Source organism: Tistrella bauzanensis (genome assembly GCF_014636235.1).
In the GTDB taxonomy this organism is placed as follows: domain Bacteria; phylum Pseudomonadota; class Alphaproteobacteria; order Tistrellales; family Tistrellaceae; genus Tistrella; species Tistrella bauzanensis.
Genome location: NZ_BMDZ01000009.1, coordinates 1 through 53,684, shown reverse-complemented (window position 1 = coordinate 53,684; position 53,684 = coordinate 1). Strand labels below are relative to the sequence as shown.

Annotated in this window: 62 protein-coding genes and 3 pseudogenes (1 of these 65 running past the window's edge); 54 read left to right on the top strand and 11 right to left on the bottom strand. The window is 65.0% G+C overall.

What is annotated here, in order from left to right; translation table 11 throughout:
* Nucleotides 1-23, top strand: the final stretch of a protein-coding gene (locus tag IEW15_RS06070) for a hypothetical protein (RefSeq protein ID WP_003116828.1). The gene continues 256 nt to the left of window position 1, outside the view; the window shows 23 of its 279 coding nt (coding positions 257-279); its start codon lies off the left edge, out of view; it ends in the stop codon at nt 21-23.
* 288 nt (nt 24-311) lie between these two features.
* Entirely contained in the window at nt 312-1,136 is an 825-nt protein-coding gene (locus IEW15_RS06065) for a hypothetical protein (protein WP_003098941.1), read from the top strand.
* Between the two features lie 261 nt (nt 1,137-1,397).
* Here IEW15_RS06065 and merR read toward each other — a convergent pair whose 3' ends face one another.
* The gene (gene merR / locus IEW15_RS06055; protein ID WP_003098939.1) at nt 1,398-1,805 is read right to left on the bottom strand and encodes an Hg(II)-responsive transcriptional regulator; all 408 of its coding nucleotides are present in this window, start codon (nt 1,803-1,805) and stop codon (nt 1,398-1,400) included.
* Nucleotides 1,806-1,876: 71 nt separating this feature from the next.
* Here merR and merT point away from each other — a divergent pair, with 71 nt between their 5' ends.
* The 17 genes and pseudogenes from merT (at nt 1,877) to IEW15_RS05970 (ending at nt 14,999) form a co-directional block, all read left to right on the top strand.
* Nucleotides 1,877-2,227, top strand: a complete 351-nt coding sequence (gene merT, locus IEW15_RS06050; RefSeq protein WP_003116827.1) for a mercuric ion transporter MerT — start codon at nt 1,877-1,879, stop codon at nt 2,225-2,227.
* Between the two features lie 12 nt (nt 2,228-2,239).
* Nucleotides 2,240-2,527 carry a mercury resistance system periplasmic binding protein MerP gene (merP, locus tag IEW15_RS06045; protein ID WP_003116826.1) on the top strand — a complete coding sequence of 96 codons (288 nt, stop codon included), beginning with the start codon at nt 2,240-2,242 and terminating at the stop codon, nt 2,525-2,527.
* 10 nt (nt 2,528-2,537) lie between these two features.
* Nucleotides 2,538-4,226 (top strand): mercury(II) reductase, encoded by a 1,689-nt coding sequence (gene merA / locus IEW15_RS06040; protein ID WP_003098932.1) that lies wholly within the window; start codon nt 2,538-2,540, stop codon nt 4,224-4,226.
* 9 nt (nt 4,227-4,235) lie between these two features.
* Nucleotides 4,236-4,678 (top strand): annotated as a pseudogene (locus IEW15_RS06035) (Tn3 family transposase); the annotation flags it as partial.
* Between the two features lie 166 nt (nt 4,679-4,844).
* Complete coding sequence (locus IEW15_RS06030) at nt 4,845-5,129, top strand: DUF3085 domain-containing protein (protein WP_031629745.1); 285 nt, start codon at nt 4,845-4,847, stop codon at nt 5,127-5,129.
* A 141-nt stretch (nt 5,130-5,270) separates the two neighbouring features.
* Nucleotides 5,271-5,634 (top strand): annotated as a pseudogene (locus IEW15_RS26560) (XF1762 family protein); the annotation flags it as partial.
* 397 nt (nt 5,635-6,031) lie between these two features.
* Nucleotides 6,032-6,937: a DUF3577 domain-containing protein gene (locus IEW15_RS06020; protein ID WP_003116825.1), complete on the top strand. Its 906-nt coding sequence runs from the start codon at nt 6,032-6,034 to the stop codon at nt 6,935-6,937.
* 145 nt (nt 6,938-7,082) lie between these two features.
* On the top strand, nt 7,083-7,910 hold the full coding sequence (locus IEW15_RS06015) for a DUF932 domain-containing protein (RefSeq protein ID WP_013391792.1): 828 nt from the start codon (nt 7,083-7,085) through the stop codon (nt 7,908-7,910).
* Between the two features lie 94 nt (nt 7,911-8,004).
* On the top strand, nt 8,005-8,694 hold the full coding sequence (locus tag IEW15_RS06010) for a DUF3275 family protein (RefSeq protein ID WP_003116823.1): 690 nt from the start codon (nt 8,005-8,007) through the stop codon (nt 8,692-8,694).
* A 94-nt stretch (nt 8,695-8,788) separates the two neighbouring features.
* Nucleotides 8,789-9,130, top strand: a complete 342-nt coding sequence (locus tag IEW15_RS06005; RefSeq protein WP_003116822.1) for a hypothetical protein — start codon at nt 8,789-8,791, stop codon at nt 9,128-9,130.
* A 104-nt stretch (nt 9,131-9,234) separates the two neighbouring features.
* Nucleotides 9,235-9,642 carry a hypothetical protein gene (locus IEW15_RS06000; protein ID WP_003116821.1) on the top strand — a complete coding sequence of 136 codons (408 nt, stop codon included), beginning with the start codon at nt 9,235-9,237 and terminating at the stop codon, nt 9,640-9,642.
* Between the two features lie 16 nt (nt 9,643-9,658).
* On the top strand, nt 9,659-9,919 hold the full coding sequence (locus IEW15_RS05995; RefSeq protein WP_003090124.1) for a hypothetical protein: 261 nt from the start codon (nt 9,659-9,661) through the stop codon (nt 9,917-9,919).
* Nucleotides 9,920-9,995: 76 nt separating this feature from the next.
* Nucleotides 9,996-10,643 (top strand): hypothetical protein, encoded by a 648-nt coding sequence (locus IEW15_RS05990; RefSeq protein ID WP_003116820.1) that lies wholly within the window; start codon nt 9,996-9,998, stop codon nt 10,641-10,643.
* A 40-nt stretch (nt 10,644-10,683) separates the two neighbouring features.
* Entirely contained in the window at nt 10,684-11,817 is a 1,134-nt protein-coding gene (locus IEW15_RS05985) for a DUF6094 domain-containing protein (protein WP_223224654.1), read from the top strand.
* A gap of 50 nt (nt 11,818-11,867) precedes the next feature.
* Entirely contained in the window at nt 11,868-12,188 is a 321-nt protein-coding gene (locus IEW15_RS05980; protein WP_003116818.1) for a hypothetical protein, read from the top strand.
* Nucleotides 12,189-12,277: 89 nt separating this feature from the next.
* Entirely contained in the window at nt 12,278-12,583 is a 306-nt protein-coding gene (locus IEW15_RS05975) for a hypothetical protein (RefSeq protein ID WP_003116817.1), read from the top strand.
* A 136-nt stretch (nt 12,584-12,719) separates the two neighbouring features.
* Nucleotides 12,720-14,999 carry a helicase-related protein gene (locus IEW15_RS05970; protein ID WP_013391793.1) on the top strand — a complete coding sequence of 760 codons (2,280 nt, stop codon included), beginning with the start codon at nt 12,720-12,722 and terminating at the stop codon, nt 14,997-14,999.
* Nucleotides 15,000-15,058: 59 nt separating this feature from the next.
* On the opposite strand, the gene arsH is transcribed toward IEW15_RS05970, so the two are convergent.
* From arsH to IEW15_RS05945, 5 genes are read right to left on the bottom strand one after another with little or no spacing between them, the layout of a single operon-like run.
* Nucleotides 15,059-15,781, bottom strand: coding sequence for an arsenical resistance protein ArsH (arsH, locus tag IEW15_RS05965; protein WP_013391794.1), 723 nt, complete (start codon nt 15,779-15,781; stop codon nt 15,059-15,061).
* A complete protein-coding gene (gene arsC, locus IEW15_RS05960) occupies nt 15,774-16,196 on the bottom strand; it encodes an arsenate reductase (glutaredoxin) (RefSeq protein WP_013391795.1) in 423 nt (140 codons plus the stop codon). Before arsC ends, arsH begins: the two co-directional genes overlap by 8 nt.
* Nucleotides 16,197-16,212: 16 nt before the next feature.
* On the bottom strand, nt 16,213-17,289 hold the full coding sequence (arsB, locus tag IEW15_RS05955) for an ACR3 family arsenite efflux transporter (protein ID WP_013391796.1): 1,077 nt from the start codon (nt 17,287-17,289) through the stop codon (nt 16,213-16,215).
* 10 nt (nt 17,290-17,299) lie between these two features.
* Complete coding sequence (locus tag IEW15_RS05950) at nt 17,300-17,794, bottom strand: arsenate reductase ArsC (protein WP_013391797.1); 495 nt, start codon at nt 17,792-17,794, stop codon at nt 17,300-17,302.
* Between the two features lie 2 nt (nt 17,795-17,796).
* Nucleotides 17,797-18,135, bottom strand: a complete 339-nt coding sequence (locus IEW15_RS05945; RefSeq protein WP_013391798.1) for an ArsR/SmtB family transcription factor — start codon at nt 18,133-18,135, stop codon at nt 17,797-17,799.
* Nucleotides 18,136-18,285: 150 nt separating this feature from the next.
* Between IEW15_RS05945 and pilL2 the strand changes: the two genes are divergently transcribed.
* The 23 genes from pilL2 (at nt 18,286) to IEW15_RS05830 (ending at nt 38,353) form a co-directional block, all read left to right on the top strand.
* On the top strand, nt 18,286-18,852 hold the full coding sequence (gene pilL2, locus IEW15_RS05940) for a PFGI-1 class ICE element type IV pilus protein PilL2 (RefSeq protein ID WP_013391799.1): 567 nt from the start codon (nt 18,286-18,288) through the stop codon (nt 18,850-18,852).
* A complete protein-coding gene (locus tag IEW15_RS05935; RefSeq protein WP_013391800.1) occupies nt 18,849-19,493 on the top strand; it encodes a hypothetical protein in 645 nt (214 codons plus the stop codon). The genes pilL2 and IEW15_RS05935 overlap by 4 nt, the downstream gene beginning before the upstream one ends.
* A gap of 14 nt (nt 19,494-19,507) precedes the next feature.
* The gene (locus IEW15_RS05930; RefSeq protein WP_013391801.1) at nt 19,508-20,233 is read left to right on the top strand and encodes a TIGR03759 family integrating conjugative element protein; all 726 of its coding nucleotides are present in this window, start codon (nt 19,508-19,510) and stop codon (nt 20,231-20,233) included.
* Nucleotides 20,215-20,805, top strand: coding sequence for a transglycosylase SLT domain-containing protein (locus IEW15_RS05925; protein WP_013391802.1), 591 nt, complete (start codon nt 20,215-20,217; stop codon nt 20,803-20,805). Before IEW15_RS05930 ends, IEW15_RS05925 begins: the two co-directional genes overlap by 19 nt.
* Nucleotides 20,802-21,341 carry an integrating conjugative element protein gene (locus IEW15_RS05920; RefSeq protein WP_013391803.1) on the top strand — a complete coding sequence of 180 codons (540 nt, stop codon included), beginning with the start codon at nt 20,802-20,804 and terminating at the stop codon, nt 21,339-21,341. Before IEW15_RS05925 ends, IEW15_RS05920 begins: the two co-directional genes overlap by 4 nt.
* Nucleotides 21,342-21,345: 4 nt before the next feature.
* On the top strand, nt 21,346-23,535 hold the full coding sequence (gene traD, locus IEW15_RS05915; RefSeq protein ID WP_013391804.1) for a type IV conjugative transfer system coupling protein TraD: 2,190 nt from the start codon (nt 21,346-21,348) through the stop codon (nt 23,533-23,535).
* Nucleotides 23,532-24,281, top strand: a complete 750-nt coding sequence (locus IEW15_RS05910) for a TIGR03747 family integrating conjugative element membrane protein (RefSeq protein ID WP_013391805.1) — start codon at nt 23,532-23,534, stop codon at nt 24,279-24,281. Before traD ends, IEW15_RS05910 begins: the two co-directional genes overlap by 4 nt.
* A gap of 98 nt (nt 24,282-24,379) precedes the next feature.
* Nucleotides 24,380-24,763, top strand: a complete 384-nt coding sequence (locus tag IEW15_RS05905; RefSeq protein ID WP_013391806.1) for an integrative conjugative element protein, RAQPRD family — start codon at nt 24,380-24,382, stop codon at nt 24,761-24,763.
* Nucleotides 24,760-24,993 (top strand): TIGR03758 family integrating conjugative element protein, encoded by a 234-nt coding sequence (locus IEW15_RS05900; RefSeq protein WP_003050225.1) that lies wholly within the window; start codon nt 24,760-24,762, stop codon nt 24,991-24,993. Before IEW15_RS05905 ends, IEW15_RS05900 begins: the two co-directional genes overlap by 4 nt.
* A 16-nt stretch (nt 24,994-25,009) precedes the next feature.
* A complete protein-coding gene (locus IEW15_RS05895) occupies nt 25,010-25,369 on the top strand; it encodes a TIGR03745 family integrating conjugative element membrane protein (protein WP_003090173.1) in 360 nt (119 codons plus the stop codon).
* Between the two features lie 11 nt (nt 25,370-25,380).
* The gene (locus IEW15_RS05890; RefSeq protein WP_003050133.1) at nt 25,381-25,779 is read left to right on the top strand and encodes a TIGR03750 family conjugal transfer protein; all 399 of its coding nucleotides are present in this window, start codon (nt 25,381-25,383) and stop codon (nt 25,777-25,779) included.
* A complete protein-coding gene (locus IEW15_RS05885; protein WP_003116810.1) occupies nt 25,776-26,468 on the top strand; it encodes a PFL_4703 family integrating conjugative element protein in 693 nt (230 codons plus the stop codon). The genes IEW15_RS05890 and IEW15_RS05885 overlap by 4 nt, the downstream gene beginning before the upstream one ends.
* Nucleotides 26,465-27,376 carry a TIGR03749 family integrating conjugative element protein gene (locus IEW15_RS05880; RefSeq protein WP_003116809.1) on the top strand — a complete coding sequence of 304 codons (912 nt, stop codon included), beginning with the start codon at nt 26,465-26,467 and terminating at the stop codon, nt 27,374-27,376. Before IEW15_RS05885 ends, IEW15_RS05880 begins: the two co-directional genes overlap by 4 nt.
* A complete protein-coding gene (locus IEW15_RS05875; protein WP_003116808.1) occupies nt 27,366-28,784 on the top strand; it encodes a TIGR03752 family integrating conjugative element protein in 1,419 nt (472 codons plus the stop codon). Before IEW15_RS05880 ends, IEW15_RS05875 begins: the two co-directional genes overlap by 11 nt.
* Nucleotides 28,765-29,214: a TIGR03751 family conjugal transfer lipoprotein gene (locus IEW15_RS05870; RefSeq protein WP_003116807.1), complete on the top strand. Its 450-nt coding sequence runs from the start codon at nt 28,765-28,767 to the stop codon at nt 29,212-29,214. The genes IEW15_RS05875 and IEW15_RS05870 overlap by 20 nt, the downstream gene beginning before the upstream one ends.
* Entirely contained in the window at nt 29,214-32,045 is a 2,832-nt protein-coding gene (locus tag IEW15_RS05865; RefSeq protein ID WP_188575861.1) for a conjugative transfer ATPase, read from the top strand. The genes IEW15_RS05870 and IEW15_RS05865 overlap by 1 nt, the downstream gene beginning before the upstream one ends.
* A 13-nt stretch (nt 32,046-32,058) precedes the next feature.
* A complete protein-coding gene (locus IEW15_RS05860; RefSeq protein ID WP_003116805.1) occupies nt 32,059-32,823 on the top strand; it encodes a DsbA family protein in 765 nt (254 codons plus the stop codon).
* Between the two features lie 175 nt (nt 32,824-32,998).
* A complete protein-coding gene (locus IEW15_RS05855; protein WP_003116804.1) occupies nt 32,999-33,493 on the top strand; it encodes a JAB domain-containing protein in 495 nt (164 codons plus the stop codon).
* A gap of 163 nt (nt 33,494-33,656) precedes the next feature.
* Nucleotides 33,657-34,103, top strand: a complete 447-nt coding sequence (locus IEW15_RS05850) for a TIGR03757 family integrating conjugative element protein (protein WP_003116803.1) — start codon at nt 33,657-33,659, stop codon at nt 34,101-34,103.
* Nucleotides 34,100-35,050, top strand: coding sequence for a TIGR03756 family integrating conjugative element protein (locus IEW15_RS05845; RefSeq protein WP_003116802.1), 951 nt, complete (start codon nt 34,100-34,102; stop codon nt 35,048-35,050). The genes IEW15_RS05850 and IEW15_RS05845 overlap by 4 nt, the downstream gene beginning before the upstream one ends.
* A 9-nt stretch (nt 35,051-35,059) precedes the next feature.
* Entirely contained in the window at nt 35,060-36,454 is a 1,395-nt protein-coding gene (locus tag IEW15_RS05840) for an integrating conjugative element protein (protein ID WP_013391809.1), read from the top strand.
* Nucleotides 36,451-36,822, top strand: coding sequence for a hypothetical protein (locus IEW15_RS05835; protein WP_013391810.1), 372 nt, complete (start codon nt 36,451-36,453; stop codon nt 36,820-36,822). The genes IEW15_RS05840 and IEW15_RS05835 overlap by 4 nt, the downstream gene beginning before the upstream one ends.
* A gap of 13 nt (nt 36,823-36,835) precedes the next feature.
* Nucleotides 36,836-38,353 (top strand): conjugal transfer protein TraG N-terminal domain-containing protein, encoded by a 1,518-nt coding sequence (locus IEW15_RS05830; RefSeq protein WP_013391811.1) that lies wholly within the window; start codon nt 36,836-36,838, stop codon nt 38,351-38,353.
* Nucleotides 38,354-38,368: 15 nt separating this feature from the next.
* Here the strand turns inward: IEW15_RS05830 and IEW15_RS05825 are convergent, their stop codons facing one another.
* The 3 genes from IEW15_RS05825 to IEW15_RS05815 are packed head-to-tail and all read right to left on the bottom strand — an operon-like array spanning nt 38,369 to nt 39,548.
* Nucleotides 38,369-38,746, bottom strand: coding sequence for a DUF3742 family protein (locus tag IEW15_RS05825; RefSeq protein WP_013391812.1), 378 nt, complete (start codon nt 38,744-38,746; stop codon nt 38,369-38,371).
* 26 nt (nt 38,747-38,772) lie between these two features.
* Nucleotides 38,773-39,231 (bottom strand): type II toxin-antitoxin system YhaV family toxin, encoded by a 459-nt coding sequence (locus tag IEW15_RS05820; protein WP_013391813.1) that lies wholly within the window; start codon nt 39,229-39,231, stop codon nt 38,773-38,775.
* Nucleotides 39,231-39,548, bottom strand: coding sequence for a type II toxin-antitoxin system PrlF family antitoxin (locus IEW15_RS05815; protein ID WP_013391814.1), 318 nt, complete (start codon nt 39,546-39,548; stop codon nt 39,231-39,233). Before IEW15_RS05815 ends, IEW15_RS05820 begins: the two co-directional genes overlap by 1 nt.
* A 299-nt stretch (nt 39,549-39,847) precedes the next feature.
* Between IEW15_RS05815 and mobH the strand changes: the two genes are divergently transcribed.
* The 3 genes from mobH to IEW15_RS05800 are packed head-to-tail and all read left to right on the top strand — an operon-like array spanning nt 39,848 to nt 42,237.
* Entirely contained in the window at nt 39,848-41,725 is a 1,878-nt protein-coding gene (gene mobH / locus IEW15_RS05810; RefSeq protein WP_016445100.1) for a MobH family relaxase, read from the top strand.
* Complete coding sequence (locus tag IEW15_RS05805; protein ID WP_034012201.1) at nt 41,722-41,946, top strand: hypothetical protein; 225 nt, start codon at nt 41,722-41,724, stop codon at nt 41,944-41,946. Before mobH ends, IEW15_RS05805 begins: the two co-directional genes overlap by 4 nt.
* A gap of 33 nt (nt 41,947-41,979) precedes the next feature.
* The gene (locus tag IEW15_RS05800; protein ID WP_013391817.1) at nt 41,980-42,237 is read left to right on the top strand and encodes a heavy-metal-associated domain-containing protein; all 258 of its coding nucleotides are present in this window, start codon (nt 41,980-41,982) and stop codon (nt 42,235-42,237) included.
* On the opposite strand, the gene IEW15_RS05795 is transcribed toward IEW15_RS05800, so the two are convergent.
* Together IEW15_RS05795 and IEW15_RS05790 are read right to left on the bottom strand one after the other, a co-directional pair.
* Nucleotides 42,197-43,633 (bottom strand): heavy metal sensor histidine kinase, encoded by a 1,437-nt coding sequence (locus IEW15_RS05795; protein ID WP_013391818.1) that lies wholly within the window; start codon nt 43,631-43,633, stop codon nt 42,197-42,199. The genes IEW15_RS05800 and IEW15_RS05795 overlap by 41 nt on opposite strands.
* On the bottom strand, nt 43,605-44,297 hold the full coding sequence (locus IEW15_RS05790; protein ID WP_003097513.1) for a heavy metal response regulator transcription factor: 693 nt from the start codon (nt 44,295-44,297) through the stop codon (nt 43,605-43,607). The genes IEW15_RS05795 and IEW15_RS05790 overlap by 29 nt, the downstream gene beginning before the upstream one ends.
* Before the next feature lie 253 nt (nt 44,298-44,550).
* Between IEW15_RS05790 and IEW15_RS05785 the strand changes: the two genes are divergently transcribed.
* The 9 genes and pseudogenes from IEW15_RS05785 to IEW15_RS05745 all read left to right on the top strand — a co-directional run.
* On the top strand, nt 44,551-46,455 hold the full coding sequence (locus tag IEW15_RS05785; protein WP_013391820.1) for a copper resistance system multicopper oxidase: 1,905 nt from the start codon (nt 44,551-44,553) through the stop codon (nt 46,453-46,455).
* A 25-nt stretch (nt 46,456-46,480) separates the two neighbouring features.
* Nucleotides 46,481-47,461: a copper resistance protein B gene (locus tag IEW15_RS05780; RefSeq protein ID WP_013391821.1), complete on the top strand. Its 981-nt coding sequence runs from the start codon at nt 46,481-46,483 to the stop codon at nt 47,459-47,461.
* 37 nt (nt 47,462-47,498) lie between these two features.
* Nucleotides 47,499-47,984: a DUF411 domain-containing protein gene (locus IEW15_RS05775; RefSeq protein WP_013391822.1), complete on the top strand. Its 486-nt coding sequence runs from the start codon at nt 47,499-47,501 to the stop codon at nt 47,982-47,984.
* A 33-nt stretch (nt 47,985-48,017) separates the two neighbouring features.
* Nucleotides 48,018-48,290 (top strand): DUF2933 domain-containing protein, encoded by a 273-nt coding sequence (locus tag IEW15_RS05770; protein ID WP_013391823.1) that lies wholly within the window; start codon nt 48,018-48,020, stop codon nt 48,288-48,290.
* 287 nt (nt 48,291-48,577) lie between these two features.
* Entirely contained in the window at nt 48,578-50,884 is a 2,307-nt protein-coding gene (locus IEW15_RS05765) for a heavy metal translocating P-type ATPase (protein ID WP_013391824.1), read from the top strand.
* Nucleotides 50,885-51,025: 141 nt separating this feature from the next.
* Nucleotides 51,026-51,412, top strand: a complete 387-nt coding sequence (gene copC / locus IEW15_RS05760; RefSeq protein WP_008063308.1) for a copper homeostasis periplasmic binding protein CopC — start codon at nt 51,026-51,028, stop codon at nt 51,410-51,412.
* 4 nt (nt 51,413-51,416) lie between these two features.
* On the top strand, nt 51,417-52,343 hold the full coding sequence (gene copD, locus IEW15_RS05755) for a copper homeostasis membrane protein CopD (protein ID WP_016445094.1): 927 nt from the start codon (nt 51,417-51,419) through the stop codon (nt 52,341-52,343).
* A gap of 128 nt (nt 52,344-52,471) precedes the next feature.
* Entirely contained in the window at nt 52,472-52,756 is a 285-nt protein-coding gene (locus tag IEW15_RS05750) for a CopK family periplasmic copper-binding protein (protein WP_003090336.1), read from the top strand.
* A 231-nt stretch (nt 52,757-52,987) separates the two neighbouring features.
* A pseudogene (locus IEW15_RS05745) lies at nt 52,988-53,605 on the top strand (LysR family transcriptional regulator); the annotation flags it as partial.
* Between the last annotated feature and the right edge of the window lie 79 nt (nt 53,606-53,684).

The window sequence follows — 53,684 nt, the reverse complement described above, 5'->3', positions numbered from 1 at the left end:
ACTACTTCGTGTACCAAGCCTGATTCCTCCAGCCCCTTTCGAGGGGCTTTTTCTTGCCCGCAGCACAGGAAAACGGTTGTGGTGCGGTGCCGTTTCCTGCGGGCAGGCAGACCGCCCCAGGGCCATGCTTGCCCCATGTTCGTCGGCGTTGCCGGCACATGCCCAGGCAGTCGAGACCTTCGAGGCTGCAAGCGCGGGAAACCGTGCTGGTCGTTTCTTCCTACGGACCTACCGCGTCCATCCACGCCACCCACAAGGGACCTCTCCCTTGCGGGCGGGGAATCCCTTGTTTTTCCTCAAGGAGTTTCCCCATGGATCGTTCCCTCATCAAATCCATGATGCCTTCGCTGGTCGCAGGCCATGTGCCCCGCAACGTGCGGTCGTTCAAGTACCGCGTGTTCGATGATCAGCCGCTGTCCTCAACGCTGGGCTTCGCCATCGACCCCCAACCCTTCGACGGCAAGGTGGTCGCCGCGACCGACGATGCCATCGTCGTCAAGCTCAAGCCTTCCGAGTTCGCGGTGCTCGATCCCAGCCTGGTGACCACGGTTCCTGCCGAAGGCGCCAAGGTGCATGTCCAACCCTATGCCCGTCGTCGCTTCGACGGACTGCGCGCGGACACGCCGGAGGTCATCACCGAGGAGACTTCGGACGGCACGCCGTACACCATCACGAGGCACATCCTCGGCTCGGCGCCGGCCAAGCTGCCCATTCCCACGCCGCAGTGCATGGAGTTGGGCCAGCTCATCGAGCAGTTGGAGGAGATGCCGGCCCCCGATCGCTTCCGGCGCATCACCCACATGCTGGTGGATGCCGGTGCCCGCGACTTCACCTGGGTCGATCCCACGCCCTCCAAGATCATCGAGACCCCGCCGGCGATCAGCTTCACGGTCTCGACCGCGAAGTTCGAGGGCCGGGTGACGATCCTCTACGACCGCGGCGGAGACACCTACGTGGTGGAACTGCACCGTCAGAACGGTGAATCGGTCGAACTGGTCGATCGGCACGACGAGGTGTATTTCGACATGCTCGGCGAAGTGCTGGAGAGGCTCATCGACGACGGGCGCTGGCGCCAGATCGACGTGAGCATCCTCGACGCGAAAGCGGCCCGCAAGCGCCAGGCCGTCCCGGCATGACGCCCCGCAGCGAAACCGGGCGGTCCTGCGGCTGACCCGAGGCATCCGCCACGGCGTTCCAGCCGTTCCGGCCGCGTGCACTACAGGCCCTTCATCCCATCGGATGGAGGCCTTTCTCATTCTTCCACACAGGAGATTTCATCCATGTCACTGCGATTCAAAGGCGCTGACCTGCGCCCCGTGCTGACCGAAGCCATCGCCAATCAGGGGTCGTCTCAGAAAACGGAAAAAAATCGTACGCTAAGAGCCGAAGTGGGCCCTTTAGCAGCAATGCAAAGCTGCGATCAACGGGCAGGAAACATTGCCATGGTGCGCGTTGCACTCTCTCACTAGCGTCGACAGGGCCTCTTCCATCCGCGTGAGGTCCGCCATGCGTGCGCGCACATCGGCCAGCCGGTGAGCAGCCAGTTCGGCCGCCTCGCTGCAATGGGTGCCGTCCTCCAGTTTCAGGAGCTGGCCGACTTCATCCAGGCTGAATCCCAGGCGCTGGGCTGACTTCACGAACTTCACCCGCGCCACGTCCGCCTGCCCGTAGCGGCGGATGCGACCGTAGGGCCGCTCCGGCTGGGGTAGCAAGCCCTTGAGCTGATAGAAGCGGATCGTCTCCACGTTGACCCGGGCTGCCTTGGCGAAGGCCCCGATGGTCAGATTCTCTTGAGCGTTCTCCATGGCGCTTGACTCCGTAGTTGACTACGGAAGTAACGTTACAGCATCAAGCGAAGTCCCGGAAGGAGAACCTTATGTCGGAACCCAAGAACGGCTGCGGCGCACTGGCGACCGGCGGCGTCGCGGCCGTCCTCGCCTCGGCCTGCTGCCTCGGCCCCCTTGTCCTGGTCGCGCTCGGCTTCTCTGGCGCGTGGATCGGCAACCTGACCGTGCTGGAGCCGTATCGGCCGATCTTCATCGGCGCAGCGCTCATCGCGCTGTTCTTCGCCTGGCGCAGCATCTTCCGACCAGCCCATGCCTGCAAGCCCGGCGACGTTTGCGCCGTGCCCCAAGTGCGGACTGCCTACAAGGTGATCTTCTGGATCGTGGCCGCCCTGGTTCTGGTTGCCCTCGCGTTTCCCTACGTCCTGCCGCTGTTCTACTGAAAGGAGATCACCATGAAGAAACTCACCACCCTCACCACCCTCATCGCCCTGGCCGCCGCTCTAAGCGCGCCCGCCTGGGCTGCCACCAAGACCGTCACCCTGTCGGTGCCCGGCATGACCTGCGCCGCGTGCCCGATCACGGTCAAGACGGCTCTGTCCAAGGTCGCCGGCGTCGAGAAGGCCGAAGTCAGCTTCGAGAAGCGGGAGGCCGTCGTCACCTTCGACGAGGCCAAGACCAATGCCGACGCCTTGACCAAGGCCACCGCAAACGCGGGTTACCCGTCCAGCGTCAAGCAGTGAGGGCGTAATCATGGCCGAGGCGATCACCCTCCACATCGAAGGCATGACCTGCACGTCGTGCGCCGAGCACGTCCAGCAGGCTTTGACGAACGTGCCCGGCGTGCGCGCGGCCTCGGTGTCCTATCCGCAGCGGCAGGCCGAAATCGAGGCGGATGCAGGCGTGAGCGTGGCCCCGCTGGTTGCCGCAGTGGCCACGCTCGGCTATCGCGCACGGCTTACCGACACGCCGAACAAGCCTGCCGGCCTGCTAGACAAGGCGCTGGGCTGGCTCGGTGGCGAAACGAAGCATGTTGGCGGTGAACAAGCGCTGCACGTGGCTGTGATAGGCAGCGGCGGCGCGGCGATGGCGGCTGCCTTGAAGGCCGTGGAGCAAGGCGCCCGCGTCACGCTGATCGAGCGCGGCACCATCGGCGGCACCTGCGTCAATGTCGGCTGCGTGCCGTCCAAGATCATGATCCGCGCCGCGCACATCGTCCACCTGCGCCGCGAAAGCCCGTTCGATGCTGGCCTGCCGGCCGCAGCGCCCGCTGTACTGCGCGAGCGGCTGCTGGCCCAGCAACAAGGCCGCGTCGAGGAGCTGCGCCATGCCAAGTACGAAGGCATCCTGGCAAGCACTCCGGCCATCACCGTGCTGCGCGGCGAGGCCCGGTTCAGGGACACGCGCACGCTGACCGTGGCGACCGCTGACGGCGGCACGCACGAGGTGAACTTCGACCGCTGCCTGATTGCCACCGGCGCGAGCCCGGCGCTTCCGCCAATCCCGGGCCTTGCGGACACACCCCACTGGACCTCCACCGAGGCGCTGGAAAGCAGCTCGCTCCCCGAGCGGCTGGCCGTGATTGGTTCCTCCGTGGTGGCGGTCGAGTTGGCGCAAGCCTTCGCCCGGCTGGGCAGCCAGGTCACGATCCTGGCGCGCAGCACGCTGTTCTTCCGAGAAGACCCGGCCATCGGGGAAGCCGTAACAGACGCCTTCCGCGCCGAGGGCATCGAGGTGCTGGACCACACCCAGGCGAGCCACGTTGCCTATGCGGGCGGGGAATTCGTGCTCACCACCGGGCAGGGGGAAGTGCGCGCCGACAAGCTGCTGGTCGCCACCGGTCGCGCGCCGAACACGCGCAGCCTGAACCTTGAAGCGGCAGGCGTCGAAGTCAATGCGCAGGGAGCCATCGTCATCGACCGCGCCATGCGCACGAGCGCACCGCACATCTTTGCTGCCGGCGACTGCACCGACCAGCCGCAGTTCGTCTATGTGGCGGCGGCGGCCGGCACGCGCGCCGCGATCAACATGACCGGCGGCGACGCGGCGCTGGACCTGACGGCGATGCCGGCGGTGGTGTTCACCGATCCGCAGGTGGCGACCGTGGGCTACAGCGAGGCGGAAGCGCACCACGACGGCATCGAGACCGACAGCCGGCTGCTGACGCTCGACAACGTGCCGAGGGCGCTCGCCAACTTCGACACGCGCGGCTTCATCAAGCTGGTGGCGGAAGCTGGCTCAGGGCGGCTGATCGGCGTACAGGCGGTCGCGCCGGAAGCGGGCGAACTGATCCAGACGGCCGCGCTGGCGATCCGCCACCGGATGACCGTGCAGGAGCTGGCCGACCAGTTGTTCCCCTACCTGACCATGGTCGAGGGACTGAAGCTCGCGGCGCAGACCTTCAACAAGGACGTGAAGCAACTGTCCTGTTGCGCCGGATGAGGAAAAGGGAGGTGTTCGATGAACGCCTACAGCCGCGCCAACCGCCGCATCTACGCGGCCTTGTCCGATCCCCTGTCGGCCACCCACCGGCACCGCCTCGACGATCTGCTCAAGCGCCACGACAACGGCAAGACGACCTGGCTGGCCTGGCTGCGCCAGTCGCCCGTCAAGCCGAACTCGCGCCACATACTCGAACACATCGAGCGCCTCAAAGCCTGGCAGGCGCTCGACCTGCCTTCCGGCATCGAGCGGTCGGTGCACCAGAACCGCCTGCTCAAGATCGCCCGCGAAGGCGGCCAGATGACGCCCGCCGATCTGGCCAAGTTCGAGGCACAGCGCCGCTACGCGACCCTGGTGCGCTCGCCATCGAGGGCATGGCCACCGTCACCGACGAAATCATCGACCTGCACGCGTCCGGCAAGGCGATCAACGCCAAGGTGCGGCTATCTGGAACGGGCCTCAAACGCCTTACGCGGTCACGGCCAGACTGTCGATGACGCCCTGTTGCAGTACAGCAGCGCCAAGATCGGCGCGGGCAAGTTCAGGCCGCTACGACCGCTGCAACCGGCTTAGCGTACGATTTTTTCCGTTTTCTGAGACGTCCCCAATCAGTGCCGCATTGTCCTGGTCAAGGATCAGGGCGTGTACTTCCTCGCCGAGCGTGGGGAGCGTCGCCCGGATGGGCGCCAGGCACTGCTCGCCTACGCCGTCGGATGCAACCCGGACACCGACCCGTTCGATGACTGGTGGCACCTCGCCGGCCGCGAGCTGGGCGGCGATGACTTCGCGGAGTATTTCGACCCGAAGGACGGCCTGTTCACGCGCCTCCAGCACTCGGCGGACGATCTCGTGCTTTCCGCCACCGCCACGCACCTGTCCTTAGCAGTGGTGCCTCCCGCCTGACGCGGCAACCGCCTCGCAGCCCCCGCATCGGGGGCCTTCTTTTGTTCGCACCGCCGCCATCGCCGCGCGTGCGCGTTTGTCTCCAGCCGCCGAGGCACGCCCCGCCGGCCACAACGCCGGCATGCCACCGGAGACAACCGCATGAACACGCCATCGACCTCGCCGAGGCTGCACCTCCTACCGGTGTCGCTGCGCACGGCCAATGCATTCGTTCTGTCGCACCATCGCCACCACCGCCCGGTCCAGGGCGCGAAGTTCGCCCTGGCCGTCACGCTGAGCGACAGCGACCTGATCCACGGCGTGGCCATTGTCGGCCGCCCGGTCGCGCGGCACCTGGACGCTGGAAGTCACGCGGCTGTGCACCGACGGCACACCCAGCGCCTGCAGCAAGCTCTACGGCGCGGCCTGGCAGGCGGCAAGGGCGCTGGGCTACATACGCCTGCTCACCTACACCATGCCCGACGAAGGTGGCGCCAGCCTGCGCGCCGCCGGCTGGCGGCTGATCGGCGCGCGCGGTGGCGGCGCCTGGAGCCGTCCCGGCCGTCCGCGCGCCGATACCCCCGAGCACCTGCGCGGCGCCAAGTGCCTGTGACAGGCGCCGGGTGGCGCGGACAAAGGGAAGCGCCCGGGTGCCGATTGATTGCTGCCGCGCGCGCGAGGCCCCGCCATGCTGGCCCCATGCCTGCTGACGTCGTCAGCGACATGCCAGGCAACCATCGGTCTTCGAGGTTGCGGCGCAGTTCCCACTGCGTGACCGAGCCAGCTCGCACCGCATCCTTCCGCGAGCGGCCACCAGCCTCTGGTGGCGGATGCTTTCGCCTTATCAACCCACCGCGGGGTCACGCACCTTCCCCGCATGCGTGGGCCGGTGTGTCTCCGCTTCATCCCAATGGAGATTCACCATGAACACCACGTCCAACGAGAAATCGTATTTCGACCTCCACACCTCGGGCATCGGCTACATCCAGCGTGTCCGTGAAGTGCCCGTCCGGGGCGGCCGCCGTGCGCAGCCTTTCCTGGCATGCACCATCGCCGCGCTGGTCGGCCCCGCCCGGGACCCCAGCTACCGCTACTTCGACGTCAAGGTCTCGGGTGCCGAGGCCAAGAAGCTCGTTCAGCGCTACATCGGCGTTGACGATCCCAAGCAGCGCCCGCTGGTGCGCTTTCGCCTCGGTGACCTGTGGGGCGATGTGTACATCCGCGACAAGGGTGAGCAGAAGGGTCAGGCCGCCGCGTCCCTCAAGGCGCGACTGCTCAAGGCCGAACTGATCGACCGGGCCGAACTGGCTTCGATCGAGCAGCACGAGTTGATCACCCGCGGCATCGGCTATCTCAATCGTGTGAAGGACGTCACCCCAAAAGCTGGCGACTCGTTCCTCTCTTGCACCGTCGCGGCACTGGCCGGGCCTGTCGATGAACCGGAGTATCGGTACTTCGACACCATCGTCGCCACCCCGGAAGCCGAGCACCTGGTTCGCCGGTGCGTTCAGGCCGTCGAGGGTGACCGCAAGGTGCTGATCGCCTTCCGTCTGAACGACATGAAGATCGATCCGTACATCCGCACCAAGGGTGAGCACGCCGGGGAACCGGCCGCCAGCCTGGAATCGACGCTGGTCCACATCGGTCTCATCAAGATCGACGGCACCCAGGTCTATCCGACGAGCCAGGCGCAAGCCGAGGCGCCGCCGGCCGAAGACGCATCCGCGTCCGAAGCCGACGATGCCATCGACACGGCCACCGAGCCCGCCGAGCGCGAGCCCGAGGCGCAAGTCCAGGAGCAGGAGCCGGCATTGGCTGCTTCGTTCTGATCCGGCACGGCCTCTCACGGGGCCTTGTCGCTTTTCCTCCCCACGTACGCCGCGTCCCCAGGACGCGTGCTTGCGCATTTCATCCCCCGAGTTCCGCGTGGTCTCACGGCCACGCGGTTGTCGAATTTCTCAAAGGAGATCAGCCATGTCTCTGGTATCCCGCTTTGCTCCGCAATCCCCGATCCTGCGCTCTGATCGCCCACTCTCGGACGACCGCATTCGTGCCGTCGTTCCGTCGATCTTCGCCGACGCTCCACATGGGAGCCGGTCCGATCGGTATGCCTACATACCGACCTCGACCGTGCTGACCAAGCTGCGCCAGGAGGGCTTCGAGCCCTTCATGGTGTGTCAGACGCGCGTGCGCAACGAAGACCGGCGCGAGTACACGAAGCACCTCATCCGACTTCGCCATGCAAGCCAGATCAACGGCGACGAGGCGAACGAGATCATCCTGCTCAACAGCCATGACGGCACGAGCAGCTATCAGATGCTCGCCGGCATGTTCCGGTTCGTCTGCCACAACGGCCTGGTTTGCGGTGACACCACCGCAGACATCCGCGTTCCCCACAAGGGCGACGTGGCCAGCCAGGTGATCGAAGGTGCCTACGGAGTCCTCGAAGGTTTCGAGCGCGTGCAGAACGCGCGCGATGCGATGCGCACCATCACCCTCGATGAGGGCGAAGCGGAGGTCTTTGCGAACTCTGCGCTCGCACTCAAGTACGACGATCCGGCCAAGTCCACGCCTGTCACCGAGAGCCAACTGCTGGCCCCTCGGCGATGGGACGACCGCAAGAACGACCTGTGGGCCGTCTTCAACCGCGTCCAGGAGAACCTAGTCAAAGGGGGCCTGAACGGACGCACGGCCAACGGCCGCAATCAGCGCACCCGTCCGGTGCAAGGCATCGACCAGAACCTGCGCCTGAACCGGGCGTTGTGGCTGCTGGCCGAAGGCATGCGCCAGCTCAAGGCGTGATGCCACGCGGACCTCGCCCACCTCGGGCGAGGCCATTTCCTCTCATCCACCGGGTGCCGTCGGCGGCCCGTCATTCATCATCAGGAGAACCATCATGGCAACCCCATCGGCTTCCGAGAAATCTGTTGCGCCCATCGTCGTCCCCGGCCAGCTCACGCTGCGTACCATCCGCGGCAAGAACGGCCCGTTCACGGTTGGCCGCCTCGCGACGCACCTCGGTACTTTCGAGGTCAAAGACCCGGAGCTGGAGCAGTACCCCGAAGGCAAGTACGACGGGGAATTCATCATCAGGTACATCTTCCCGAAGTCCTATCCGGTCGGCGGCGGCATGCGGTTCGAGATCCGTGCCAGCCTCGACGGCATGACGCTCAACGGCATCGACAAACTCAGCCGCGACGAAGCCCGCAGCTTCGCCACCCAGGACGTCGATCCGCTCGATGAAGAGCAAGGGGCGCAGCCTGCGGCAACGCCGGCCAAGCCCACCAAAGCGTCCAGGCCCGCCAAGCCCGCACCCGTGCAGGCGTCCGCGGACCCGCTGGTCGATACCACGCCCTTCGGCGTGGATGCGCCACCGCCTGCTACGGCCGCTGCCCCCGGCAGCACCGAAGACGGTGACGCCGCGCTCTTCGGCCTGCTGTGGCCGCTGGGCGAGTCCGTGAAACTGGATTCGACCATCGACCGCCGCACCCTGCGCGCGCAGATCGCCCGCCTGGGCGAGCTGGGCTACGCGCTGGACTTCAAGACGCAGGAGTGGAGCCGCCAGGCCGAACCAAAACCTGCGTGATCGCAGACGCCGCATGCGCGGTGTTCTTCATCCACCCGCCGGGGTTCCTTTCCCATGCGGGGGAGGCCCTGGCCATTTTCTGGAGGTCTCCATCATGTCCACCATCGCTTGCGATACCCCGCGTTCAACGCTGGATGAACCCGCGTGGCGGGACCTTTGCAAAGCGGCCGCCGCACACGCCCAGCGCGGTTGCGGCTTGTCCTACGACCACTACGTGACGCTCTTCAGTTCGGCGATCGACGCACAGGCCAATCGTTTGCCGGATGAGCAACGTGCTCAGGCTCTCGAAATCGCGGCCCAGGAATGGGACTACGCAACACCTGCCGAACGGCAGGAAACCCAGGACTGGAATGCGGAGCATGGCTATTGCTCGCACGGGATCGAGTTCGGCTACTGCCCGGCCGGTTGTGATCGAGACGATGACGACTGGGATTGAGGGCGACGCATAGGTTCCTTCGCCGCAGATGCGGCATTCCATCACCCGCTGGGGGTTCTTCCCCACGGGGAGGCCTTCAGCTCAACTTTTCGAGGAGGCCTCTCATGGGCTGGTATTTCTCAAACCAATCGCGGTCCGAACTGATCGCGGAACTGATCGCACCGCAAGAGACCGAGCGCGCCAGCGTCAAGGTCATCGCTCACACCCTGCGCGGCAACGTGCTGTGGTCCGTCGCCGAAGTGACCGCCAAGGTCGAAGGCGTGCATCGTGATCTCGCACCGGGCCAGTCCCTGCGCTACATCCGCTGCGATCTGCTTGAACGAAGCGGCGGCCAGTGGGGCTACAAGTCCTTGGACGAGTCCATGCACCCGTACTACTACACGTGCCCGCTGTCCTATCTGGACCTCGCACCGGAGCAGTCCGCCGACTGGCGTGCAGGCGTTCGCGCCTACCACGCCCGGCGGCGCACACCCACGGCATCCGCGGCATCCGCCGCGGCGTCGATGGCCTGAGCCAGGAGGAACCGACATGGACCCGATCCTGGCAACGCTTCCGCCCTCGTTGCTGGCACTCGTTGAAGGGAGTTTGTCCAACGACGAAGTGTCCTCCGACGAGGAAATGCTGGCGTACTTCATCGACAACGGCCTCACCGAGGACCAGGCACGGCAGGCACTGACCTACCGCGACCAGTACCTCAACAACATCTACCTGGAAGGCTTCACGCCGATCACTTCGGCGGACGAGCCGCTTCACTTCAACCCGCACACCCGGCAGTTCGAGCCGGACTGAGCGGTTTTCTTCCACCCCCTGGGGCAGTACTTGCCCCAGCGGGCGGTGCTGTTCCCGTTCATCCGAGGACACCACCATGCCCGCAAACACTTCTTCCACGCTGTACCGCATCGACGAATGCCCGGACGTGATGGCCGACGCCTGCGTCGGCGATGACCAGGGCAACCTGATCTTCCTGTCCATCTGGGCGCGGGACACCGCCGTCCAGCAGTTCCTCGCTCGCCTGACCCTCGGGCGCGACGAGCAGGGACTGGACCAGTTCCACGTCATCACCGACCAGGGCGGCAGCGTCCCGGTATTCATCGGCAACGTCGATCGCCTGGAAAAGCGCATCACGCGCGCGTACCGGCGGACGCTGTTCGGCTCGCTGTCCAACGTGTGGCTGTTCGACCGGCGCTGCGTCAAGCCCGACAAGGCCAACGCCAGCGCATTGGCACTGCTGCCACGCGACAGCGCCCACAGGCTTGACCGCCTGTGGATGCTGGTGCGGGACACCTGCCCGTTGCCGCTGCTCGATCACTGGCGCGAGACCGTGCTGGAACTGCTGCAAACCCGCGAGATGCTGGCCCGCCTTCCGTTCGCCCTCGGGCCGCTGGAAGGCCATCGGCTCGCCATCGACGTGCCGGCGCTGACCCTGGCGCTCGGCTCCCTGATCCGCAGCGACGCGCTCACCGCCTATCCGTATCCGGCCAAGATTTGGACGCCGGAAGCGGTAGCGGCTTGACCCACCCTCGGAGGCACGCCTTGGCGTACTTCCGTGTTTCATCCCCGCCAACCAGGAGACTTCCATGGCCCTCATGTTCCCGCGGCTCGCCCGCAATTTCGTCAAGAACGGATATTTCCCGACCGACGAACCCACGCTCGAAAGAGCGCTCAACGCACTGATGCCCAGCGACGGGCCGATGTGCATCCTCGATCCCTGCGCCGGCGAAGGCGTGGCGATCGCCGAAGCCGCCCATGCCCTCGGGCGCGAGCAGGCAAAGGCGTTCGCCGTCGAGTTCGACGCGGAGCGGGCGCGCCATGCCCGCGGCCTGGTCGATCACTGCCTGCACGCGGACCTGATGGACACGATGGTCTCCAAGCAGTCCTTCGGGCTGCTCTGGCTCAACCCGCCGTATGGGGACCTGTCCAAGGACGTCAACGGCAACATCGGCTATCAGGGCCAGGGCCGTGCCCGCCTTGAAAAGCTGTTCTACCAGCGCACGCTCTCGCTGCTGCAATACGGCGGCGTGCTGGTTTTCATCGTCCCCGGCTACGTGCTCGACGCGGAGTTGGTCGGCTGGCTGACGCGCCACTACACGGACCTGCGCATCTACCGAGCGGTGGAGACGCAGTTCAAGCAGGTGGTGATCTTCGGACGCCGGGTGCGCCAGCGCGAGCAGGTGCCCGATGGCGTCAAGGCCGTGCGCAATCTGCTGTTGCAGGTAGGGCAAGGCGAAGTCGAAGCCGAGGAACTGCCGAGCGAGTGGCCGTTCCTGCCGTACATCGTCCCCGCCAGCCCGGCCGAGCCAGAGCATTTCTTCCGCGTGACGATGGAGCCCGAGCAGTTCGCCGATGAGGTTGGCAGGCTGCAAGGCTTGTGGCCATCGCAGGACACGCACCTGGGGGCTGCGCAGCAATCGCTGCGTCCACCGGCGCGGGCCTTGTCCCGCTGGCATCTCGCCCTGGCTCTGGCCGCGGGTGCGATCTCGGGGGTTGTGCGCTCCAAGACCGGGCGCGTGCTCGTCGTCAAAGGTGACACCCACAAGGACAAGACGCTCCAGCGGGAGTTCACCGAACGCGAAGACGGCTCCATCGCCGAGACCCGCATCCTCACCGACAAGTTCGTTCCCGTCATCCGCGCGTGGGACATGACACCTGGCTCCGCGACACGGGGCGAGGTGTTGACCATTCGCTGATCCACCGGACGCGCTGCCGTCCTGCTGTACCAACTCGAAGGAGAAACACCATGATCCCCAATCCGTTCAAGCGGCCTGCGCCGCACAAGCAACCGTTGTTCGCACCGAGTACGTTGAAGTTGAGCGAGAAGGTGCATTGGCTGGCCCGGCGAGGCCTGATCGACCCCTTGGCCTATGTCCAGCGCCATGTGCGCGGGGACTGGGGCGAGATCGATGAGGCCACACGCCAAGCCAACGACGTGGCGATCCAACAGGACAACCTAATGATCTCGCAGTTCAGGATCACGCCGGACCTGGCGCTGATCGTCAAGACCAGCGAGGACCACCAGACCACGGTGGTCCAGCTTCCCGAAGAGCGGGACCTGATCTGAGGCCCCACATCGTCATCCTCATCCACCTGACGGAGCCACTTCACTCCGGCAGGGGTGTCGTGGCTCAATGACTCATCAAGGAGGAGCCCATGGCATCGCATCGCATCGAAACCTACTGCCAGCGGCTGGCGTTCCCCATCGGGGCGCTCATCTTCAGCAGAGGTGTAGACCGCCTGGTCCGCGCGGGTCGCCTGGACCCGATCCCGTACTTCAGGCGCCACACCCGTGGCGACTGGGGCGACGTCAACATCCAGCAATGGCAGACGAACAGCAGCGCGCTTCAATCGGGCGCGTCGCTGGAATCGCACTACGTGATCCATCCGGGGCTCGCCATTCGCATCGTCACCGATTCGCAGCGCTGCGCAACCGTCATCGTGCTTCCGTCCGAAGACTGAGCACGGTTCACCTGCGGGCCGCCCAGGCCAGCACCTTCAACCACCCTCAGCCACGCGTCGATTCTCTTCCCACCACGGGGCATGCCATTGCCCCGCTGGGGGTGGTGCATGCCCCATTTTTCTTTGGAGCATCACCATGTCCCTCGATCTCGAAACCACTGCCGCTGAATCCGCGCCCGTACAGGGCGAACTGCTCGACGCGGAATCTTCCCCTCTGACCCTGAGCCTTCAGGATTTTGTCGGCGAGTTCGGCGACGAACTACTCGACGCCCTCAACAGCGCTAATCCGCCGGTCTATACCGGCCAACCGCAGGCGCACCGGCAACTGGTGGTCGCCAGCCTCAAGCGCAAGCTGTTCCCAGCCCAGGCCGAAGTCGTCCACGCCGCCGCCGAGCTGCTGATCGACCGTGGCGAACGTGCTGCGATCGTCAATGGCGAGATGGGCTGCGGCAAGACGACCGTCGGCATTGCCACGGCCGCCGTGCTCAACGCCGAAGGCTATCGCCGCACTCTGGTGCTGTCGCCGCCCCACCTGGTTTACAAGTGGCGGCGCGAGATCCAGGAGACGGTGGCCGGTGCCAAGGTGTGGGTACTCAACGGGCCGGATACGCTCGTCAAGCTCATCAAGCTGCGCGAGCAGTTGGGCGTGCAGCCCACGGGCCAGGAGTTCTTCGTCCTGGGGCGCGTCAGGATGCGGATGGGCTTTCACTGGAAGCCTGTCTTCACCACGCGGCGCACCCGCCACGGCGACGTGGCGGCCTGCCCGGACTGCGGCACGGTCATCACCGACCTCGACGGCGAGCCGGTCAACCCGATCGCGCTCCAAGCCGAGGAGTGCCGCAGGAAGTGCGGCCACTGCGCCGCGCCCCTGTGGACACTGATCCGCCCGCGCAGTCTGTCCGGCAGCGACCAGTCCTCGGCCGTGCTCAAAGCCTTAAAGCGCATACCGACCATCGGAGAGGTCACCGCGCAGAAGCTGATGCAAAAGTTCGGTGACGGGTTCCTGGCGTCGATGCTCGGCGACAACATCCATGAGTTCATCAACCTCATGGATGGCAACGGCGAGCTGGTGTTTTCCGACCGTCAGGCCACGCGCATGGAACGTGCGATGGCCAACATGGAGTTCGGCTTTGGCGAGGGCGGCTATCAGCCGTCCGAGTTCATCAAACGCTACCTGCCGCAAGGCACGTTCGACCTGCTCATCGCCGATGAGGCACATGAGTACAAGAACGGGGGCAGTGCCCAGGGCCAGGCCATGGGCGTGCTGGCGGCGAAGGCTCGCAAGACCTTGCTGCTGACCGGCACGTTGATGGGCGGCTACGGGGACGACCTGTTCCACCTGCTGTTCCGAGCCCTTCCGGGGCGGATGATCGAAGACGGCTACCGCCCGACCACGAGCGGCAGCATGACCTCGGCTGCGATGGCGTTCATGCGCGATCACGGGGTGTTGAAGGACATCTACTCCGAGAGCACCGGCACGGCGCACAAGACGGCCAAGGGCACCAAGGTATCGGTGCGCACGGTCAAGGCCCCGGGGTTTGGCCCCAAGGGCGTGCTGCGCTGCATCCTGCCGTTCACGATCTTTCTCAAGCTCAAGGACATCGGTGGCAACGTCCTGCCGCCGTATGACGAGGAGTTCCGTGAAGTCGCGATGGACACGGCGCAAGCCGCGGCCTACCGCGATCTGGCGGGTCGGCTGACCGCGGAGCTGAAACAGGCTCTGGCGCGACGCGATACGACCTTGCTGGGTGTGGTCCTCAACGTGCTGCTGGCCTGGCCGGATTGCTGCTTCCGGTCGGAGACCGTGGTGCATCCGCGCACGCGCAACACCTTGGCGTTTGTCCCGGCTCAGTTCAACGAGTTCGAGATCAGCCCCAAGGAGCGTGAGCTGATCGACATCTGCAAAGCGGAGAAGGCGCAGGGCCGCAAGGTTCTGGCCTACACGGTCTATACCGGCACGCGGGACACCACGTCGCGCCTGAAGGTGCTGCTGGAGCAAGAAGGCTTCAAGGTGGCGGTGCTGCGCGCAAGCGTGGATGCCAGCCGCCGCGAAGACTGGATCGCTGAGCAACTGGATCGTGGCATCGACGTGCTCATCACCAATCCCGAGCTGGTCAAGACGGGATTGGACTTGCTGGAGTTTCCGACGATCGTGTTCATGCAGTCGGGCTACAACGTGTACTCGCTCCAGCAGGCGGCACGCCGCTCCTGGCGCATCGGGCAGAAGTTGCCGGTGCGCGTGATCTACCTCGGCTACGCCGGTTCTTCGCAGATGACCTGCCTGGAACTGATGGCCAAGAAGATCATGGTCTCGCAGTCCACCTCGGGCGACGTGCCCGAATCGGGGCTGGATGTCCTGAACCAGGATGGTGATTCCGTCGAGGTCGCACTGGCCCGGCAACTGGTCGCCGCCTGAACTTCACGCAATGCCGACGACCGAGAGGTCGTCGGCTCTTTTTTCAGCGCCTCGCAGCGTCAAATTGCACCTTGCCGTACACGCCTGGACAGTGATTCAGCGCTTTCCTTGCGCTCGCTGTAACGATCCACCAGATACGGCGCCACGTCGCGCGTGAGCAGCGTGAACTTCATCAGTTCTTCCATCACGTCCACCACGCGGTCGTAGTAGGCCGAGGGCTTCATGCGTCCGGCCTCGTCGAACTCCTGGTACGCCTTGGCGACCGAGGACTGGTTCGGGATGGTCAGCATCCGCATCCAGCGGCCCAGCACGCGCATCTGGTTGACGGCGTTGAACGACTGCGAGCCGCCCGATACCTGCATCACCGCCAGCGTCTTGCCCTGGGTCGGGCGCACCGCGCCGACCGACAGCGGAATCCAGTCGATTTGGGTCTTCATCAGGCCGGTCATCGCGCCGTGGCGCTCCGGCGAACTCCACACCATGCCCTCGGCCCATTGCACCAGTTCGTGCAGTTCCTTGACCTTCGGGTGATCGGCCGGCGCATCGTCCACCAGAGGCAGCCCGGACGGATTGAACAATCGGGTCTCGCCGCCCAGCGCCCGCAAGATGCGTGCGGCTTCTTCGGCTGCGAGGCGGCTGAACGAGCGTTCGCGCAGCGAACCATAGAGCAGCAGGAAGCGCGGCGCGTGCGTGGCCCGTGCCGGCGCGAACAGATGTTCGGTGTCCGGTTGCTGGAACAGCGCCGTGTCGATGTTCGGCAGGTCGAGACGAGATTCAGACACGGCGGCCGTCCTGATCGACCACCGGCTCGCCGTCTTCCTTGTTGAACGCGCCGCGCTGCGGCTGCGGCAGCAGGTCGAGCACGGCTTCCGAAGGCCGGCACAGGCGCGTGCCTAGCGGCGTGACCACGATAGGCCGGTTGATGAGGATGGGATGCTGGAGCATGAAGCCGATCAGGTCGTCGTCGCTCCACTTCGGGTTGCCCAGGTCGAGGTCGGCATAGGGCGTGCCTTTCTCGCGCAGCACGTCTCGCACCGGCACGCCCATCGCCGCGATCAGCGCCTGGAGCGTGTCGCGGTCGGGCGGCGTTTTCAGGTACTCGATGATGGTCGGTTCCTCGCCGCTGTTGCGGATCAGGCCCAGCACGTTGCGCGAGGTGCCGCAGGCTGGGTTGTGGTAGATCGTGATGGTGCTCATGGATGCCTCTTGGAGGTTACGAAGTGGTCGCGCGGCGTTCGTACCAGCCGCGTGAGCGATTGACCACGCGCACCACCAGCAGCATGACCGGCACCTCGATGAGCACGCCGACCACTGTTGCGAGTGCTGCGCCGGAATGGAAGCCGAACAGGCTGATGGCGGCGGCCACGGCCAGCTCGAAGAAGTTGCTGGCACCAATCAACGCGGATGGCCCAGCGACGCAGTGCTTTTCGCCCACCTGGCGGTTGAGCCAGTACGCCAGACCGGAATTGAAGAACACCTGGATCAGGATCGGCACCGCCAGCATGGCGATCACCAGCGGCTGCCGGATGATGGCCTCGCCCTGGAAGGCGAACAGCAGCACCAGCGTCAGCAACAGCGCGGCGATGGACAATGGGCCGATGCGTTCCAGTGCCCTGTCGAACACGGCCTGCCCCTTGCGCAGCAGCGCCCGGCGCCAGAGCTGGGCCAGGATGACCGGAATGACGATGTACAAACCCACCGACACCAGCAAGGTGTCCCACGGCACCGTGATCGACGACAGGCCCAGCAGCAGGCCGACGATGGGTGCGAAGGCGAACACCATGATGGTGTCGTTCAAGGCCACTTGCGACAGCGTAAATACCGGATCACCGCCAGTCAGCCGACTCCAAACGAAAACCATTGCGGTACACGGTGCAGCAGCCAGCAGGATCAGGCCGGCGATATAGCTGTCGAGCTGATCGGCGGGCAGCCAGTCGGCAAAGACGTGGCGGATGAAGATCCACGCCAGCAACGCCATTGAGAACGGCTTGACGGCCCAATTGATGAACAGCGTGACCCCCATGCCCCGCCAATGCTGGCGCACCTGGCCAAGCGCGGCGAAGTCCACCTTCAGCAGCATGGGGATGATCATTACCCAGATCAGCAGGCCGACCGGCAGGTTGACCTTGGCAATCTCCATGCGGCCGATGGCCTGGAATGCGGCGGGCGCGAACTGGCCCAGAGCGATCCCCGCGATGATGCACACCGCCACCCATAGCGTCAGGTAACGCTCAAAGCCGCTCATGGCGGAGTTTGCTGGCGCGGGGCCGGCAGTATCGGTTGCGCTCATCGGGCGGGCCTCACTGGCGGCCGATGTCGCGCAGTTCACGCTGCAACGACATGGCATCGAGACTCTTGATCGGAAGCGACAGGAACAACTCGATACGTCGGCGCAGCGTCATGGCGGTATCGAAGAACGCCTTGCTTTGTCGTTCCAGGGTGCCTTCCACGGCTGCCGGGTCAGGCACGCCCCAATGCGCCGACACCGGCTTGCCCGGCCACAGCGGACACGCCTCGCCGGCTGCGTTGTCGCAGACGGTGAAGATGAAATCGAACACCGGCGCATCGGGCTTCACGAACTCGTCCCAGCTCTTGCTGCGGTAGCCCGTTGTCGGAAGGTGCAGCCGCTCCAGCGTGGCGAGTGCCAGCGGGTGAACTTCGCCTTTCGGATGGCTACCTGCCGACCAGGCGTGAAACCGCCCTTGGCCCATGTCGTTGAGGATGCCTTCGGCGAGGATGGAGCGGGCCGAATTGCCCGTACAGATGAACAAGGCGTTGTAAGTGGTATCGGTCATGGTCAGCAGCAGGTCTTGGATGGAGAAACCTCGCATACGCCACCTTGGCAGCAATGCTCGGTCAGGTAACCGATCAGACCGTCCATGCGGCCGTACTCGGCGCGATAAATCAGGTTGCGGCCCTGCTGCTCGATGCTGACGAGGCCAGCATGGGCCAGTTCCTTCAAGTGGAAGGACAAGGTGTTGCGGGCCACGTCGAGCTGGTCAGCTAGCGTGCTCGGCGTCAGTCCGCCCGGGCCAGCAACGACCAAGGCGCGGAACACGCGCAGGCGCTGGGTGTGAGCCAGGGCGTTTAAGGCGGAAATGGCTTGATCCTCTTTCATGATTCGATAATACAACATTTATAGAATTAATGTGCAAACCACAGTTGGATTTGCGGGTTGCGCTATGTGTTGGACTGCAAAAGCGGGCACCCCCCAGTTCGCATTTCTGACTGACCGCGCAGCCGCGCGCAGCCAAGGTATCGGCATCGCAACAGAAGAGCCGATGCCATGCCTGCAATCCATGTATCCCGGTGTCTGGTCGGTACCAGCCTCCTGGCCGCAGCCTTGGCCAGCGGCTGCGCGACCACGCCACCGCCGCTGGCCGCCAGCACCGTCGAGGACGTCCCACCCGCGCCCGAGGCTGCACCGCCCGAGTTCATTCCCGTCGTGCGCTATGGCCGCTACACCCTGGTGGAGCTGGCGCCGATGGCGGCGCAGCGCGATCTGCTGGTGCAGACCATCGACGTGTCCATGCCCGAGGAGGTCCGCGCCACGGTCGGCGACGGGCTGCGGCATGTGCTCAAACGCAGCGGCTACCAGCTTTGCGAGACCCCGCATGCGGTGATCGAGCTGTACGCGCTGCCGCTGCCGGCGGCGCACTTGCATCTCGGCCCCATGACCTTGCGCGATGCACTGCTCACCCTGGCCGGTCCGGCTTGGGAACTGCACGCCGATGACCGGACGCGGCAGGTCTGCTTCGAGCGGCCTGGTCGCGACACCGGTGCCGAGCCGGTGTCCGAGCCGCCTGCTGCCGAGGCCGTGCAGACGTTCCCCTTTGCGGGAGGCCAGCCATGAACGCGGCACAGCCGCTCCGGCGCCCGACCGCCGCCGTGGTGTTGCAAAGCCTGCTCTGGCTTTGGCTGCTGGGTCTCAGTGTCTTCGCGATCCTGGGCCACCAGACGATGACCGATCAGGCCGACCAGCAGCAGCTCGATGTCCGGTTGCAGCGCCTCGAAGCCCAGGTGACCGGGCTGGCCGAGACCACGCGGGCCTTGCAGCAGCAGCCCGCAGCCGCCACCGCCGCAGGCCTGCAAGACGCTCGGCAGGCAATGGAGGCGCGCATCGTTCAAGCCGAACAGGCGCTGGGTGGCTATGCCACCGCCGAGGACGTTCAGGCGCTGCGTACCGAAGTCGAGCAGATCAAGGTGCGCCAAGCGACTGCGCGTGCAGCGGCGCCTACCCAGCGGCGCACCCCGAGCCAACCGGCCACCGCCAAGTCCGAACCGCCGCCGCTGCCATTTCGTGTCGTCGGCGCTGAGCTGCGCGCGGGTCAGCGCAGCGTGTCCGTCGCCCCGAGTGCCGGAGATTTCACGCCCGATCAGCTCCAGGTGCTGCTGCCGGGTGATGCGCTGGGTCCGTGGCGCCTGCAGGCGATCGAGGGCAATGCCGCGGTGTTCCAGGCCGGCGACCAGACCCGTCGCGTGGCGATTCCTTGACCGGAGCCCACCACATGAAGCCGTCGATCATCCTGTACGCGTTCCTGCTGGGCTCCATGCAGTTGCCCGCCTGGGCGCAGCAGCCCGCCACGACCCCCGCCCGCAATGCGCAGAGCCAGGAGCGCCCGCTGGCCGCCCGCATCCTGGACGACCGGGTGGCAGGCGAATGGGGCCTGCAACCGCAGGAATGGGCGCGCTATCGCGACTTGATGGATGGGCCGCTGGGCATCTACTCGCCAAATCTGGACCCGCTGTCCGCCCTGGGCATCGAGGCGCGCACCGACGAAGAACGGCGGCGCTACGCAGAGCTGCAGGTGCAAGTCGAAGCGCGCCGCGTGGAGAAGCTGCTCGCGTACCAGCGCGCCTACGACGAGGCCTGGCAGCGCCTGAACCCCGGCATGCAGCGGGTGAACCTGTCTGACGAGAGGCCAGGCGCCGCCGCTGCGCGGGGCAGCGGTCGCACGGCAGTGTTCATCAAGGACGGCTGCGCGGCTTGCGGGCAACTCGTCCAACGCCTGCAATCCTCGGGTGCCGAGTTCGACCTTTACATGGTCGGCAGCCGCCAGGACGATGCGCGCATCCGCGACTGGGCCAAGCGCGCCCAGATCGACCCGGCCCGGGTGCGCAGCGGCGGCATCACGCTCAACCACGACGGCGGCCGCTGGCTGTCGCTGAGCCTGCCCGGCGATTTGCCTGCGGTTGTGCGCGAAGTGAACGGCCAATGGCAACGCCAGCCGTAACGGCGCTGCTGCGCGCACTGGCGCTCACTGCGGGCCTGTTCGCCTGCGCCGCCCATGCCCAGGAGGTTCCGCCACCGGCCTACCAGCTTGCCGCACAGCGCGCGGGCATTCCCTCGACGGTGCTCTACGCCGTGGCCTTGCAGGAGAGCGGCATGCGACGCAATGGACGCATCGTCCCATGGCCGTGGACCCTGAATGTCGCCGGCCAGTCGCGGCGCTTCGCCACCCGTGCCGATGCCTGCGCCGGTTTGCAGCAGGCGATGCGATCTACGCCACCCACGCGCATCGACGCGGGCCTGGGCCAGATCAACCTGGGCTACCACCCGCACCGCTACACCCATGCCTGCGACTTGTTGGACCCGTACCGCAATCTCGCCAGCGCCGCCGAGATCCTCAAGGAGCAGTACACCCCCGGTGAAGACTGGCTGCTGGCCATGGGCCGCTACCACCGGCCCGCGGGCGGTGAGCCTGCCGCCCGCTATCGACGCAGCGTATCCCGACACCTCGCCCGCGTGCAGGGCACGCACTCAATCGCCACGGCGCGAGCCGTGCGTCAGGAGTCGACCCCATGACGAAACCGCTCTGGACCCTGCGGGGCCTGCTCGCGCTGCTGGCGGCGCTGCCGTTGGTCGCGCATGCCGCCGAACCGCTGATCGTGGTCGAGGACCGCGGCGGCGCGTCGGCGCTGCCGTACTACGAAGCGCTTAACCTGCAGCCACGCGCCAACAGCGCGTTGCGGCCTCCCATTCCGACGCCGCAGATTCCCGCCACCCCCGCTGACGAGGCAGCGATGCTGCCGGTACGCAGCGCGAAGCTGATGCCCGGCTTCGTCGCGCGGCGCGTGATCGAGGCACCGGGCCTGCGGCCTTTCGTGGTCATCGGCGACGATGAGACCTCGCAAGCCTGGCTGCGCCGTCACGCGGCGTCGCTGCACGACCGCGGCGCGGTCGGCCTGGTGGTCAATGTCGAGACCGCGCAGGCTTTGGCGCGGTTGCGCGCACTGGCGCCTGGCGTGCCGATGGCCCCCGTGGCCGGCGATGATCTGGCCGAACGCCTGGGCCTGCGGCACTACCCGGCGCTGATCACGGCGACCGGCATCGAGCAATGAGGCCATGTCGGGGAAACAGCCCGTCGAAGTCCTGTTGCGCCCAGCGGTGGAGCTATACACCGTCGCGGCATGTGCGGGCGCCGCGTTTCTGTCCCTGGTGGCCCCGTGGTCGCTCGCGCTGAGCCCAGCCATGGGCGTCGGTGCCGCACTGGCGTTCGGCGCCTATGGCGCGATCCGCTACCGCGATGCGCGGGTGATCCTGCGCTACCGCCGCAACATCCGGCGCCTGCCGCGCTACGTGATGACGAGCAGGGACGTGCCGGTCAGCCAGCAGCGCCTGTTCGTGGGGCGCGGTTTCCTGTGGGAACAGAAGCACACCCACAGGCTGATGCAGACGTACCGGCCGGAATTTCGCCGCTACGTCGAGCCAACACCGGCATACCGGCTGGCGCGACGCCTGGAGGAGCGGCTGGAGTTCGCACCGTTTCCACTGTCTCGCCTCGTACGGCTCACGGGCTGGGATGTGTCATTCAACCCCGTGCGGCCACTGCCACCGGTAGGCGGCCTGCCGCGATTGCACGGCATCGAACCCGACGAGGTCGACGTCAGCCTGCCACTGGGTGAGCGCGTCGGCCATTCGCTGGTGCTGGGCACCACGCGCGTGGGGAAGACGCGGCTGGCCGAGTTGTTCGTCACCCAGGACATCCGTCGCACGAATGCAGACGGTGAGCATGAGGTCGTGATCGTCATCGACCCCAAGGGCGACGCGGATCTCTTGAAACGCATGTACGTCGAAGCCAAGCGAGCGGGTCGCGAGGGCGAGTTCTACGTCTTTCACCTCGGCTGGCCCGAGTTCTCTGCACGCTACAACGCGGTGGGGCGCTTCGGACGCATCAGTGAAGTCGCCACGCGCATTGCCGGGCAACTCTCCGGCGAGGGCAACAGTGCAGCGTTCCGCGAGTTCGCATGGCGCTTCGTCAACATCATTGCGCGCGCATTGGTGGAACTGGGGCAGCGCCCGGACTACATGCTGATCCAGCGGCACGTAATCAACATCGACGCGCTGTTCATGGAGTACGCCCAACACTACTTCGCCAAGACCGAGCCCAAGACCTGGGAGGTGATCGTCCAGATCGAGGCCAAGCTCAACGAGAAGAACATCCCAAGGAACATGATCGGGCGCGAGAAGCGTGTGGTGGCGCTGGAGCAATACCTCTCCCAGGCGCGCAACTACGACCCTGTGCTCGATGGCCTGCGCTCGGCGGTGCGCTACGACAAGACCTACTTCGACAAGATCGTTGCATCGCTGCTGCCGCTGCTGGAAAAGCTCACCAGCGGCAAGATCGCCCAACTCCTGGCGCCGAATTACTCCGACCTGTCTGACGCGCGCCCGATCTTCGACTGGATGCAAGTCATCAGGAAGCGCGCCGTGGTCTATGTCGGCCTGGATGCGCTGTCGGATGCTGAAGTCGCCGCGGCGGTCGGCAACTCCATGTTCTCCGACCTGGTGTCGGTAGCCGGGCACATCTACAAGCACGGGATCGACGACGGCCTGCCGGGTGCCTCGGCTGGCACGCGCATTCCCATCAACGTCCATGCCGACGAGTTCAACGAACTGATGGGCGACGAGTTCATCCCCCTTATCAACAAGGGCGGCGGTGCCGGGCTGCAGGTGACCGCGTATACGCAGACGCTCTCGGACATCGAGGCCCGCATCGGCAACCGCGCGAAGGCCGGCCAGGTGATCGGCAACTTCAACAACCTGTTCATGCTGCGGGTTCGGGAAACCGCCACCGCGGAATTGTTGACCCGTCAATTGCCCAAGGTGGAGGTCTATACCACCACCATCGTCTCCGGCGCGACCGATGCCTCGGACATCCGCGGGACGACGGACTTCACCAGCAACACGCAAGACCGCATCAGCATGTCGAGCGTGCCGATGATCGAGCCATCCCACGTCGTCGGCCTGCCCAAAGGCCAATGCTTCGCGCTGCTGCAGGGTGGTCAGCTCTGGAAGGTCCGGATGCCACTGCCAGCGCCTGACCCCGATGAAGTGATGCCGGCGGACTTGCAGCAACTGGCTGGGTACATGCGTCAGAGCTACAGCGAGGCCACGCAATGGTGGGAGTTCACCAGTTCCCCAGCCTTGCAGGAGGCTGCCTTGCCCGACGACCTGCTGGATGACGCCGCTCCGGCCGAGCCTGACGCGGTGGCCACCGGCGCCGACGACAGCACCGGCGAGGCCGCACCATGAAGGATGCCGCCTCGACCGCGCAGCGGGAGCAGAACCAGCGCCAGGGGCTGATCGTCGGCACCATCACCTTGCCGTTCAGGCTGCTCGGGGTGCTGATCGGTTCGCTGCTGTTCTCGATCGTGGTGGAGTGCGTCGGCATGCACCTGTTCTGGAAGGACCAGGGCTGGCGCCACTCCCAGCAGATGCTGCAGTACGAACTCGGGCACCTGTCGAACCACTTCACGCGCAGCGTGGTGGTGCAGGAGCCCGGGCGCACGGCGCACGAGCTGGTGGATACCGGGTACGGGTGGGTGTTCGTGCGCTCGGGGTTGCTGGAGCGCATGAGCCAGACCGCCGAGCGCGCCCGTGCGCCCAGCCGCGAGCCGACGCGCAACTTCCGCTATTACATCAGCCAGGCCTATGTCTGGGCCGAGAGCTACCTGATCGCCGCGGCCTTCACGACGCTCACGTTCCTCGTGCGCCTGCTGGTCCTGGTGCTCACGCTGCCGCTGATCCTCACTGCGGCATTCGTCGGCCTGATCGACGGCCTGGTGCGGCGGGACGTGCGGCGGTTCGGCGCGGGCCGGGAATCCGGCTTCATCTACCACCGCGCGAAAGCGAGCCTGATGCCGCTGGCCGTGCTGCCCTGGATCACCTACCTCGCGCTGCCGATCTCGGTGCATCCGCTGCTGATCCTGCTGCCCAGCGCAGCCTTGCTGGGACTGGCCGTGAGCCTGACCGCGGGCAGCTTCAAAAAGTACCTCTAGGCCATCAATCCGGTCGCTTCCGGGTTCCTATTGTTTGCGGCCTGAAACAGCCCTGATCTCCACGATCAACCCATTGCTGATCACACAGGAATGGCGCGATGTTGGCTTCGATCTGGCTGCGCGCCGCGCATCGCGGCGTGCCCACTTTTCTCGTGACGGCCCTCGTGCTGGGCCGGTCCCCGATGGCCTTGGCCGAGTCCCCGGCGCAGCGCCAGGAGTTGGTCGCCGCGCTGCGCCAGCTCGACGCGCTGGAACGCACCGTCGCGGACAGCGCCGCGCATACCCCCATCACACCGGGCGAGCGCTACCACTTCGATTACCCGCGGCTCCAGGCTGACTTGGCGCGCGTGCGCGCCGGCATCCAATTTCACCTGACGCCATCGCGCGCTCAACCGCGCGCCCCCTCCGAACTGGCCGGCGAATACCGCACCGAACGGGCGACCGAGCCGCTGCCGGCGACGACTGCGGAGGGCAAGCAATGAACGGCGCCCAGGTCTCGGCATTTCAAGCCAACAGCGGTATCGCGCCTTCCGCGATGGCGACCGTTCTGGTCGGCGTCGTGTTCGCGGTCCTGCTCGTGTGGGGCGTCTGGGCCATCCGAACGGCCTACGTGGGGTGGTCCGAGAGCCGCCTCAACCAGCGCCAGTTCCTCGGCGTCTGCATCCGCTTCGTCGCGATGTACCTCGTCCTGAGTTTCTTCCTTCTGTCCTGACCTGAAAGGCCCGACCATGCACAACCGCAACCTCACTTCCCGTTTTGCCCAGCGCGCCGCCGTGGCCCTGGGCGCCGCCGCGCTGCCGGCGCTGTCGTTCGCGCAAGGTCTGCCGCAATTGGAGAACCCCACGCGCGGCACCGGCAACGGCATCATGGAGACGATCCGCAACTACGGCTACGACATCATCATGCTCGTGGCCCTGCTGGTGGTGGCGTCGATGTTCATCGGCGTCTGCTACCACGCCTACGGGACCTACGCGGAGATCCACACCGGCCGCAAGACGTGGGGCCAGTTCGGCCTCACGGTCGCTATCGGCGCCGTGCTGCTTGTGATCGGCATCTGGCTGCTCACCGAAGCCACCGGCATCCTGTAAGCGAGGCCGGTATGTCCGAGCAGCAGCACGTCCGTGCGGACGGAACGGTCACCTTCCTTCCGCACCGGCTCAACCGCCATCCCGTTGTGGTGCGCGGCCTCACCGCTGACGAACTCTGGATTTGCTGCGGCCTGTCCGGTGCCGCCGGCCTGCTGGTCGGCGCGCCGCTGTCCTGGGTGTTCCGCACGATCGCGCTGGCGCCGACCTTCGTCGTCCTGGGCGTGGCGCTCGGCGTCTTCATCGGCGGCGGCATCCTGCGCCGCCTCAAGCGTGGGCGTCCCGACACCTGGCTGTATCGGCAACTGCAATGGCGCATCGCCACGCGCCATCCGCTGATGGCCGGCTGGGTGGGTGGCCATGTGCTGATCTCGCGCTCGGGCTTCTGGTCCACCCGCAGGAGCATGCGATGAGCCGCTTCAAAAACGAGATCACCCACCTGCAGGCGCACATCAAGACCTTGCGGCTGGCCGCGGGCGCGCTGGTCGTCGTCGCCCTGGTCATGGGCGGCGGCTGGTGGAGCGCGCCGCGCGACCTGACCATCCACGTCCCGCCCGACCTGCGCTCTGGCAGTACCCGCAAGTGGTGGGAAGTGCCGCCCGAATCGGTCTATGCGTTCACGTTCTACGTGTTCCAGACGCTGAACCGCTGGCCAACCAATGGCGAGGAAGACTACTCGCGCAACCTCCACACGCTCTCGCCGTACCTCACCCCGTCCTGCCAGGCCTTCCTGCGGGCGGACTATGACTACCGCCGCTCCACGGGCGAGCTGCGTCAGCGCGTGCGCGGCATCTACGAGATTCCCGGCCGCGGCTATGGCGACGACCCCACGGCGCGCGTGCGCACCGTGTCCGATCGCGACTGGGTGGTGACGCTGGACATCACGGCGGACGAGTACTACGGCGCCGAGCAGGTCAAGCGCGCCCTGGTGCGCTATCCGATCAAGGTCACGCGGGTGGACGTCGATCCCGCCCGTAACCCGTTCGGCCTGGCGCTGGACTGCTACGACGGCGCGCCCCAGCGCATCAGTGCACCGGAGCCGACGCGCCCGGCGCCGAGTGGCCTGTCTCCGCAAGCGCCTCAAGGAGGAAACACCCCATGAAGCACCCTGTACTCGCGCTGCTGGGGCTACTGGCCGTGGCCGCGGCACCCGTCGCCCATGCAGTGGAAATCCTGCGCTGGGAACGCATGCCACTGGCAGTGCCGCTGAAGGTCGGTCAGGAACGCATCGTGTTCATCGACCGCAACGTGCGCGTGGGCGTGCCCGCGGGCGTGGGCGAACGCCTGCGCGTGCAGAGTGCGGGGGGCGCGGTGTACCTGCGCGCCAGCGAGCCGATCGAGCCCACGCGGTTGCAACTGCAGGACGCCGACACGGGCGCGCTGATCCTGCTGGACATCGCAGCCGAACCACCCAAGGACGGGGAAGCCGAGCTGGAGCCGGTGCGCATCGTCGAGGGTGACAGCGCACCGGGACGCTATGGCGAGCAGGCCGACAGTGCCGAGGCCCCGGCACGCGCCCAGGGCCAAGCAGGTGCGCGGACCGCGCGGCGCGAAACTCCGGTCCCTGTCGTGCTGACGCGCTTCGCCGCGCAGAACCTCTACGCACCGCTGCGCACCGTCGAGCCGCTTCCGGGCGTCATGCGGGTCAACCTGCCCCGCGACCTCGACCTGGACACACTGATGCCAACGCTGCCCGTGCGCGCGGTCGCACTCGCGTCGTGGCGCCTGGAGGACCAGTGGGTCACTGCCGTGCGCCTAACCAACGGCAGCGGCGGCTGGATCACGCTCGACCCGCGCGTGCTGCAAGGCGATTTCCTCACCGCCACCTTCCAGCACGAGGCGCTGGGCCCGCGCGGCACGCCCGAGGACACGACCGTCCTGTACCTGGTCACGCGCGGCCGCGGTCTCGCGCAGTCGCTGCTGCCGGCGATTCACCGCTTCGACCCGGCCGTGCATCTGCCGCAGCCGGACGGCGACGAGAACACCAAGGAGGCCCGCCATGCGCAGTAACGGCCTGCTCAAGTGGCTGATGATCCCTGTTGCCATCCTGGTGCTGTTCGTCGGTATCCGGCTGTTCTCGGGTGGAGGCAGCACGGCGCCACCCGCGGCGGACAACGGCGCCCAGCTCACGCCCGATGAAATGAAGGCGCTGGGCATCGAAGGCGACACCCCGCGCGACACCGTGGCGACGCTCGTTGCCCAAGTGAAGCAGTTGCGCACCGAGCTTCAGACCGCGCTCTCGGACAACAAGTCGCAGCGTGAAGAGAACCAGCGACTGCGCCAGCGCGAGAACTCCATCGACCAGCGCATCAACTCGGCGCTCGAATCCGAGCGGTCCAACCTGCGCCGCGACCAAGAGCAGGCGGCCAGCGCGCGCCAGCAGACCGAAGGGCTGCTCGCCGACCTGCAGCGGCGTCTGGACAGCATCGGCGGGCGCGGCGGCGGCCATGCGGACCTGCCCGTGGGCCTGGGGCTGCAGGGCGGCGACGAGGCAGGCATGGAGGGCGGCGTGCGGTGGGTCGAGCCGGACGACGCAAAGCCCGCCGAGGGGCGCAACGGGGGGCGTGGCGCGAGCGGCGGCATGAGCTTCCCCACGAGCTTCGGCCCGGCGCAGAGCACGCTCGAAACCACTGCGGAAACCGTGGCCAACGCGGGCGCCCGCGCCGCCGGGGTCAAGAGTGCCAAGCCGGTCTACACCGTGCCGACCAACTCCACGCTCATGGGTTCGGTCGCCATGACAGCGCTGATCGGCCGCGTGCCGATCGACGGCACGGTCAACGATCCCTATCCGTTCAAAGTTCTGGTCGGGCCGGACAACCTGACCGCCAATGGCATCGACATTCCCGACGTGGCCGGCGCCGTGTTCAGCGGCACCGCTTCGGGCGACTGGACGCTCTCGTGCGTGCGCGGCCAGGTGCGCAGCATCACGTTCGTCTTCCACGACGGCACGATTCGCACGATCCCCGAAGACCGCGAGGGCAACCAGCAGAACAACCAACAGCGCGATGGCTTGGGCTGGATCAGCGATCCCCACGGCATTCCTTGCGTCAGCGGCGAGCGGCGCAGCAACGCCCAGCAATACCTCGGCTCGCAGGCCCTGATCACCGCGGCCGGCGCCGGTGTGGCCTCACTCATCGAGAGCGACAGCGGCCGCATGTCCTATGTCGGCTCGGACGGCTCCATCGGCACCGTGGGCATCACCGGCCAGGAAGCGGTCGGCCAGATTCTGGCGGGCGGCGTGCGGGACATGTCGGCCTGGGTCAACAAGTTGTACGGCCAGGCGTTCGCCGCCGTCTATGTCCAGCCCGGCGCCAAGGTTGCCGTCCACCTCGAAAAGCCGCTCGCCATCGACTTCGATCCCGAAGGCCGCAAGGTCGATCACCGCGCAGGAGAAAGCCATGCACTCGAACTTGACTAACCTGGCCCGTGGCCTGGCACTGGCCCTCGCCGTCGCGGTGCTTGGCGGCTGCGCCACCAGCAAGGAAAAGCTGCTGACCCACGGTGACCGCACGATGATGGACATCTGGCAGCAGGAGGCCGGCGACGGCGGTGGCGCAGCCGGACGGAACGCCGGCCGCCAGCTGCTCGATGCGCGCCAGAGCCTGCGTCGGCCCCTGACCGACGCCGACGTGCAGGTCGCACCCGTCGAGCAGATGCGCTACACGCGCACCGCGCGCAATGAGGTCCACCGCCAGTTCCAGCGTCTGCCCAATCCCGATCTCGTCATGTACGTGTATCCGCACCTGGCGGGCACGGACCCCGTGCCGGTGCCGGGCTACACGACGGTCTTCCCGCTCAACCAGCGCATCCAGTACGCCATGCCAGGCGAGCGCGTGGAGGCCTACTGATGCGGTGGAAACTTCCCTGGCCTAAGCCGGCCGCGCCGAAGCTGGCCGCATCCGGCGCTGGTGATGATGAGCAGCCGGACGGCTGGCAGCGCCACGTCGAGGCCTTGCGGCAGGTCGGCATCCCCGAACCCGGCTCGGCAGTCCGGGGCCGCAAGCCGGCGACGGAGGCCGACGAGCAGGCGCTGTACGACGTCGCACCGTCCTTCGTGGAACTGCTGCCCTGGGTGGAGTTCTTGCCCGAGTCGAAATCGATGCTCCTGGAGGACGGCCAATCGGTGGCCGCCTTCTTCGAGCTGGTGCCGCTGGGGACCGAGGGCCGGGAACCCGGCTGGCTCGCGCACGCCCGCGACGCCTTAGAAAACGCGCTCCAGGACAGCTTCGATGAACTGGACGAGAACCCCTGGGTGTTGCAGCTCTACGCCCAGGACGAACCGAGCTTCGACCAGTACATGCAGACGTTGCGCGACTACGTGCAGCCGCGCGCCCGTGGCACGGTGTTCACGGAGTTCTACCTGCGGTTCTTTGCCCACCATCTGCGCGCGGTGGCCAAGCCCGGTGGCTTGTTCCAGGACACGGTGGTCACACGCTTGCGCTGGCGCGGCCAGACGAGGCGTGTGCGCATGGTCGTCTATCGCCGCGTGACCGGACAAGGACAGGGCCAGGCAAACCGCCGGGGCCAGACACCCGAGCAGATGCTGAACATCGTCTGCGACCGCCTGTGCGGCGGGCTGGCGAACGCCGGCATCCAGGCTCGCCGCCTGGGTGCGGCAGACGTCCATGACTGGCTGCTGCGCTGGTTCAACCCGCGTCCGACGCTGCTCGGGCCTGGGGTCGAGGACCGGGAGCGCTTCTATGCGTTCGCGCGCTACCCCGCCGACACCGAGGCTGGCGAGATCGAACTGGCGAGCGGGCGGGATTTTAGCCAGCGGCTTTTCTTCAGCCAGCCACGCTCGGACGTGGAGCATGGCACCTGGCACTTCGACGGCATACCGCACCGTGTGTTGGTCACTGACCGGCTGCGCATGCCGCCCGGAACGGGACACCTGACTGGCGAAACCCGCAAGGGCGATGCGATCAACACGCTGTTCGATCAGATGCCCGAGGACACGACGATGTGTCTGACCATGGTGGCGACGCCCCAGGACATTCTCGAATCGCACCTGAACCACCTGGCGAAGAAGGCAGTCGGCGAAACACTGGCATCGGAGCAGACGCTCAAGGACGTGCAGGAGGCGCGCTCGCTCATCGGCAGCGCGCACAAACTCTACCGCGGCACGCTGGCCTTCTATCTGCGCGGACGCGACGAAGCCGAGCTTGACCGGCGCGGTCTGGACCTCGCCAACGTGATGCTCAACGCGGGGTTGCAGCCCGTTCGCGAGGACGATGAAGTCGCGCCGCTCAACAGCTATCTGCGCTGGCTACCGTGCTGCTACAACCCCGCGCAGGATCGGCGAAACTGGTTCACCCAACTGATGTTCGCCCAGCATGTGGCGAATCTCTCGCCGGCGTGGGGTCGCAGCCAGGGTACGGGCCATCCGGGCAACACGTTCTTCAACCGCGGTGGCGGGCCGATCACGTTTGATCCGCTGAACCGCTTAGACAGGCAGATGAATGCCCATCTATTCCTGTTCGGCCCCACCGGCTCGGGCAAGAGCGCCACGCTCAACAACCTGCTGAACCAGGTCACGGCCATCTACCGGCCGCGCCTCTTCATCGTGGAAGCCGGCAACAGCTTCGGGCTGTTCAGCGACTTCGCCAGGCGCCTGGGCCTGACGGTGAACCGGGTCAAGCTGGCCCCCGGATCGGGCATCAGCCTGGCACCGTTCGCGGATGCCCGCCGGCTGATCGAAACACCCAGCGACGTGCAGACGCTCGATGCCGATGCGTTGGACGAAGACCTGCCACCGGATGCCTCGGTCATGGAGGCAGACGAACAGCGTGACGTGTTGGGCGAGTTGGAGATCACGGCACGGCTGATGATCACCGGCGGCGAGGACAAGGAGGAAGCCCGGATGACGCGGGCCGACCGTTCGCTGATCCGCCAGTGCATCCTCGACGCCGCCGAACACTGCGTGGCTGAGAAGCGCACGGTGCTCACTCGCGACGTGCGCAACGCGCTGCGCGCCCGCGGTCAGGACTCGACGCTCACCGATGGCGAGATGTTCGACCGCGATGGCACGCCGTGGCCCGAGGCCGACATCACGCTGGTGGATCTGGCGACCTATGCCCGCGAGGGCTACAACGCGCAGCTCTCCATCGCCTACATCAGCCTGATCAGCACGGTGAACAACATCGCCGAGCGCGACCAGTACCTGGGTCGTCCGATCATCAATGTGACCGACGAAGGCCACATCATCACGAAGAACCCGTTGCTCGCGCCCTACGTCGTGAAAATTACCAAGATGTGGCGCAAATTGGGCGCCTGGTTCTGGCTGGCGACCCAGAACATCGACGACCTGCCGCGTGCCGCAGAGCCCATGCTCAACATGATTGAGTGGTGGATCTGCCTGTCGATGCCGCCCGATGAGGTCGAGAAGATTGCACGCTTCCGTGAACTCTCACCAGCGCAGAAAGCGCTGATGCTTTCTGCGCGCAAGGAGGGGGGGAAATTCACCGAGGGCGTGATCCTGTCGAAGTCGATGGAAGTGTTGTTCCGCGCGGTGCCGCCGAGCCTTTACCTCGCGCTTGCGCAGACCGAACCCGAGGAGAAGGCCGAGCGCTACCAGCTCATGCAGCAATACGGCTGCACCGAGCTGGAAGCCGCCTTCAAGGTGGCCGAGAAGATCGACCAGGCACGCGGCATCGAGTCGCCCGCCTTGGAACTGTCGTAAGCCGGAGAACGCCATGGAACACAAACATCCTTCCATCCCGATGCAGGTGCAGGCGTTCCGCCGTCGGCGCTGGGGGACCCGCTGGCCGTGGGCGTTGGCTGCAGTGCTGGTTGCGCTGCTGCTGATCTGGCTCGTGTCCCGTTCGCCAGGCGGGTCCACACCTCAGACTTCGGCGCCAGTCAGCGAGACACAGGTGGCAGGGCCTCCGTGGCAGATGGGCAATCCGGAAGGTCGTTTCACACTGACGCTGTACGCGGACCTCGAATGCCCGTTCTGCCGGTCCTATTTCCCTGTGCTCAAACGTTGGGTGGCCGGCAATGCCGACGTGGCCTTGCAATGGCACCACCTGCCGTTGGCCGCACATGAACCGGCCGCTTCTGCCGAAGCGCGTCTGGCGGAATGCGCCGGCGAAGCCGGCGGGCATGCCACCTTCTGGCAAGCCGTCGAGTGGGTATATGCCCACACGCGCAGCGACGGCCAGGGCTTGCCCGAGGACCTGCGCTACCCCGACCTGACGCCAGCCATCGAGCAGTGCATCGCGAGCGAGCGGCCCGACGCGGCGATTCGTACCCAAACTGCGGAAGCCACGAACAGCGGCGTGACCGCCACGCCGTCGCTGCGGCTGCACGATCGCGAAAGCGGCAAGGCGATCCTGCTGCAGGGTCCGATCGAGGGCGATGCCTTGCTGTCAGCCATGGACATGCTCGCCGCCGGCGATCCCGCCACCACACCCACATCGGAAATGCCTGCCGACGTCGTCGGCGACATGCCCAGGTAGCCCCGGTCTTCAAGGCTACGGCGCAGTCCGCTGCGCTGACCGCAACCCGTTCGCCTCGCGTCCTGGCCGCGAACGATCACCGCTACCGCGGTGATGGATGCACCTTGTTCGTTCCCCAGGAGGGCTTGCCCTCCCAGGGCGCGCGCCCTCCGATCTCACCGTCTGGAGGTTCGCCATGTCTTTCGTCGTCAATGACTCCTACCTGGAGTCGCTTTCCGCCATCGCTACCCAACACGAGGACTGGATCATCCAGCAAGCCATCGTGCTGCTGGAGAGACGGATCTTCAAAGCTGGACCGTGCCTCAGCCGACCGGCCGCTGTGCGGGACTACCTGCGTCTGAAACTGGTCGCTGAGCCCAATGAGATATTCGCCGCTGTGTTCCTGGACAGCATGCACCAGGTGCTGGCCTACGAGCCGTTGTTCAGGGGCACGATCAACTCGACATCGGTCTATCCGCGTGTCGTCGCGCAGCGTGTGCTGGAGTTGAATGCCGCCGCGGTGGTCTTCAGCCACCAGCACCCCTCGGGCATCTCCGAACCGTCGAGCGCGGATCGCATGCTGACCCAGCAACTGCAGGTCGCGCTGGCGCTCATCGATGTGCGGGTACTGGACCACATCATCGTCGGCCAGGGTGCCCCGTTCTCCTTTGCGGAGTCCGGCCTGCTGTAAAGGTTGCACTGCTTCGTTGATCAGCGCGGAGGCTTCGGCCTCCGCTTTTTCTTCGCAGCGACGCAAGCAGGTATGCGGGGTGGCCGCGATGCGCATTGTTTGTTGGGGCCGCGTGGGGTTCGGCGTTTGACTATGGCCCTGATCAACTTCCGGGGCGCATGACATGCCAGCAGCTTTTACCCGGTTCGCACCAGGCTGGCGAACCCTTGGCCTGGCCGTGGCGCTGCCGGCATCTCTGGCCGTGTTCAGCCCGGCCACCTTCGCCGCCGACGTGGTGGTCGTCACCGACAGCCGCCACCCGGTCAAGACCGCCGGCGGCGAGCGGCTGATCGAGTTGGACGAAGCGCCCCGGATCGAGGCCGAGCTTTCCGCGGATCTGCCGGCCGACCCCGAGCGGGCAGCAGCCATCGTCCGGCAACGACTGAACCAAGGCGGCACCGATCTTCAGCGCCGCATCGGCACCGCCTACCAGGGCGTCGCCGATGCATGGAGCCTGGGCGTCGCCGCCATCCCGGCCGTCGTGGTAGATCAACGCTATGTGGTCTATGGCGAGCCGGACGTGGCCCGGGCGGTGTCCCGCATCGAGCAGTACCGGAGGACGCAGCCGTGACCCATCGCCCATTCGACTTGCTGCGCCGCCTGCGCGTCGCCGTGGCCTCGCTGCTGTTGGTCAGCGCCACCGGCAGCTACGCCCTGAACACCGCCACCATCGTGTCCTCCGTCATGTCGCCGGACTGCCTGGAATACCGGGTGGTGGGCATCTGCTACTGGCTCTACTGCACCTGGACGGGCTGCACGGTGCGCACGTCCACCAAGGTCCGGCACTACGTGCCCGATGCGGTCGTCTCCAGCTACAGCAACACCGGGGAGAACCCCTGGGTCGAAGTGCAGGCGATGAGCACGCCCAACCCATCCGCACAGGCAGGTGGGGATGGGACCACGAACGAAGACCACGAAAACAACCTCGCCAAATTCAAGAACAGCGATGTCATCGGCCATCCTGGCGGCGAGGTATTCAACCAGTTCGCATCGTCGTCGGGCTATTTCTGCCAAGGCGCGGGCACGGCCTTCATGCCGTATCTACTCAGCACGCTGGACACGCTGGCTTGGCGCTACAACGTGCCTGAAATGGCCTACCCGGAGGCGTTGATTCCGGGCATGCGCGAGGTCGGTGCGCGCACCACGATGAATCTCTGGGGCAACGTCTATCCGCGCGGCGGCTTCCTGCACCAGACCGACGACCAAAAATCCGGGGCTGTGGTGGCCCAGCGCGCGGGCGATGTCGTCACGCGCCGCGGGCAGATCCACGTGTACCAGCCGCTGCTTGCCAACGCCCGCGACGGCTACTGGCCGGCCGGCGAGCTGATGGAGGGTGATGCCTCTACGGGCAAGTGGCAGGAGCTGACGCCGCGCCTGTCCAACACCTGCGTGGTGTTCCCGCACAGCGGCACGCTGACCCAGGCCCAGCAAGGCGACTACGCCTGGGCGCTGTGGCGTCCCTATGCGTGCTGCGAACGCCGCGGTCAGGTGTTCCTGGGCAGCGTCGATTTCCTCTGAGGTGCCACGATGAAGCGTCCTGAACCGATGAACCTTTCCGCCAAGGCGTGCCGCCTGCTGCGCCCGACGGCGCTGGCCGGCACGCTCGCTCTGGTCTGCGGCATGGCGTGGGCGCAGGTCGGATACCAGAACAGCGGCCCCGTCCTCGGCGATGACGTCATGTACTCGATCGGCGGTGGCAGTGCGGTGTCCATGGGCCGCGCGGCCGGCATGCGTTCCATCGGGGTCGGCGTGGGGTGGAACAGCAACCTGATCTGCGGCGACATGAGCATCCAGACCACGCTGCGCAATCAGCTTAACGGCATCACGAACGGCTTTCAGCAGATCATGAGCAACGTGATCCAGAGCGCGACCAGCGCGGTTGCATCGCTGCCGGCGCTGATCATTCAGCGCGCCGATCCGGGCCTGTACAACCTGCTGACTAACGGCGTGCTGCAGGCGCGGCTGGACTTCGACCGCTCCAAGCTGACGTGCCGCGCCATGGCGGAGAAGATGGCCGAGACGGCGGGTGGCCAGCTTGGCTGGAGCCAGATGGCCGAAGGCATGGCCCTGCGTGACGCGGTTGGCAGCAACGATGCCGTATCGGCCGTCGAGCAGGCCGAGACGCGCCGCGGCAACGACGGCGTGCCCTGGGTGGGCGGCAGCAATGCCGGTGGCGCGGGCCAGTCCGCCATCCGGGTGGTCGGCGACGTCACCCGCGCGGGCTACAACCTGGTCAACGGTCGCGGCGTGACGGACACCTCCTCCATCGCGTCCACCAGTTGCGCGAGCCTGTCCTGCCAGACCTGGACGTCGCCGCAGCAGGCGACCGAATGGGCCACGCGCGCCCTCGGAGAGCAGGTGCAGCGCACGTGCGACTCCTGCACTAAGACCGAGACGGTGCCCGGCGTCGGGCTGACGCCGCTGATCCAGGAGGAGTACGAAGCCAAGCTGGAGGTCTTGCAGGAGCTGGTTTCCGGCACGCGTAATACCACCTTCGAGAACTTGCGCGAGGCCGGCAGCACGTCGCTGCCGATCACCCGCGGCGTGATCGAGGCGCTGCGCGACGAGCCGGACCAGGACCTGCTGGCGCGGCGCCTCGCGTCCGAAGTGGCGCTGTCATCGGTGCTGGAGAAGGCGCTCCTGCTCCAACGCACGCTGCTCACGGGCAAGAAGGAGCCCAACGTCGCAGCCAACGAACTTGCGGTGCAGGCCGTGAACCATGAGAGCGACACGCTCGACCGGGAGATCCGCAACCTGAAGACGGAATTGGAGCTGCGGCGCGAACTGGCGAACAACTCGCCGATGGCCATCATCCAGCGCCACGGCACGCGGGCGGCCGGCTCGCGCGGCATCTACGAGGGCGATCCGGTACCCGACCGCCTTGACCAGTTGCAGAAGGGCAATCCCGGAGCCAGGCCATGAACGCGGAGCGCATGGCCTGGCGCCCCTTGCGCTGGCTCTTCAGCCGGCGCGCGGCGACGGCGCTGCTGTGGGCGGTGGTGCTCGTCGCCGCTGCGGTGGGTGCCAACATCGCCGGCATCTACCTGGTCGGCAGCGTGGCCGGATGGGAGCGGTGGCTCGCGGCCGCATCGGGCTACTTCTTCGTGTGGCGGCTGTGTCTGTACGGGGCCACGGTTTACGGGTGGCTCTGGATGCGCCGCCGGCTGCTGGCGCGCGAAGACCAGGACGGGGCAGATGGGCAGGCACGGCGCCGCCTGATGCGCAGCGAGATCGCGGGCGTCGTCGCCATCGTCGTGCTGGAAGCCAGCTTGTTGATGCAGGCCGCTTGAGGGGATCGAGGCCATGACGCTTTTCACGACCGACTACCTGGAGTACTACCTCACACTCGTTTCCTGGATCGTCAACAACGGCATCTGGGCGGCCCTCGTATCCAGCGGGGTATTCGCGCTGCCTTTCGTCGCCATCGTCGTGCAGGAGTGGTTGAAAGCTCGTGCTGAAGGCGCCGACGAGGGCAATAAAGGCGTGCTGAGCGCCGCCCGCATCGAGAACCGGGTCTTCGTCGCCATCGTGGTGGTGATGTTCGCCGGCATTCCGTTCATCGACGTGGACCTAAACACCATCCAGTACGACAGCTCGCGCTCGGCCCAGTGCCAGGTCAGCGTGGCGCAGCCCGCGGATACCGGCTGGTCGCAGTCCTTCAGCACCATCAACAACCAGTCGGCGAAGGTGCCGGTGTGGTGGGCGTTCATGCACGCGCTCTCGCGCGCCGTCACGGGCGCTTCGGTGGCGGCAATCCCGTGCGGCACGGACCTGCGGCAGATGCGCATGGAGATCGACGCCACGCGCATCGATGATCCGGTGCTGGCTCAGGAAGTAGCGGATTTCTCTCGGGATTGCTATGGGCCTGCACGGGCCAAATTGTTCATGCAGCGCCCTCAACTTGATGAGCAGCAGATGCACGACGTGACCTGGATCGGATCGCGGTTCTTCACCGACACGAACGGGTACTACGACACGTATCGCTCCAGCACGCCGCGCGATGACTGGCCCTATGACAGCAACCGCGACGCTGGGCTGGCCCAGGTATCCAGTGGCGGTGGCTACCCGACCTGCAGGCAATGGTGGGCTGATGGCAGCAATGGCCTGCGGGCACGGCTGCTGGGACAGGTGGACCCGAGCCTGCTCAATCGCCTGGCGGGCTGGGCTGGCTTCCTGAGCCGGGCCGAGGTGGACAATTCGGTGATCCGCGCGATCGCGTCACCGCGGCAGCAGAAGCTGAACCAAGGCAGCGTCTATACCGACTACGGCGGCCAGATCGACAAGACCTTGCCAAACATCGTGACGCGGGCTACGGGAGACGTTGGAATGGCAGTTGGCGCGATTGCCTCGTTTCCCGCGATGGACGTCGTGCGGCAGGCGCTGCCGATGGTGCTCGCCTTGCTCAAGATGGCATTGGTAATCTGCATCCCGCTCGTGCTGGTCGTGGGCACCTATGACTTGAAGACGGTCGTCACGGTCAGCGTCGTGCAGTTCGCGCTGTTCTTCACGGATTTCTGGTTTCAGCTTGCGCGCTGGATCGATTCGACGATCCTGGACGCACTTTATGGCTGGGGGTTCGGCTGGAACCGGCCGCACACCAACTTCGACCCGCTGGTGGGGCTGAACAACGCCTTCGGCGACATGCTCCTGATGTTCGTCACAGGCACGATGTTTCTGGTCCTGCCGACGTTTTGGGTCGCTGCTTTGGGGTGGGTCGGAGTTAAGGCTGGGGTGATTGCTCAGAACCTTGCTGTCGGCTCCAAGGAAGCGCGTGATAGCGCCGGGTCAGGTGTAAACAAGGTAGCCGGCAAGGTTCTGTGACAAACAGGCCAAACCTCAGTCATCGAACGGATCGTTCGGGTCGTGAGGGTCGAGCCGCTGGCCATTGGAAGAATACAGGCCAAAGCCCGCCTCGCCATTGCGCAATTCATCCTGTTGCGTCCAGCGGTCTTCATCTCTAGCCGAATTGCCAGCCATCCATACCGCCGCAACGCCCAGCAGTAGCAACACCGCCAGCCAGAAGGTGGTGTACAGCAGCACCCCGAGCGCAACCAGCTTGACCACCCACACGAGCGCGGTGGCACCGGCCGCCGCCCCCCCCTTTGACACCAACCAGCTCGATGCCCGGCGTTCGCCGCGCACGTAGGCACGCCATCCGCGACCCAAGGTGCGGCCGAGTCGTTCTGCGGTACGGATGCGTGTCGTGGTGTTCATGGTCGTCTCCTGCTATTGAGCGATGCCTATTCCAGTTTGCTCCAATCCTGCTTGCTTGCCTGTATCAGCGCATGCCAGTCGTCTGGTGGGTTCCCGCGCCCGAGCATCTTCTCGAACACGACATACGGGTCCGATTTGCTACCCGAAGACCGCAGGGTCTGTTCATCGTTGACCCAGGCGTACACGATGACCTTCGCCTTCGAGTCATACCGGAAGAACAGCCGGAACCGCCGTCCGATCTTGGCCCTTCGCCAGTGGCGGTGGGCAGGTCCCAAGGTGTTGCCCTGGCGGTACTCGTCGCGTGCCGGATCGCCTGGCACCACATCCAAGATCAACTGGCTCAAGGCCCGGAAGAGCTTGACGTTGGCATTGGACTCGAAGCCCGTCGGGTCGTTCTCCTGCGCGCGCCTCGCGGTCGCATGCAGTTTCTGCAACTGCTCGATCACGCAGTCGTGGAAGAGCAGCGTCCAGCCATGCCGTTGCATCAGAGTTCCACTTTCCCGTCGATCTCCTCGTCCAGGTCCAGACCGTGGCCAGCATGCTCCAGCATGGCGCGGGCCAGATCCTCGGGCAGGCCCTGGACGTTCCGGCCAGCTTCGATGTCGCGGGCCAGCAGGCTCAGGAATGCGCCGATGGCGGGGTCCTCATGCTCGGCATCGACGCGGGTGACGACGACTTCGCTGCCCCGCAGATCGAACGCGAGCTTGCCACCGGCATCGACGCCGAGCGCCTGCCGGATGGGCTTGGGCAGCGTGATCTGGCCTTTGGAGGTCAGCGTGGCAACTTCGTGGATGGCAGGCATGGCGGCTCTCCTGATTGCGATACCCGCATGGTAAGGAAATTTCCTTACTTTGTCAACGTGAAGCCTCACGGCGTTCTCCGAGTCCAAGAATCGGCCCATCGTAGGGCGTGAACAGCCAGCCTTCCTGCATCAATCCGGCCCTGCTGCAACCCGCATTGGCGGTGGACGGTCAGCACCCGTCGCCCTATACCCAAAGGCTGTAAAGGGTCGAAATGGCAAGGGAATGGGGTGCAAGGGGAAAGGCTCTATCCCGAAAAGGCAAAAAGGCCTCCCCGCTCGGCCCGCGACAGGACACCCGCATGCTCTCTCTGTTCCAGCGAAAACGGCCCGCGGTTGCTGCTGCTCCGACGCCACCATCGGTCACCGACCTCCCGAAAGGGTTGATGCGGCCCGAGTCGGCCGCATCGCTGCTGGCCACCCCGCGCCGGCAGAAGCTGCTGGAGCACATCTGGCAGCGCACGTCGCTCTCACGTAAGCAGTTCGCCACCTTGTACCGGGCGCCACTGGAACGCTACGCCGAGCTGGTCCAGGCTTTCCCGGCTTCCGAGGCGCATCATCACGCTTACCCCGGCGGCATGCTGGACCATGGCCTGGAAATCGTCGCCTACAGTCTGAAGCTGCGGCAGTCCCATCTGCTTCCCATCGGCGCAAGCCCCGAGGACCAGGCTGCGCAGGCTGAGGCCTGGACTGCTGCAGTCGCCTATGCCGCGTTGTTGCACGACATCGGCAAGATCGCCGTCGATCTGCACGTCGAACTGGCCGATGGCTCGCTGTGGCACCCGTGGTACGGTCCGCTGCACCAGCCGTACCGCTTCCGCTACCGCGACGATCGCGAATACCACCTGCACAGCGCGGCGACGGGCTTGCTCTACCGCCAACTGTTGGACACCCAACTCCTGGACTGGCTCAGTGGCTATCCCGACCTGTGGGGACCGCTGCTCTACGTCCTGGCCGGCCAGTACGAGCACGCCGGTGTGCTGGGCGAACTGGTCGTGCAGGCCGACCGCGCTTCCGTGGCCCAGGAACTGGGCGGCGATCCGGCGCGCGCCATGGCCGCTCCCAAGCACGCGCTGCAACGCAAGCTGCTCGACGGGCTGCGCTACCTGCTCAAGGAACAGTTGAAGCTGAACCAGCCGGAAGCCTCCGATGGCTGGCTCACCGAGGACGCGCTGTGGCTGGTGAGCAAGACGGTATCGGACAAACTGCGTGCGCACCTGCTGTCCCAAGGCGTTGACGGCATTCCTGCGAACAACACCGCGGTGTTCAACGTCCTCCAGGATCACGGCATGTTGCAGCCGACGCCCGACGGCAAGGCGATCTGGCGCGCGACCGTGACCAGTTCCACCGGCTGGTGTCACTCGTTCACGCTGTTGCGCCTCGGGCCCGCGCTGATCTGGGAGCCAAGCGAGAGGCCGGCGCTGTTCGCCGGCACAGTGGCGATCGACGCGGCGGCCACGGACAAAGGGCCCGATGTGTCAGCCACTACTCCGCCGGCCGGAGCGCAGTCAGCCTCGGAGGGCCAAGAGGTTCCGCCATGGGAGGGAGGTAACCCCTCTCGTCCAGCGAAAGGTGAACCGCTGCCCGACGCCATGGAAGACATGCTTTCGATGGTGGGCATGGTGAATTCACCCGCAACCCGGCAGGACGCTGAAGCACCTTCGGAGCCGGTGTCTGCCGCGCGTACTGAAGCGACGACCTTGACCGCACCTCAGCGTTCGTCCCCAGCGCCCAAGCCCACGACAGCGCCATCCGGAGAGCACTTCATGGCGTGGCTGAAACAAGGCATCGCTTCCCGCCGGCTCATCATCAACGACGCGAAAGCGCTCGTGCATACCGCGAGCGGCACCGCCTACCTGGTCAGCCCCGGCGTATTCCAGCGCTATGCGCAGGAGCATCCGCAAGTCAGCGCGCTGGCCAAGCAGGAGAGCCAGCAAGACTGGCAGTGGATACAAAAGCGCTTCGAGAGGCTGCAGCTGCATCGCAAGCAACCGAACGGCCTGAACATCTGGACCTGTGAAGTAACCGGGCCTAGAAAATCCCGCCGTCTGCATGGATACCTTCTGGAAGATCCGAGCCTGCTTTTCTCGGAAACGCCTCCGAGCAATCCCTATCTATCCCTGTTGGGTGAGACCAGACACTGCGAACAGACTTCAGGAAAGCAAGGGGCGTCAACATGACCTCCTCAATTTCGCCGGGGCAGTCTATTGCCGCCAAAGCGCACCTTTATTCAGACAGAGCCAAAGGCCCGATGAGCGCAGCGATGATGGAACAAGGCAGCGCCTCTCCCGTCTCTGGGCTGCACTACGCCGGCAAGAAGCATAAGGTCATCGCTCCCGACCGGGAGATTGTCTTCGAGTTCTCGCAGGACTGTCTGGACTCGGGCCGATTCGCTCCTTGACACCACAAATACAGCTAACAGGAAAGAGCATTCATGAAGTCGATCAACGTTGAAGTCGGAGGGCTTGTATCGAGCCTGAGCGGTGAGGGAGTGCGCCGCAAGCTGCTGTATCTTCACGGCGTCCATAATGCGGATGCCAACTATGTTGCGGGAAGCGCAACGATTCATCTCGACGAGCGATGCCTCAGGGTCAAGGATCTGCGCCATTGCATCTCCGAATGCGGCTATCCGGCACCGAAGCTCACCCGGACTACTGCCGCAGATGGGGCAGTGCCAAGTCAAATCTTGTGACAAGCTCGCTGGAGGTCACGGCAACAGAACCACCATGCGCCTCCGCAATCGATTTCACGATGGCAAGGCCAAGACCGGCGCCCGCCGTATTTCGTTGCCGTGCCGGATCAACTCGGTAGAATCGATTGAAGAGCTTTGGTAGATCGGGCTCAGGAATTTTCTCACCGGGATTGACCACACTGATCGTTGTCCACTGCTCATCCTGCGAGAGCAAGACCGTGATGCTCTTCCCGCGAGGAGTGTGTCGAATTGCGTTCGAGAGAAGATTGTTCAGCGCCCGGGTGAGCATTTCCCGATCCGCCGCTATGCTGCCGATCGCCCCTTTAACGCCAAGCGTAATGCCGCTATCTTCTGCCAGCGCCTCGAAATAGTCGAACAGACTCCGCACCAATTCGGACAGATCAATTGTAGACAAGCGCAAGTTGCGGGGATCATTTTCCGTTTGGGCAAGAAACAGCATGTCTCCAATCATGCGTCCCATCCGATCAAACTCTTCCAAATTTGAATAGAGGATTTCTCTGTATTCCTCGTTGCTGCGCGGCTGGCCAAGCGCTACGTGAGTCTGCGTGACCAGGTTGGTGACGGGCGTGCGCAACTCGTGCGCTATGTCTGCGGAAAAGTGTGATAGCCGGGTGAAGCCTTCCTCGATTCTCGCCAACATATCGTTGAAGGCAAATACCAGTTCCGCCAGTTCGATCGGCACATCCCGAGGATCCAACCTCACATCCAGCTTTGAAGAGCGAATCGCCCGAATCTCTTCATTGACCTTGCGAATCGGCAGATGGCCCCACTGCACCGCCAGCCAAGCCACACCGAGCGCCAGACACATGACCAAGCCGGTTGCCCACCAAAGCATGCGCTTGAACTCCGCCAGGAAGTCGAGATGAAAGCCGATGTCCATGGCGGCGACGATGCGGTAGCCGGACGCCGCTGAATCGTCAGCAGGCAGTTGTACCACCACACCTCGATATGACCTCTGATCCTCGTGCCACACGATCAAATCGTCAGCGGTGATGCGGTTCACCAACTTTTTGTTACTGTCAAGTTTCGACAGGTCAGGACCGGGCGTGGCATAGATGCTATTGCCAGACCCATCGTAGACGCCGTACGTCATCCCATGATGTCCTGCGACTGCGTTGGCCAAGTGTTGCTTCAGTTCGTCGCTTGCGATGTCACTTGCAAGCTGGTGCAAGGGCTGAGCCAAAGCGGCTGTCACTGCCTCCAGTTCGTGGGCATCCTGTTGAGCAAAGTGGTGCTCCAACGACCGGAGAATGACCCAGTTGAACACAAGAAACACCAAGGTCGTGGCGATACCAACCAGGGCCGTGACCCTCAATGCAAGCGACGCTGGACGGCTTTGCCGCGGCTTATGGCGCAGGGGCATCATCGGGCGCATCGAGCGTGTATCCCATTCCACGCACGGTGTGGATGAGCTTCGGATTGAACGCATCGTCTATCTTCGCGCGTAGGCGGCGGATGGCTACATCGATGACGTTGCTGTCGCTGTCGAAATTCATGTCCCATACCTGCGACGCGATCAGAGAACGTGGAAGGACTTCCCCCTGGCGACGGGCCAGGAGCTCAAGCAACGCGAACTCCTTGCTGGTGAGATTGATGCGTTGGCCAGCGCGCGTTGCACGTCGGCGCGCCAAGTCCAGTACCAAATCGGCAACCTGGATGCGATCAGGCTGGCTCGGAGCGCTTCCGCGTCGCAGCAGCGTCCGCACCCGCGCCAGCAACTCAGAGAAGGCGAATGGCTTGACGAGGTAGTCGTCCGCTCCCAGTTCCAATCCCTTGACACGGTCGTCCACACCGCCACGCGCCGTCAGAAAGAGTACAGGGACCTGTTTACCGGCATCTCGAAGGGCACGCACGATGCGCCAGCCATCGACATCCGGCAGCATGACATCCAAGACCACCAGATCGTATGTCTCGCCCATGGCCAGGTGGTGTCCGTCCAATCCGTTGCGCGCCAGATCCACTACGAATCCCGCCTCCATGAGACCTTGGCGGACGTAATCCGCCGTCTTGTTCTCGTCTTCAACGACCAGCAGTTTCATCGCATGTCCCATGAAATCGCTGCGGCGCAGAAAAATAGCCGCTCACGATGTACGCATTCATCCACTTCAATCAGCAATTTACTGGTTGCCAGCTTCCACGAACATGACACGAACATTACATGAATGTAATTCAAGGGTCATTCGGTGGAAAGTGCCCAACCCATAGCATGACCTGCATTGCGTCGAACTGTGCCGCTCAGGATGGGGTGGCGTTTAGAACGACTTCCGAGTCATCTATGGAGGATTTCAGGCCATGCCGCCTCGTTCACCCTTTTTTATCGTGCCCCCACAGGGCCTTTCTCGTCGGCGTTTCGTCCAAGGGTTAGCCGCCGGCGGCGTTCTCGCTGGGCTGTCCACGCCGGCGTTCAAGGCATTTGCCCAGCAAGGCTCCGCGACGCGCGGTGCCGCCCCTGTGCTAAAAGGCACCGAGTTCGACTTGGTGATCGCCGAATCGCCCGTGAACTTCACGGGCAAGCCAGGCGTGGCTACGACCATCAACGGCTCGCTGCCGGCACCGACATTGCGTTGGCGCGAGGGTGACACCGTCACAATCCGTGTGACCAACAAGCTGCGTGAAGCCACATCCATCCACTGGCACGGGATCATCCTGCCGTATCAGATGGATGGCGTGCCGGGCATTAGCTTCAAAGGCATCGCTCCCGGCGAGACCTTCACGTACCGCTTCAAGGTTCAGCAAAGCGGCTCCTACTGGTACCACTCGCACTCCGGCTTCCAGGAACTCACGGGCATGTACGGGGCGATCATCATCGACCCCGCTGGCGCCGAGACCATCCGCGCCGACCGTGACCACGTGCTGCTGTTCTCGGATTGGACCGACGAAGACCCGATGCGGGTGTTCACCAAGCTCAAGTCCCAAAGCGACTACTACAACTACAACCAACCTACCGTCTTCGACTTCTTCCGGGACGCCTCGCGCGACGGCATGGCCGCTGCGATCGACAAGCGCAAGATGTGGAACGAGATGCGGATGAATCCGACGGATCTCGCCGATCTGTCCGCCGCCACGCTGACCTATCTGGCCAACGGCGTCACCCCCGCCGGCAATTGGACGGCGTTGTTCCGACCGGGGGAGCGCGTGCGGCTGCGCATGGTCAACGGTGCGGGCAACACCTTCTACGACGTACGCATTCCCGGACTGAAACTCACGGTGGTGCACGTCGATGGTGTTGACGTGGAGCCGGTGACGGTCGATGAGTTCCGATTCGGTCCGGGCGAAACCGTCGATGTGATCGTCCAGCCACGGGATGACGCTTACACGATCTTCGCCCAGGCGATGGACCGGACAGGCTACGCGCGTGCCACGCTGGCCGTGCGTGAAGGTCTTCAAGCTCCCGTGCCTGCCCTCGATCCGGTCGAATGGCTGACCATGAACGACATGATGGGCGGCATGATGGGGGGCATGGACCATGGCGGGTCCGGCCAGGCCATGGAGATGACCGGGATGACGGGCATGACGGGCATGACGGGCATGACCGGGATGACCGGGATGACCGGGATGGGCTCGGGTTCGATGTCCGGGATGGATCATGGGGCGATGGCTGGCATGAACCACGGTGGCATGGCGATGGATCACAGCCAACACGCCGCGGCTGCGGGGGGACTGGCCGTGCCCAGCACTACTGCCCGCCACGCTCGCACCGAGTATGGTGCCAGCACGGACATGCGCGTTGACATGGCGCGCACCAACCTCGATGACCCCGGCATTGGACTGCGCAACAACGGTCGGCGCGTGTTGACCCTCGCGGATCTGCATACCCCGTCGGGGCCGCTGGACAAGAGAGGCCCTGGCCGGGAGGTCGAATTGCACCTCACGGGCAACATGGAACGCTACGCATGGTCCCTGGACGGGCTGGAGTTCGGAAAGTCCACGCCGGTGCACTTCAAACACGGCGAGCGGCTGCGGGTCATTCTGCACAACGACACCATGATGACCCATCCCATGCACCTGCACGGCATGTGGAGCGAGCTGGAAAGCCCCGACGGTCGCTTCCTTGCGCGCCGCCACACCCTGCCGGTGCAGCCGGCACAACGCATCAGCTTCCTGGTGACAGCCGACGCGCTCGGCCGCTGGGCGTGGCACTGCCACCTGATGTTCCACATGGATGCCGGCATGTTCCGCGAAGTCGTGGTGTCTTGAACCCAGCGCACAAGGAAGACCAAGAATGTCCAAAGCACTCCCCACTCGCGCACTGGCCACGACGCTACTGGCCCTGGTAAGCGTCGCCGCACAGGCACAAGCACAGAACGACCATGCTGCGCACGGCCAGGCCGACTCTCAAACGGCCGCGCCATCCACTCAGACCGTGGCTCCTGCCGCCGACCCGCACGCGGGTCACGCGGCGTCGGCGAGCGGCTCGACCGCGGCCCCGGCCATGGATCACGGCAACATGCAGATGCAGGGCGGGTCGGCGCCTCCTGACGCCCGCGATCCGCATGGCTACTCCAATGGCCTGACATTGGGATCGGGCGACTACGCCGTACCCGGTGTGCCGCGGCTGATGCTGGCCGACGAACACAGGTTCTTCTCGTTGCGCGGCGAAACCCTGGAACGCCGCTTCACGCGCAAAGGGGACGATTCCACGGCCTACGACCTCCAGGCGTGGTATGGGACGACCTACAACAAGGCCGTCGTGAAGGCCGAAGGCGATATCGCCAAAGGAAAGCTCGAAGAATCGCGTACCGAGCTTCTCTGGGGGCACGCCGTCGCACCGTACTGGGACACCCAGCTCGGCATTCGGGTGGATAACGGCGAAGGCCCGAGCCGTCAATGGTTGGCTTTCGGCATCCAGGGCCTCGCCCCCTACTGGTTCGAGCTGGAGGCGACGGGCTACGTGGGAAGTGGCGGACGTACGGCGCTGCGTGTCGAAGGCAGCTACGAGCTGCTGCTGACCCAGCGACTGATTCTGGAGCCTCGCGCCGAGTTGCAGTTCTATGGCAAGGACGACCCGGAACGCGGTATCGGCAAGGGCTTGGCCGAAGCGTCTGCTGGCTTGCGCCTGCGCTATGAATTCAGTCGCCAGTTCGCCCCCTATATCGGCGTGGAACGGGCGGGCAGCTTCGGACGCACCGCGGACTATGTGCGTGCCGAAGGCGGCCGCGCGCAGCAGACGCGCTGGGTGGCTGGCGTGCGATTCTGGTTCTAGAACCTAGCGGGTTTGATCATCTGATGAGAGGCAATCTATGAACATGCACTACGACAGAAGCCAGGGCAAAGTGCCGAGACGCCAGGCATTGATCGCTGGCTTGTTGGTGATGGCACTCGCAGGACCGAGCCTGGCGCAGAGCCGACCGATTGCCAAGGTCTGGAAGGACCCGAGCTGCGGATGCTGCAAGGACTGGGTCTCACACCTGCAAGGCGCAGGCTTCGATGTGCAGGTTCTCGACACCGGGAACACGGCAGCGCGCACGCGGCTGGGCATCCCGCAGAAGTACGGTTCGTGCCACACGGCGCAGATCGGCAGCTATGCCATCGAGGGTCATGTGCCTGCCTCGGACATTCAACGCTTGCTGCGCGAAGCCCCGCAGGCCATCGGCCTTGCGGCGCCCGGCATGCCGGTCGGTTCGCCCGGCATGGATGGTCCGGCCTATGGTGGACGCAAGGACGCCTACGACGTGCTGCTGATCGGGAAAAACGGTAGCAGCACGGTCTATCAGTCGCATCGCTGACCATCCATCAACCCTTCTCCGTGGAGATATGCCATGCAGCATCAGCACACACATACCCCCAGCGATCGTCCCCGGTTCTGGCGATCGCGCTACGGCGTGGCGTTCCTCATCATCGCCGCTGTCGCCGCGTATTTCCTGCTCAAGGAGCACACGGCACATGTTGCCGGCTATCTCCCCTTCCTGCTGCTGGCGGCTTGTCCGCTGATGCACCTGTTCATGCACCGTGGTCACGGCCACGGCGGACACGATCATGCCGCGCGTCAGGGTGAGGAAGGTGCCGCAGCCTCCAAGGAGCAGAAGCAATGAGTCGAGGCACTCGCACCGTGCGAGCACGCGACGCCGCGCTTGTCTCCTTGCGCGCGTGCGGCCTGCTGCGATCACCAGACACCAACGGTTAACGGCGGAGGGCACTTGTCACTATGAATTCACCCAGCAAGTCTTCAGGACATGAGCACGCAGGCATGGCGGCGGGTGCCACAACGTCCGGCACGCATACCCACCACCATCACGCCAGCCATGCTGGAAGTGACGATGCGGGCGGGCCCTCAAGCCACTCGCAGCCCGATGCCTCGACACGAGATCCGGTGTGTGGGATGGCGGTCACGGCGGCGTCGGAGCACCGCTCCACGCACTTGGGGAACACGTACCTGTTTTGCAGCACCGGATGCAAGGCCAAATTCGACGCCGATCCGGCGCGATATGCCAGCGGTGGCGCGGGCATAGGCACAGGCAGCGGCCATGCACCGCATCACCATGCCAGCACCGCGATTTCACCGGCCCCGGCGGCATCGCCAACCGCACCCGGAACAATCTACACCTGCCCGATGCACCCGGAGATCCGCCAGGATCATCCGGGAATCTGCCCCAAGTGCGGGATGACGCTGGAGCCTCTGCTGCCCGACCTCGACGACGACAACCCGGAGTTGCGTGACTTCTCGCGTCGCTTCTGGTGGACCTTGCCGTTGACGCTCGTGGTCCTGGCGCTGGCGATGCTGGGCGAGCGGCTACACCTGATGGACATGGCTACACAGAGCTGGGTCGAGTTGGTGCTGTCGTTGCCGATCGTGCTGTGGGCCGGCTGGCCCTTCTTCTCCCGCGGCTGGCTGTCCGTGGTCAACCGCAGCCCGAACATGTGGACACTGATCGGCCTGGGAACGGGTGCGGCATTCATCTACAGCGTCGTGGCAACCGTTGCGCCGGAAGTGTTTCCAGCTTCCTTCATGTCCATGGGACGGGTCGGCGTGTATTTCGAGGCCGCCGCCGTCATCATCTCGCTGACACTGCTCGGCCAGGTGCTGGAACTCAAGGCGCGCTCCCAGACTTCGGCGGCCATCAAGTCGCTGCTGGGGCTGGCGCCCAAGACCGCGCGGCGCATCAATGCGGACGGCAGCGAGGAAGACGTGCCGCTCAGCCATGTGCACGTCGGCGATCTGCTGCGCATCCGACCCGGCGAGAAGGTGCCGGTGGATGGCATCGTGCACGAGGGCAGCAGCTCGATTGACGAATCCATGCTGACCGGCGAACCGCTGCCCGTAAGCAAGCGCGCGGGCGACAAGGTCATCGGGGCCACACTCAACACCAGCGGCGCGCTGGTCATGCGTTCGGAGCGGATCGGCTCGGACACCGTTCTGTCGCAGATCGTCCAGATGGTCGCCCAGGCGCAGCGTTCCAAGGCGCCGATGCAACGCATGGCCGATGTCGTTGCCGGCTACTTCGTGATGGCCGTCGTTGCCATTGCGGTCACGACGCTCTTTGTATGGGGATTCTTCGGGCCGCAGCCCACCTGGGTCTATGGACTCATCAATGCGGTGGCCGTTCTGATCATCGCCTGCCCGTGCGCGCTGGGTCTGGCCACGCCGATGTCGATCATGGTCGCAACGGGCCGTGGCGCCACGCAGGGCGTGCTATTCCGCGATGCCGCGGCGATCGAGAATCTTCGCAAGGTCGATACCCTCGTCATCGACAAGACAGGAACCCTGACCGAAGGCCGACCTGCTTTCGATCAGGTCGTCGCAGCACCCGGCTTTACGAACGATGAGGTGCTGCGTCTTGCGGCCAGCCTGGACCAGGGCAGTGAACACCCCCTGGCCGACGCCATCGTGCAGGCCGCGCGTGCCCAGGGCCTCCAACTCGTGAAGCCTCAGAGCTTTGAATCGGGAACCGGCATCGGCGTGCGCGGAAAGGTTGAGCACCGGCAACTCGCGTTGGGCAACACAGTGCTGATGGAACAGTCTGGCGTATCGGTGGAACCGCTCGTACCCCAGGCCGAAGCTCTGCGCGGCGAAGGGGCAAGCGTCATGTACTTGGCTGTGGACGGGCAGCTCGCGGGCTTGCTCGCCGTATCCGATCCGGTCAAGGGCAGCACCCCCGAGGCCCTGGCCGCGTTGAAGGCTGCGGGCCTGCGGGTCATCATGGCCACCGGGGACGGGCAGACCACCGCCAAAGCCGTCGGTGCACGCCTAGGCATCGACGAGGTGCATGGTGAGGTCAAGCCGGCGGACAAGCTCATGTTGATCGAGCGGCTGCAGAAAGAAGGACGCATCGTCGCCATGGCCGGAGACGGCATCAACGACGCGCCGGCCTTGGCGAAGGCAGACGTGGGCATCGCCATGGGAACGGGGACCGACGTGGCGATGAACAGCGCCCAGGTCACGCTGGTCAAGGGCGACCTGCGTGGCATCGCTGTCGCTCGCACGCTCTCGGTGAGTACCGTGCGCAACATGAAGCAGAACCTCATGTTCGCCTTCCTCTACAACGCGCTGGGCATCCCCATCGCCGCCGGGGTTCTCTATCCCCTCACGGGCTGGCTGCTGTCGCCGCTGATCGCAGCATTGGCGATGAGCCTGAGTTCGGCGTCGGTCGTTGGCAACGCCTTGCGCCTGAGAGCGAGCCGACTGTGACCGGATTTTCTTTCTGAACCTACAGGAGCCTGCTATCGCCCAGCGAACCGTTTCTTTCGTTCCACGCCGTTGCGAAGGTGCAAGCCTTATCTCGGCACTTCGTTCTTAAACCACTCCTCACACATCAAGGTAGAAATCTCTATGACCCGTTCACATTTCATCGCCAAGCTCGTCGCGCCGATCGCTGCTGGTCTGTTCGCCACCGCCGCATTCGCGCATCCTTCGCTGGTGTCTTCAACGCCAGCCGACAAGTCGCAGGTTTCCGCGCCAGCCACCATCGAGCTGAAGTTCTCCGAAACGCTGGTGCCGCAGTTCTCCGCCGCGAGCCTTGTCATGACTGGCATGCCGGGAATGGCGAGCCATGGCCCGATGAAGATCAACGCCAGCGTCGCGGGTGCCGGCGACGGCAAGACCATGGTCATCACGCCAGCACAGGCGCTCCAGCCCGGCGACTATCGCGTCGAATGGCGTGCCGTCTCCTCGGACACGCATCCGATCACGGGTAACGTCACCTTCAAGGTGAAGTAAGCCCATGGCCGGGGATTGGTTGACCATCGTCCTGCGCCTGGCGCTTTATCTGGACCTGGCGGCGGCGTTTGGCGTCGCCATGTTCGGACTCTATGCTTTGGGCAACGACGAGCGATCCTCGACGATCTCGCGCCGCTATCGCGTCCTCATTGGCGCATCCGCTGCCATCGGCATTGCCCTGTCGATGTGGGGCATGACGGTCATGGCCAAGGCCATGTCCGGCGCCCAAAGCTACGCGGAGCTGTCAACGCACGTTTTCGACATGCTCATTACGGGCACGCACATGGGCATCGCCTGGTGCATTCGCATCCTCGCGCTGTTGGTGTGTGTGCTCGTCGCAATGTTGAAATTGAACGCTACCTTGCGATTTGCAGTGATGGCGCTCTCCACCGGCGTGGCGCTGGCGACCCTTGCGTGGGCAGGCCACGGCGCCATGGACGACGGCGTTCGCGGCTACATCCATCTTGCGTCGGATATCACCCACCTCTGGGCAGCGGGCGCTTGGGTGGGCGCATTGTTGGCGTTCTTGATGCTGGCATCCCACAAGCGGGATGTCGCGCAAGACCCGGTAGCGGTCCTCAGTCGGACGTCGAATGGCTTTGCTCGCATAGGTACAGCGATCGTGGCTGCACTCGTCGTGAGTGGAACTCTCAATTACCTGTTGATCGCCGGACCATCGTTTGATCCGCTCATCTCGACGCTGTATGGCCGGCTGCTGATGGTAAAGCTCCTGCTTTTCGCAGGCATGCTGGCGTTGGCTGCTGCCAATCGGTATCGGTTGAGCCCGAGCCTGGAGGCAGCTTTGAAGGCAGGCAATCGCGCACAGGCAGTCATCAAGCTTAGGCAGAGTCTGTTCACGGAGGCAACCTTGGCCGTTTTGGTTCTGGCGAGCGTTGCATGGCTTGGCATCTTGTCTCCCACTGGAACCTAATCCTTCATGGGCGGCAGATGACAGCGCATGAATTGAATGTAATGCACGGGTAAGCCCTCTGTAGACCGCCTGCTTCTACATTTAACGACGCGGCGCAAGTTGTCGTCGTTTTTACAAAGGAGTCGATCATGAAATCGCAAATTGTCATTGCCGCCCTGTTGAGCGCTCTCTCCGTGCCAGCCTTCGCCGGTCATGCAGCAGCCCAAGCAGCCAAGGAGATGGTTCCCTTGGCTGACGGGGGAACGCTGTACATCTTCAAGGACGGAAAGATGGCACAGGAAAGCCGCTTCGGGCGCGCCGTCTATCTCAATGTCGGGGCTTCGGTGTCGACGAAGGATGGGCGCAACATCGCGATCACCAGCAATGAAGTCGCTCGCCTCGGCTCGCTGCTACAAAAAGAGCACGGCGGATGACGCCGCGGGTGTGCGGTGCTTTTCAAAGCTTCTGCACAGTGTGACAGAGACGCGCGCCCCGATTGGGCGCGCGCGATTGGGACGCGTCACGAGCAACCACGAGCGCTCAAGATGCCAGTTTTTGCGATGTCAAGCGCATCAACTTCCCTGGAATGGATCCAGCCTCCACATCCACCGTGATTCGTCCACGGGACATCTTGCGCGAATGAGAACCTGCGAGGAGCCCGATTTATGGAGTTGCGTCATCTACGATGCTTTGTCGTCTTGGCAGAGGAGTTGCATTTCACGCGGGCGGCCGAGAGGCTGCATATAGAGCAACCCCCCTTGTCTCGCGCGATCAAGGAATTGGAAGATGAGCTTGGGGTCACGCTGTTTGACCGCGACCGCAGGGGTACACGGCTGACCGTGGCGGGGGCGGCATTCTTGCAGGACACCCGCCGACTCTTCACTGTCCTGGAGCAAGCGCGTGAGAATGCCAGAGCCATTGCCGCGGGCCTGAGGGGCAGCCTGCGCATTGCAATTTCCGATGGTGCGATGGACCCACGACTATCGGCGTTCCTAGCTCGTTGCCGCGCGGAAGAGCCCGAGGTCGAGATACGTCTCTCCGAGGTACCGCTGACCGAGCAGATACGGGGCCTACGGTCTGGCGACTTCACGATCGGATTTGCACACGCGGCGGATGTTGGCGAAGGCATCGTGGCTGAACCGATCTGGCGAGACCCGATTGTGATCGCCGTGCCAGCGCGGCACTCGCTTCTTGCGCACAAGCAAGTTCCGCTCAACGAACTTCAGGGTCACCCACTGGTTCTGTGCGACAAACTGGCCTGCGAAGGCTACTGCCGAGAACTAATACCAAGTCCCATGGACGGTCACCCATGTGCCCATGATCGCATGCCGATGGACATGATGAGCCACGGCTGATCGACGA

Excerpts from the sequence above, each read along its gene's own strand:
- IEW15_RS06015 (WP_013391792.1), top strand. The coding sequence starts at position 7,083 with ATGTCTCTGGTATCCCGCTTTGCTCCGCAATCCCCGATCCTGCGCTCT.
- IEW15_RS05840 (WP_013391809.1), top strand. The coding sequence starts at position 35,060 with ATGAAGCGTCCTGAACCGATGAACCTTTCCGCCAAGGCGTGCCGCCTG.
- arsB (WP_013391796.1), bottom strand. The coding sequence starts at position 17,289 with ATGAGCGCAACCGATACTGCCGGCCCCGCGCCAGCAAACTCCGCCATG.
- IEW15_RS05890 (WP_003050133.1), top strand. The coding sequence starts at position 25,381 with ATGTCCGAGCAGCAGCACGTCCGTGCGGACGGAACGGTCACCTTCCTT.
- IEW15_RS05925 (WP_013391802.1), top strand. The coding sequence starts at position 20,215 with ATGGCAACGCCAGCCGTAACGGCGCTGCTGCGCGCACTGGCGCTCACT.
- IEW15_RS05860 (WP_003116805.1), top strand. The coding sequence starts at position 32,059 with ATGGAACACAAACATCCTTCCATCCCGATGCAGGTGCAGGCGTTCCGC.
- IEW15_RS06000 (WP_003116821.1), top strand. The coding sequence starts at position 9,235 with ATGGGCTGGTATTTCTCAAACCAATCGCGGTCCGAACTGATCGCGGAA.
- arsC (WP_013391795.1), bottom strand. The coding sequence starts at position 16,196 with ATGAGCACCATCACGATCTACCACAACCCAGCCTGCGGCACCTCGCGC.
- merT (WP_003116827.1), top strand. The coding sequence starts at position 1,877 with ATGTCGGAACCCAAGAACGGCTGCGGCGCACTGGCGACCGGCGGCGTC.
- IEW15_RS05750 (WP_003090336.1), top strand. The coding sequence starts at position 52,472 with ATGAAATCGCAAATTGTCATTGCCGCCCTGTTGAGCGCTCTCTCCGTG.
- IEW15_RS05900 (WP_003050225.1), top strand. The coding sequence starts at position 24,760 with ATGAACGGCGCCCAGGTCTCGGCATTTCAAGCCAACAGCGGTATCGCG.
- IEW15_RS05775 (WP_013391822.1), top strand. The coding sequence starts at position 47,499 with ATGAACATGCACTACGACAGAAGCCAGGGCAAAGTGCCGAGACGCCAG.
- traD (WP_013391804.1), top strand. The coding sequence starts at position 21,346 with ATGTCGGGGAAACAGCCCGTCGAAGTCCTGTTGCGCCCAGCGGTGGAG.
- IEW15_RS05975 (WP_003116817.1), top strand. The coding sequence starts at position 12,278 with ATGGCATCGCATCGCATCGAAACCTACTGCCAGCGGCTGGCGTTCCCC.
- IEW15_RS05910 (WP_013391805.1), top strand. The coding sequence starts at position 23,532 with ATGAAGGATGCCGCCTCGACCGCGCAGCGGGAGCAGAACCAGCGCCAG.
- IEW15_RS05805 (WP_034012201.1), top strand. The coding sequence starts at position 41,722 with ATGACCTCCTCAATTTCGCCGGGGCAGTCTATTGCCGCCAAAGCGCAC.
- IEW15_RS05935 (WP_013391800.1), top strand. The coding sequence starts at position 18,849 with ATGAACGCGGCACAGCCGCTCCGGCGCCCGACCGCCGCCGTGGTGTTG.
- pilL2 (WP_013391799.1), top strand. The coding sequence starts at position 18,286 with ATGCCTGCAATCCATGTATCCCGGTGTCTGGTCGGTACCAGCCTCCTG.
- IEW15_RS05995 (WP_003090124.1), top strand. The coding sequence starts at position 9,659 with ATGGACCCGATCCTGGCAACGCTTCCGCCCTCGTTGCTGGCACTCGTT.
- merP (WP_003116826.1), top strand. The coding sequence starts at position 2,240 with ATGAAGAAACTCACCACCCTCACCACCCTCATCGCCCTGGCCGCCGCT.
- IEW15_RS05950 (WP_013391797.1), bottom strand. The coding sequence starts at position 17,794 with ATGACCGATACCACTTACAACGCCTTGTTCATCTGTACGGGCAATTCG.
- IEW15_RS06010 (WP_003116823.1), top strand. The coding sequence starts at position 8,005 with ATGGCAACCCCATCGGCTTCCGAGAAATCTGTTGCGCCCATCGTCGTC.
- IEW15_RS05780 (WP_013391821.1), top strand. The coding sequence starts at position 46,481 with ATGTCCAAAGCACTCCCCACTCGCGCACTGGCCACGACGCTACTGGCC.
- IEW15_RS05880 (WP_003116809.1), top strand. The coding sequence starts at position 26,465 with ATGAAGCACCCTGTACTCGCGCTGCTGGGGCTACTGGCCGTGGCCGCG.
- IEW15_RS05795 (WP_013391818.1), bottom strand. The coding sequence starts at position 43,633 with ATGCGCCCGATGATGCCCCTGCGCCATAAGCCGCGGCAAAGCCGTCCA.
- IEW15_RS05885 (WP_003116810.1), top strand. The coding sequence starts at position 25,776 with ATGAGCCGCTTCAAAAACGAGATCACCCACCTGCAGGCGCACATCAAG.
- IEW15_RS05850 (WP_003116803.1), top strand. The coding sequence starts at position 33,657 with ATGCCAGCAGCTTTTACCCGGTTCGCACCAGGCTGGCGAACCCTTGGC.
- IEW15_RS05830 (WP_013391811.1), top strand. The coding sequence starts at position 36,836 with ATGACGCTTTTCACGACCGACTACCTGGAGTACTACCTCACACTCGTT.
- mobH (WP_016445100.1), top strand. The coding sequence starts at position 39,848 with ATGCTCTCTCTGTTCCAGCGAAAACGGCCCGCGGTTGCTGCTGCTCCG.
- IEW15_RS05815 (WP_013391814.1), bottom strand. The coding sequence starts at position 39,548 with ATGCCTGCCATCCACGAAGTTGCCACGCTGACCTCCAAAGGCCAGATC.
- merR (WP_003098939.1), bottom strand. The coding sequence starts at position 1,805 with ATGGAGAACGCTCAAGAGAATCTGACCATCGGGGCCTTCGCCAAGGCA.
- IEW15_RS05800 (WP_013391817.1), top strand. The coding sequence starts at position 41,980 with ATGAAGTCGATCAACGTTGAAGTCGGAGGGCTTGTATCGAGCCTGAGC.
- IEW15_RS05855 (WP_003116804.1), top strand. The coding sequence starts at position 32,999 with ATGTCTTTCGTCGTCAATGACTCCTACCTGGAGTCGCTTTCCGCCATC.
- IEW15_RS05825 (WP_013391812.1), bottom strand. The coding sequence starts at position 38,746 with ATGAACACCACGACACGCATCCGTACCGCAGAACGACTCGGCCGCACC.
- IEW15_RS06020 (WP_003116825.1), top strand. The coding sequence starts at position 6,032 with ATGAACACCACGTCCAACGAGAAATCGTATTTCGACCTCCACACCTCG.
- IEW15_RS05870 (WP_003116807.1), top strand. The coding sequence starts at position 28,765 with ATGCACTCGAACTTGACTAACCTGGCCCGTGGCCTGGCACTGGCCCTC.
- IEW15_RS05930 (WP_013391801.1), top strand. The coding sequence starts at position 19,508 with ATGAAGCCGTCGATCATCCTGTACGCGTTCCTGCTGGGCTCCATGCAG.
- IEW15_RS05785 (WP_013391820.1), top strand. The coding sequence starts at position 44,551 with ATGCCGCCTCGTTCACCCTTTTTTATCGTGCCCCCACAGGGCCTTTCT.
- IEW15_RS05765 (WP_013391824.1), top strand. The coding sequence starts at position 48,578 with ATGGCGGTCACGGCGGCGTCGGAGCACCGCTCCACGCACTTGGGGAAC.
- IEW15_RS05920 (WP_013391803.1), top strand. The coding sequence starts at position 20,802 with ATGACGAAACCGCTCTGGACCCTGCGGGGCCTGCTCGCGCTGCTGGCG.
- IEW15_RS06005 (WP_003116822.1), top strand. The coding sequence starts at position 8,789 with ATGTCCACCATCGCTTGCGATACCCCGCGTTCAACGCTGGATGAACCC.
- IEW15_RS05990 (WP_003116820.1), top strand. The coding sequence starts at position 9,996 with ATGCCCGCAAACACTTCTTCCACGCTGTACCGCATCGACGAATGCCCG.
- merA (WP_003098932.1), top strand. The coding sequence starts at position 2,538 with ATGGCCGAGGCGATCACCCTCCACATCGAAGGCATGACCTGCACGTCG.
- IEW15_RS05770 (WP_013391823.1), top strand. The coding sequence starts at position 48,018 with ATGCAGCATCAGCACACACATACCCCCAGCGATCGTCCCCGGTTCTGG.
- IEW15_RS05905 (WP_013391806.1), top strand. The coding sequence starts at position 24,380 with ATGTTGGCTTCGATCTGGCTGCGCGCCGCGCATCGCGGCGTGCCCACT.
- IEW15_RS05980 (WP_003116818.1), top strand. The coding sequence starts at position 11,868 with ATGATCCCCAATCCGTTCAAGCGGCCTGCGCCGCACAAGCAACCGTTG.
- IEW15_RS05865 (WP_188575861.1), top strand. The coding sequence starts at position 29,214 with ATGCGGTGGAAACTTCCCTGGCCTAAGCCGGCCGCGCCGAAGCTGGCC.
- IEW15_RS06065 (WP_003098941.1), top strand. The coding sequence starts at position 312 with ATGGATCGTTCCCTCATCAAATCCATGATGCCTTCGCTGGTCGCAGGC.
- IEW15_RS05835 (WP_013391810.1), top strand. The coding sequence starts at position 36,451 with ATGAACGCGGAGCGCATGGCCTGGCGCCCCTTGCGCTGGCTCTTCAGC.
- IEW15_RS05875 (WP_003116808.1), top strand. The coding sequence starts at position 27,366 with ATGCGCAGTAACGGCCTGCTCAAGTGGCTGATGATCCCTGTTGCCATC.
- IEW15_RS05895 (WP_003090173.1), top strand. The coding sequence starts at position 25,010 with ATGCACAACCGCAACCTCACTTCCCGTTTTGCCCAGCGCGCCGCCGTG.
- IEW15_RS05790 (WP_003097513.1), bottom strand. The coding sequence starts at position 44,297 with ATGAAACTGCTGGTCGTTGAAGACGAGAACAAGACGGCGGATTACGTC.
- copD (WP_016445094.1), top strand. The coding sequence starts at position 51,417 with ATGGCCGGGGATTGGTTGACCATCGTCCTGCGCCTGGCGCTTTATCTG.
- IEW15_RS05945 (WP_013391798.1), bottom strand. The coding sequence starts at position 18,135 with ATGTTGTATTATCGAATCATGAAAGAGGATCAAGCCATTTCCGCCTTA.
- IEW15_RS05820 (WP_013391813.1), bottom strand. The coding sequence starts at position 39,231 with ATGCAACGGCATGGCTGGACGCTGCTCTTCCACGACTGCGTGATCGAG.
- copC (WP_008063308.1), top strand. The coding sequence starts at position 51,026 with ATGACCCGTTCACATTTCATCGCCAAGCTCGTCGCGCCGATCGCTGCT.
- IEW15_RS05970 (WP_013391793.1), top strand. The coding sequence starts at position 12,720 with ATGTCCCTCGATCTCGAAACCACTGCCGCTGAATCCGCGCCCGTACAG.